Genomic DNA, 48,097 nt, shown 5'->3' with positions numbered 1-48,097 from the left:
GGCCCCTCGTTTTCGTGCGGAGCCTTTGGGTGGAGCTCTTGTGCGGAGTTCTTGTGCGGAGTTCTTTTACGGAGCGGGTCAGGCGGGCTCGGCCACGGTGCCGCGGACGACGAGTTGCGGGCTCAGGACGACCTCGCGGGGGTCGGTGCGGCCCCGGTCGAGGCGTTCGACGGCGGCGGCCACCGCGTGCCGGGCCTGCTGCTCGGCGTTCTGGCTGACCGTGGTCAGGTTGAAGCAGCTCAGCCGGGAGAGGGTGTCGTCGTCGTATCCGGCCACGGACACCTCGCCGGGGATGGCGACGCCGGCGCGGGAGAGGGCGGCCAGGACGCCGATGGCGCACTGGTCGTTGAAGGCGACCACGGCGGTGGGCAGGGTGGCGCCGTCGAGGAGGTGGCGGGCGGCACGCTCACCGGCCGCCTCGGTGTTGTCGCCGCGCAGGACCTTGATGTGCGCGTCCAGGCCGTGGCGGCGCATGGCGGTGCGGTAGCCGCGGCGCCGGTCGGTGGCGATGACGCCCTTGCCACCGTCGACGTAGGTGATCGCGCGGTGGCCGAGGCCCACCAGGTGGTCGACGATCTGGCCGACCCCGTCGTCGTCCGCGGTGCGGACCACGTCCAGCTGCTCGTCGGTGATCCGGCGGCCGACGACGATCACCGGGGCCTTGCGGTCGAGGGCGGCGAGGGTGTCGGCGGGGGCGGTCGGGCCGAGGAGGATCAGGGCCTCGCTGCGGAAGGCCAGCAGCGTATCGACGGCGGTGTGCTCGTCGCGGGTCCGGGTCAGGGTGCTGAGGACGAGGTCGTAGCCGACCTCCTCGGCGGCCGTGTGCAGATGGTCGACCACTTCGGCGTGGTAGGGGCTGTGGACGTCGACCATGACGCCGAGCAGCCGGGTGCGCCTGCTGGCGAGCAGGCTGGCGGTGCGATCCGCCTGGTAGCCCAGCTCCGCGGCGGCTTTCAGCACCCGCTGCCGGGTGCGCTCACTGGGGCCGGACACCCCGCGCAGCACCAGGGAGACGGACGCGGTGGACACGCCTACGCGGGCCGCCACGTCCTCCAGTCGGGGGCGCTTGTTCGCACCGTTCTGGTGGCGCTCGGAATCGGCATCGTCCACCTGTACCTCCCGGACAGCGATCTCCTCGCGCAACGCCCTTGACACGCTCTCGAAACGAGTCGATAGTACCAGCACTTAAAGCGCTTTAATCGCTCTCGGCCACTTCTGGTCACGCCGGCGAAGCCGGCTCGTGCGTACGGCACCCCACGGTCGCGTGCGCCCGGTTTTCCTCCGCTCTCCCTCCCGTCCCCCTTCCAGCTTCCAGTTGCACAGTGAGGTGCACGAGCCATGAACCGCGTCTCCCTCTCCCGCTCCCGAAGAGCCGTCCCCGTCGTGGCCGCGGCCGCCTCGGCCGCCCTGATCCTCGCGGGCTGTTCCAGCAGCTCCGGCGGGAAGAAGGCCGAAGAAGCCGGAAACAACGTGTCCGCGGGCAAGGCCTCCACGCCCCGCATGACGATCGCGATGGTCACCCACGCACCCGCGGGCGACACCTTCTGGGACACCATCCGCAAGGGCGCCCTGGCCGCCGCCGCCAAGGACAACGTCAAGCTCATCTACTCCAGCGACGAGAGCGCGGGCGGCCAGGCCAACCTGGTGCAGAACGCGATCGACCAGAAGGTCGACGGCATCGCCGTCACCCTGGCCAAGCCGGACGCCCTGAAGGCCGTGGTCGCCAAGGCCGAGAAGGCCGGTATCCCGGTCGTCGGCTTCAACGCGGGCCTGTCCGTGTGGAAGGAGCAGGGCCTGCTGTCGTTCTTCGGCCAGGACGAGTCCGTCTCCGGCCAGGCACTCGGCAGCAAGATCAACACCACCGGCGCCAAGCACGCGCTGTGCGTGATCCAGGCCCAGGGGGACGTCAACCTCGAAGAGCGCTGCGCCGGGGTGAAGAAGACCTTCCACGGCAAGACCGACATCCTCTACGTCCACGGCACCGACATGCCCTCGGTGAAGTCGACGATCAACGCCAAGCTCTCGCAGGATACGTCCATCGACGAGGTGGTCACGCTCGGCGCCCCGTTCGCGCTCACGGCAGCGCAGGCGGCGTCCGAGGCGGGCAGCAAGGCGAAGGTCGCCACCTTCGACCTCAACAAGGACCTCATCTCCGCCATCGAGAAGGGCAGTGTGCAGTTCGCCGTCGACCAGCAGCCCTACCTTCAGGGCTACTTGGCGGTCGACTCGCTGTGGCTCTACAAGAACAACGGCAACTACGGCGGTGGCGGCGAGGAGCCCGTGCTGACCGGCCCGGCCTTCGTCGACAAGTCCAACGTCCATACCGTCGCCGCGTTCGCCGCGAAGGGCAACCGGTGATGGGCATGGCCCAGTAGGCAGCCCCGCCGGTGACCACCACGCCACTGGCGGGGACGACCGCCCCGGCAGGGTGACCTGCGTCAGCGTAGAGACAACCTATTGACATGACATTTGCTCGAAGGCATCGTACTCGCTGAAGGTGTTTTTAAAGCGCTTTAACTCCGCCGCCCCCGGGCCGCAGAAGCGAAGGGAAACCGCGTTGGAAGTGCTGACCATGGGTCGGGTGAGGTCGTCACCAGCCGCTGGCCGGAGCGCGCCCAGCAGCTCACCGCCGGTTTCACCTTTCTGACGCATCGCAGGAAACCCACTACGCCCGCACACCAACCTGTAGGAGGTGGCCATGGACGTCAGGGACGACACGCCCCAGGCCCCCGCACACGGCACCGCAGTCACCGACCACGCCTCGCCGGAGGTCTACCGGAGACTGCGCGTCATCACCGTCATCGCCACGTTCGGCGGACTGCTCTTCGGCTACGACACCGGCGTCATCTCCGGCGCGCTGCCCTTCATGGCCCTCTCGGCCGAGCGGGGCGGACTCGGACTCACGCCCCTGACCGAGGGGATCGTCGCGTCCTCGCTCGTGGCGGGCGCCGCGTTCGGCGCCCTGTACGGCGGGCGCCTCTCCGACCGCTACGGGCGCAAACGGGCGATCCTCGGGCTCGCCGTGCTGTTCTTCATCGGCGCCCTGGGCACCGCGCTCGCACCGGACCTCGTGGTGATGGTGCTCTTCCGGGTCCTGCTCGGACTCGCCGTCGGCGGCGCGTCCGCCACCGTGCCGGTCTTCATCGCCGAGCTGGCCCCCGCCGCACACCGCGGCCGCCTGGTGACCCAGAACGAGCTGATGATCGTGACCGGCCAGCTCCTGGCCTACACCTCGAACGCGGTCATCGCGAAGACCATGGGCGAAGGCGGCGTCTGGCGCTGGATGCTCGCGCTGGCCACGATCCCGGCCGTGCTGCTGTGGATCGGCATGCTGTTCGTACCCGAGTCACCGCGCTGGCTCGCCTCCCGCGGCCGCTTCGACGACGCGGCCCGCACCCTGGGCCTCATCCGCGACCCGGAGGCGGTCGAGCCGGAGTTCGCCGAGATCAAGCGGCGCGTCATGGCCGACGCCGAGGAGCCCCGGGCCAGTTGGGGCGATCTGCGCACGCCGTGGGTACGGCGCCTGGTGGTCTTCGGCTTCGCGCTCGCCACCCTGACCCAGCTCACCGGCGTCAACTCGATCATGTACTTCGCGCCCACGATCCTGCTGGACACCGGACTCGGCACCCAGGCCGCGCTGACCGCCACCATCGCCAACGGTGTCGTCGCGGTGCTCGCCGTCTCCACCGGCATGTGGCTGCTGGGCCGGTACGGGCGGCGCCCGATGCTGCTCACCGGACAGATCGGCGTCACCGCGTCGCTGGTGCTGATCGCCTTCTGCTTCCTGGTCCTGCCCGAGTCGGCCGCCCGCAGCTACCTCGTCCTGGCGTCCATGCTGACGTTCCTGCTGTTCATGCAGGGGTGCGTCGCGACCGTCTTCTGGCTGATGCTTTCCGAGATCTTCCCGCTCCGTCTGCGTGGATTCGCGATGGGCATGGCCGTGTTCGGCACCTGGACGGCCAACTTCGTGGTGACGCTGGCCTTCCCGCCGCTGATCGCCGCGGTCGGCGGTGCCACGTTCCTGCTCTTCGCGGCGGTTAACACCGCCACCATCTTCTACTACCTCCGCACCGTCCCCGAGACGCGAGGCCGCTCGATGGAAGCCATCGAGGCCCACTTCCGCGGCCGGTCCGCTGCCTGACCGCCACTCCACGTCGACCTGACCAACCCCCACACACGCTGAAAGGCACACCCATGGCCACGTCCGGCAAGCCCCTTTCCGTCGCGGTAATCGGGGCCGGCATGGCCGGCCGCACCCACGCCGCCGGTTACCGCAACGTCAACACGGTCTTCGCGGCCGGCCTGCCGCCGGTCCGTCTGGCCGCCATAGCCGACGCCAACGTCGCACTCGGCGAGGACGCCGCCCGCCGGTACGGCTACGAGAAGGCGCTCCCCAGCTGGGAGGCGGTGGCCGAGGACCCGACCATCGACGCCGTCAGCATCGTCGTCGGCAACGACCTGCACCGCCCGATCGCCGAGGCCCTGGTCGCCGCGGGCAAGCACGTGCTGTGCGAGAAGCCCCTGGCCGGATCGCTCGAGGACGCCCGCGCGATGGCCGAGCTGGAGCGCACCGCCGACGTCGTGACGGCCGTCGGCTACACCTTCCGGCGCTCTCCCGCCATCTCCGCGGTCCGCGACCACGTCCAGCGCGGTGAGCTGGGCGACCTCACGCTGTTCAGCGGCCGCTACTGGTGTGACTACGCCACCGACCCGAACGGCCCGCTGAGCTGGCGCTTCAAGGGCGGCCCCGGCTCCGGCGCGCTCGGGGACGTCGGCGCGCACGTGATCGACACCGCCGAGTACATCGCCGGTCCCATCGCCGCGGTCTCCGGCGCCTCGCTGTCGACGCAGATCCCCAAGCGCCCGCTGCCGCTGGGCGCGGTCGTCGGCCACAACGCCGCGCCCGTCTCGGATGAGTTCGGCGAGGTCGAGAACGAGGACACCGCGTCCTTCACCGCGCGCTTCGAGTCCGGTCTCGTGGGCACCTTCTCGCTGTCGCGGACCGCCTTCGGCCTGCCCAACGGGCTCGGCTTCGACATCGTGGGGCTCGGCGGCCGGGCGGCGTTCGACCAGCACCGGCCCGCCGAGTACCTCTTCGACGACGCCCAGCCGGACGCCCGTACCCGCGGCGCGCGCCACATCATCGCGGGCCCGCAGATGCCCTACTTCAAGGGCGGCTACCCGATGGAGGCGCCGGGCGTGGGCGGCGGCAACGCCGAGATGTTCACCTACCAGGCGCGCGCCTTCCTCGACCAGGTCGCGGGCGTCGAGGACCCGCTGCCGGCCTGCGCCACCTTCGCCGACGGGCTGCGGACCATGGAGATCATCCGGGCCATCGTCGAGTCCTCCGACCGCGACGGCGCCGCCGTCACCATTCCGGCCACCTCCTGACCACCCCCCTACGAAGGAGCAGCGACCCATGGCTCTCAAGCTCGGCGCCTACACCGCCTGTCTGCACGACCGCACGCTCACCGAGGCCCTCGACATCCTCAAGGAGAACGGGCTGACCTCCGTTGAGGTCAACACCGGCGGCTTCATCCCCGCCCCCCACTGCCCGGTCGACCTGCTGCTGTCCTCGGCCACCGCGCGCGAGGAGTACCTGGCCACCTTCGCCGACCGCGGGATGGAGCTGACCGGCCTCAACTGCAACGGCAACCCGCTCAACCCGCTGCCCGGGGTCGGCCCGAAACACGCCGACGACCTGCGCCGCACCATCCGGCTCGCGGGGCTGCTCGGGGTGAAGCACGTGGTGACCATGTCCGGCACACCGGGCTCCGACCCCGACGCCAAGTACCCCTCCTGGGTCGTGAACCCGTGGGACGGCGTCTACATGGACGTCCTGGACTACCAGTGGGGCGTAGCAGTCGAGTTCTGGAAGGAGATCGACGCGCTGGCCCGGGAGAACGACGTCCGGGTCGCCGTCGAGATGCACCCGCACAACCTGGTGTTCTCCCCGGTCACCCTGAAGCGGCTGGTCGACGAGACCGGCGCCACCAACGTCGGTGCGGAGATGGACCCCTCGCACCTGATGTGGCAGGGCATGGACATCGTGGCCTCCATCAAGTGGCTCGGTCCGCTGGTGTTCCACGCCGCCGCGAAGGACGCGACGCTCTGCCCCGGCGCCGACATCCGCGGCGTCCTGGACTCGTCGTTCACCCGCGTGCCCGCCGACGCCCCCGGCAAGGTGCCCACCGGCTACGGCTTCTGGTGCAACGCCTGGCCGGAGAACCCGGCGTGGAAGTTCGTCGCCGTCGGCCTCGGTCACGACACCGCCTACTGGACCGAGTTCCTGCGCGCCCTCGCGGAGGTCAACCCGGACATGGCCGTGAACATCGAGCACGAGGACGCGGCCTACTCCCAGACCGAGGGCCTCGCCCTGGCCGCCAAGAACCTGCACAGCGCCGCGGCCGACCTCTGACCGCACCGCGCACCTGACAACCGTCGCCCCGTACCCGCTCCGAGCGGGTACGGGGCCACGGCCTGTCGGGGGACCTAGTACCGCGTGGGGAACAGGGCGAGCCTGGCCTTGTGGCCGGAGGCCGACTTCACCCAGATCTTCAGGTTGTTGAGCTTGACGGTCCCGCCCGGACTGGTGCTGCCGCCCAGGCGCGTTCCACCGCTGGTCGCCGAGAACTTCACGGTCCGGGAGCTGATGTGGGTGACCTTCAGCGTCCCGAACCCGAACTTGTGGCTGTTGACCTTGATGGTCCGGGGCTTCGACACGGTGATGGTGCACCGCCCGTCGTAGCAGGCCCCGTGCCCGGCCCCGTGCGCCACCGGCGTCATCAGGCCGACTCCCAGTGCGCCCGCCATCGTCAGCGTCACGACCGTCGTCGCGGCGCGCCGGCGCATGCCCGTACTCATCAATGGAACCTCCGGTTCTCCAGGGGGTGCTGCCCGGAGTTTCTAACCCGGCGGTCCCGGGACCCCTCCCGACGTGCCCGAACTCAGGCGTGGCTGGTCAGGTAGCCGCCCATGGAGGTGAAGTACTCGGTGGCGGCCATCTCGTGGCCGTCCTCGGTGCGTACGCGGGTGATGGCCAGGCCGTGGTTGCGGCCGGTGCGTGCGTCGGCTCCGGCGACGATCACGACGCCGTCGCCCTCGCGGTAGAAGATGCGGCCGGGAGTGCCGCCGTACCGGCCCTCGGACACGACAGCGGCCAGGATCTCGAGGCGCTTGCCCTTGTGGAAGGCGTAGGTGCTGGGGTATGGCTCGGACTGGGCGCGCACCAGGCGTTCGAGGTCTTCCGCGGGCCAGGTCCAGTCGATGCGGATGTCCTCGACGGAGCGCTTGTGGAAGAAGCTCGCCTGGGAGCGGTCCTGCTGGGTGAACTCCGTCTGTCCGGTGGCGATGAGGTCGAGCGCGCCGATCGTGACGGGGGCGATGAGGTCGACGGTCTTGTGGAAGAGGTCGGTGGCGGTGTCCTTCGGGCCGACCGGGACCGCCTCCTGCCGGACGATGTCACCGGCGTCGAGTTCGTCGTTCATCATGTGCGCGGTGACGCCCACTTCGGACTCGCCGTTGATCAGGGCCCAGATCAGCGGGGAGAATCCGGCGTACTTCGGGAGCAGCGAGTCGTGGACGTTCAGCGTGCCGCGGCGGGGCAGGTCGAAGATGCGTGGCGGGATCCAGGTGCGCCAGTTGTTCGCCACGATGATGTCCGGGTCGGCCTCCTTGAGGCGCTCGAACAACTCGTCGTCATCGGGGCGGTTGCGGATCAGCACGGGCACGCCGTGTTCCTCGGCGAGGTCGGCGACGGAGTCGCTCCAGATCTTCTCGTACGCGTGCTCGCTCTTGGGGTGCGTCACGACCAGTAAGACGTCGTGTTCGGAGTCCAGGAGGGCTTGCAGGGTGCGGTGCCCCCAGGTCTGGTAACCGAACATGACGACCCGCATGGGGTTCCTCCTCGAAGCAGGGGATGACCGGGGGAAAGTAAAGCAAGGCTTACCTTATTCCGCAACGAACCTATGTGATCCCTCAGTTGGCGGGTGCGGACATCTGATTCCCCGTCGTGACCTATCGACAGCCCCGCGGGTTTAGCTTAGGCTCGCCTAAGTTGTGAGCGTGCCGTTCCGTCGGCGTGCCCACCCTTCGCACCTTCCGCACGCCTGACAGGTGATTGCCCCGCACGATGGGAGTGACATGTCACGGGTTCTTCCTGGTGACGCATTGCCGGTCCGCGACTTACCGGTCCACGACCTCATTGGCATCGGCTTCGGGCCGTCCAACGTGGCCATGGCGATCGCACTCGGTGAGCACAACGCACGCGTCGGCGGACACGAGGCGATCAGCGCTCACTTCTTCGAGCAGCAGCCGCGCTTCGGCTGGCACCGTGGCATGCTGATCGACGACGCGACCATGCAGGTGTCCTTCCTCAAGGACCTGGTGACGCTGCGGAACCCGGCCAGCGAGTTCAGCTTCCTCTGCTACTTGCAGAGCAAGGGCCGGCTGATCGACTTCATCAACCACAAGAACCTCTTCCCGCTGCGCGTGGAGTTCCACGACTACTTCGAGTGGGCCGCGGCCAAGGTCGAGGACATGGTGTCCTACGGCCACGAAGTCGTCGGCGTCGCGCCCGTCGTCCGTGACGGGGCCGTGGAGTACCTGGACGTGACGGTCCGGTCGGGGGAGGGGCTCGAGGTCCACCGGGCCCGCAACCTCGTCATCGGCACCGGGCTGCGCCCCCTCATGCCGGAGGGCGTGGAGCGCGGTGACCGCGTCTGGCACACCTCCGAACTGCTGGCGAAGGCCGATGGTCTGGAGGGCACGTCGCCCTCCCGGTTCATCGTCGTGGGCGCCGGGCAGAGCGCCGCCGAGAACGTCGCGTACCTGCACCGCCGCTTTCCCGGGGCCGAGGTCTGCGCGGTCTTCTCCCGCTACGGCTACAGCCCCGCCGACGACAGCGGCTTCGCCAACCGGATCTTCGACCCCGAGGCGGTCGACGACTACTTCGCCGCGCCCGACGACGTCAAGCGGCAGCTGATGGACTACCACGGCAACACCAACTACTCCGTGGTGGACATCGACCTGATCGACGACCTGTACCGGCAGAGCTACCGGGAGAAGGTCCTCGGCGCCGAGCGGCTGCGCTTCCTCAACGTGTCCCGGCTGACCGACGTCAAGGAGACCCCCGCCCAGGTCCGTGCCACCGTGAGGTCCCTCGTCACCGGCGAGGAGACCTTCCTGGACGCGGACGTCGTGGTCTTCGCCACCGGCTACGGCCCCGTCGACCCCATCGGCCTCCTCGGCGAAGTGGCCGACCGCTGCCTCCGCGACGACGAGGGCCGCGTCCGCGTCGAGCGCGACTACCGCATCGCGACCGACCCCGCCCTGCGCTGCGGCATCTATCTCCAGGGCGGAACGGAGCACACGCACGGCATCACCTCGTCCCTGCTGTCCAACACCGCGATCAGGGTCGGCGAGATCCTGGACTCGCTCCTCGACCGGGGCGTCACCTCCGCTTCCCGTCAGGCCCGGCCGGTCGCCGACGGAGTCGGCAGCCCGGCGCGGTAGGGACGACGTACTGAGACATGGGCACAACTGCAATCGAACGCCCCGTATCCGGGGGCACCACGCAGGTCCGTCGGCGGCGGGGGGTGGGTCTGGGCGCGCTCGTCCTGGTCCTCGTGGCCGTGGCGGCGGTGTCGCTGGCCGTCGGTGCGCGCGCGTTGAGTCCGGCCGAGGTGTGGCACGGGCTGTTCGCCGGGCCGGACCCCGACCAGCGGCTCACCGAGATCAGGCTCATCGTGCGGACGGTGCGGGTGCCCCGGACGATGCTCGGGATCGTGGCAGGCATCGCGCTGGGGGTCGGCGGGGCGCTGATCCAGGGATACACGCGCAACCCGATCGCGGACACGGGCCTGCTGGGGGTGAACTCCGGGGCCTCGTTCGCGGTGGTGTCGGTGATCGCCGTGTTCGGGCTCGCCGACCCGTTCCAGTACGTCTGGTTCGCCTTCCTGGGGGCGGCGGTCGCCGGTGTCGTGGTGTTCGGGCTGGCGAGCATCGGCCGGGGCGCCGGCAATCCGCTGACGCTCGCCCTGGCCGGGCAGGGGATCACGGTGTTCCTGGCGGCGATGACCACGGCGGTCGCGCTGTCGGACCAGAAGTCGCTGAACGCCTTGCGGTTCTGGAACGCGGGCTCCGTGGCCGGGGTCGGATTCGACGTCATCTGGCCGGTGGCCGCGTTCATCGCGGTCGGGCTGGTGCTGGCACTGACCACGCTGCCCGCCATCAACCTGCTCAACCTGGGGGACGACGTGGCGCGGGGGCTCGGCGTGAACATCGCGCTGAGCCGGACCGTCGGCATCGTCGCCATCACCCTGCTGGCGGGCGCGGCGACGGCGGCGTGCGGACCCATCGCGTTCCTCGGGCTCATGGTGGCCCATGTGGCGCGGTATCTGACCGGGCCGGACTATCGCTGGCTGGTGCCGTACGCGGGTCTGCTCGGGGCCGTCGTCCTCCTGGTCTGCGACATCGTGGGCCGTTTGGTGGTGAGGCCGGGGGAGTTGGAGGCGGGTGTGGTCGTGGCGCTTCTGGGCGCCCCGTTCTTCGCGGTTCTGGTGTGGCGCGGAAAGTTCAGGGACGCATGAGCGGAACAGAGGTGAAGCGATCGGTGGTCGCGCCCGGTGTGCGGCTCGGCCAGGTGTCGTTCGTGTGGCGGCCCTGGCTCGTCGGCGTGACGTTGCTGCTGGTGGCGGCGACCTTTCTGGTGTTCTGCCTGTCCATCGGCGTCGGGGAGTTCCCCATCGGGCTGTCCCGGGTGATCGCCACGGTCCTCGGCGGGGGCGAGCGCGTCGACCAGTTCGTCATCATGGACCTGCGGATGCCCCGTGCCCTGGCCGGGCTGGTCGTGGGGATCGCGCTGGGGGTGTCCGGGGCCCTGACGCAGTCCATCGCGCGCAATCCGCTGGCCAGCCCGGACATTCTGGGGATCACCGGCGGCGCCCAGGCCGTCTCGGTGTTCCTGGTGACGGTGTCGGGCGGGGCCGCCGCGGCGGTGGAAAGCACCGTGGGCCTGTCCGCGGCGGCGCTCGCGGGCGGACTCGGCACGGGTCTGTTGGTGTACTTCCTGGCGTGGCGGCGCGGGATCGACGGCTTCCGGCTCATCCTCATCGGCATCTCGGTGAGCGCCGTGATGGAGGCGATCACGACATGGCTGCTGGTCACGGCCGACATCAAGGACGTGGCCCGGGCGCAGGCGTGGCTGGTCGGCTCGCTGGACGACCGGTCGTGGGACGAGGTCCGGACGGCCCTGTGGTGCACGCTCGTCCTTCTGGTCGTCGTGTCCTGCGTCGCGTTCCAGTTCAAGCCGCTGCACTTGGGCGACGAGGTCGCCGCGGGCCTGGGCGTCCGGTACACGGCGGTACGGGCCGTCCTGCTGCTGTGCGCGGTGCTGCTGGCCGGTGTGGCGGTGAGCGCGGCGGGCCCGGTCCCGTTCGTCGCGCTGGTGGCGCCGCAGGTGGCGATGCGTCTGGCCAGGTGTCCGACGCCGCCGATGGTGGCCTCCGGCCTGGTGGGCGCGCTGCTGCTGATCGGTGCGGATCTGGTGGCGCGCACGGCACTGCCGATCGCTCTCCCGGTCGGCGTGGTCACCGCCGCGATCGGCGGCCCCTTCCTCGTCTATCTGCTGGTGCGGGCGAACCTCAGATAGATGGCAAGCAATTGGGCAATCCTGAATACAGGGGGACGTGTGAGCGCCGAGTGCATCACCGAGATCGAGTCCGGGGCCCAGGGCCTCGCACGGCTGGCGGCCAAGGACGTCACGGTCGGGTACGGCGGCCGGAACGTCATCGACGGCCTGGACGTGGCGATCCCGCCGGGCGTGATCACCACGATCATCGGCCCCAACGGCTGCGGAAAATCCACCCTGCTGCGCACCCTGACGCGGTTGCTCAAGCCGTCCAGGGGGAGCGTCGTGCTGGACGGCGAGGACATCGCGGGGCTCAGGACCAGGGACGTGGCGAAGAAGCTGGGCCTGCTGCCGCAGGCCCCGGTCGCGCCGGAGGGGCTGACGGTGGCCGACCTGGTCGCCAGGGGCCGTCATCCGCACCAGAGTTGGCTGCGGCAGTGGTCGTCGGACGACGCCGGTGTCGTGGAGCGTGCGCTGGCCATGACCGGGGTGTCGGACCTGGCGGACCGCCCGGTCGACTCGCTGTCCGGCGGGCAGCGCCAGCGCGTGTGGATCTCGATGACCCTGGCCCAGGGCACCGATCTGCTGCTCCTCGACGAACCGACCACGTACCTGGATCTGGCGCACGCCATCGACGTGCTCGACCTGGTGGACGACCTGCACGAGTCGGGCTGCACCGTGGTGATGGTGCTGCACGACCTCAACCTGGCCACGCGGTACAGCGACAACCTCATCGTGATGCGGGCGGGTTCGATCCTGGCGCAGGGACATCCGCGCGACGTGATCACGGCCGAGCTGCTGGACGAGGCATTCGGGTTGCGTGCCGCGGTGGTTGACGACCCGGTGGGCGACCGGCCGCTCATCGTGCCGATCGGCCGCACCCACGTTCAGCTCGACCAGATCCCGTAAAGGAATGTGCAAGTAAGGCTAGGCTAGCCTCACTTGCCCGGGATAAAGTGTGGCTGCCCTGAGACCGGGGCGTAACGGACAGCGCGACAGCAAGGGATTCCGGATGGTCCTCCACAGAACGACGCGTATGGCGCCCTGGCGGCGGTTAGCGGCGGCACTCTCCGCCGCGGCCCTCGGCGTCGGCCTCCTCGCGGGATGTGGTTCCGACTCGGCGGACGAGTCGAACGACGACGCACCGGCCGCCGCATCCGGCGCCTTCCCGGTCACCGTGGAGCACGCGTTCGGATCCACGAAGATCAGCCAGGCGCCCGAGCGGGTGGTCTCCGTGGGCTACACGGACGACCAGGCCATGCTGGCGCTCGGCGTGAAGCCGGTCGGCATGGTCGACCAGTACCCGAACCCGGCGGGCAAGAAGCCCGACATCAACACCCAGTGGCCCTGGGTGAAGGACAAGTGGGGCGACACCCGGCCCGAGGTCGTCATGAAGAACGGCGACTCCGGCCCCGACTACGAGAAGATCGCCGCCCTGCGGCCGGACCTGATCGTGGCGGTGTACTCCGAGATCGACAAGGCCGCCTACGACAAGCTCTCCAAGATCGCCCCGACCGTGGGCCGCACCAAGGGCGAGAAGGAGCCGTTCAGCGCCCCCTGGCAGGACAACGCGGTGCAGATCGCCAAGGCGCTGGGCAAGGAGGACGAGGGCACCGAGCTGGTGCAGGGCATCCAGGACAAGCTCGGCGCGGCCAAGAAGGCCCATCCGAAGTTCGCCGACCAGAAGGCTGTCGCGCTGTCCTGGTACGAGAACTCGGTGGCGCCGTTCACCTCCACCGATGTGCGCGGACGGCTGGTGACGGGCATCGGCTTCGCCTACCAGAACGAGATCGACAAGGTCGCGGACGGGAAGTTCTTCACCGTCCTTTCCCCCGAGCGCGTCGACCTGGTCGACGTCGACCGCGTCTTCGTCATCAACGACAAGGCGGACCAGCGGGCGCTGAAGAAGTTCAAGCTGTTCACCAACCTGGACGCCGTGAAGAAGGGCAAGGTGTCGTACCTGCTGGACAGCGAGGGCCCGGCCGTCGGCGCGGCCATGTCCCAGAGCACCCTGCTGTCCCTGCCGTACGCGATCGACCAGCTCGTCACGTCGGCCGGCCGGGGGTGAGCGTCACCGACGCGCGTGCCACCCCGGCCCCGGCCACCCTGCGCACGGCCACCGGACGCGTGGCCACCCGATGGGTCACGGCGCACTGCCGCGAGGTGCCCTGGCTGACGGCCGCCACCGTGCTCACCACGGTGGCCGGGGCGGCGCTCCAGGTGCTCCCGGTGCTCCTGCTCGGCCGGGTGGTCGACGGGGTGGTCGAGGGCGAACCGCGCTCGGCCCTGGTCACGATCGGGGTGCTGATGGGGGCCGCCGCGCTGCTCGGCGCGGCGGCCACCGCGGCGTCGACGTATCTGATCGGGCGGCTGGGCGCGGATCTGCTCGCGCGGCTGCGGGAAGGCGCCGTCCGCGCGGTGCTGGGGATGCCGAGCGCACGGATCGAGCAGGTCGGCAGGGGAGACGTGCTGTCCCGGGTCGGTGACGACGTGGCCGTGCTCTCCAAGGGCATCCGCACGGCCGTCCCCACGGTGTTCTCGGCGGGCGTGCTGGTCGTCATCGCCACGGTCGGCATGTTCGGGCTGGACTGGCGGCTCGGCCTGGCGGGCGCCGGTGCGCTGCCCGCGTACGCGCTGGCCCTGCGCTGGTACCTGCCCCGCTCCGCCCCGCTCTACCAGAAGCAGCGGGCGGCCCAGGCGGACCGCGCACAGGCGCTGATCAGCGGCCTGAACGGGATCGACACGGTCCGGGCGTACCGGCTGGAGGGCGCCTTCCGCGAGAAGGTCACCAGCGAGTCGTGGCGGGTGCGGAACCTCGGCATCGACGTGTTCCGGTTCTTCGGCCGGTTCGTCGGCAGGGAGAACCGCGCCGAGTTCATCGGGCTGGTCCTGATCATCGTGGTGGGGTACGCCCTGCTGGAGGCCGATGCAGCCAGCCTGGGCGAGGTGTCGTCGGCCCCGCTGATGTTCCACCGGCTGTTCACCCCGCTTGGCTCCATCATGTTCACCTTCGACGAGGCGCAGAAGTCGGGCGCGAGCCTGACCCGCCTGGTCGGGGTGCTGGGGGAGGGCGCGGAGGACCGGCTGGTGGGCGGCGCGCCCGTCGCACCGGCGGACGCCGTGCCGCACCCGGTGACGGTCACGGGGCTGACGTACCGCTATCCCGACGCCGAGGAGACCGTCCTCCGGGACGTCAACCTGACCATTCCGGCCGGTGGTTCGCTCGCGCTGGTGGGCGCGACGGGCGCGGGCAAGACCACCCTGGCCGCGCTCATCGCGGGCATCGGAACCCCGCAGGCCGGATCGGTGCACATCGGGCCGACCGACCTCGCCGGTCTGGACGAGGCCGGGGCCCGGGCCCTGGTGAGCATCCTGACGCAGGACACCCACGTGTTCTCCGGTCCGCTCGCCGACGACCTGCGGCTGGCCGCGCCCGGGGCGACCGACGCCGAGCTGATGGACGCGTTGCGCACGGTCGGCGCCGACGGGTGGGTCGACGCGCTGCCCGACGGGCTGAACACCATGGTCGGCGAGGGCGGCGAGCGGCTGGACGTCACCAAGGTCGCCCAGATCGCCCTGGCCCGGCTGGTGCTGGGCCGGTCGCCGGTGGTGGTGCTCGACGAGTCGACCGCGGAGGCGGGCAGCGAGGGCGCCGCCGAACTGGACCGGGCCGTGCTGGCCGCGTGCTCGGGCCGGACCACGCTGTTCGTGGCGCACCGGCTGACCCAGGCGATGGCGGCGGACCGGATCGCGGTGCTGGACGCGGGACGCGTGGTGGAGCAAGGGACGCACGAGGAGCTGGTGGCCCTGGGCGGGCGGTACGCGCGGCTGTGGCGGGCCTGGCGCGAAGGCAGCTAGGCCCCCGGGGCGCTTCCGGATTCAGCCCCCGGATTCAGGTGAGGTTTTCATGACGCGGAAGGAATGCTGAGTCTCCGATGGCCGAGTCTTCGATGAGGGAACCGAGCGCTCGTCGCGTCCTGCTGTCTCCCACGCGCGTTGCCGACGTACGCCGCCGGACCGGTGACTTCTCCGACCGGACCATCGCCGCGGCGTGCGCCATCGGGCTGTCGTACTGGGCGACGGGCCGCAGCCCCGACGGCATCGACCTCACCCCCACCACCCTGTTCGCCGACGTCCTCGGATGGGTCGACAACGGCGGTGCCACGCCCGGCGAGTGGGAGGTCGGCGCGGACGGCCGGAGCATCACCGTCCCGGAGGGCGTCGTAGCGGCCGACACGCAGCTCGCGCTGGACGACCTGGCCGACTTCCCGGACCGGCCCCTCGGCACCATCGGCCCGTCCGGCGTCGCGGCGAGGCTCGACACCCTGGCCCAGTGGAACGACACCCACGCCGACCGGGGCCGCCCGACCATCGTGGAGATGTTCCACGAGCAGGCGCGGACCAGGCCGGACGCCATCGCCATCGTCGACGAGCACCGCTCGCTGACCTACCGTGAGGCGGCCGGGCTGGCGGGCGGGCTGGCGCACCATCTGCTGGACCGCGGACTCCGCCCCGAACAGGTCGTCGGCATCTCCCTCGGCCGCTCCGCCGACATGGTGATCGGGCTGCTCGGCGTCCTCCAGGCCGGGGGCGCGTTCGTACCGCTCGATCCTCAGTGGCCCGCCGCGCGCCGCGCCGTCGTCATCGACGACGCCGGGGTCGTGATGCAGCTCAACGACTCGGGCGAACCCGCCCCGGGTGAACCGGAAGCCGTGGCCGTCGACCTCGGCGACTGGCGCTACGGTTCCTGCCCCGCGGAGGGCACCGGGGTCACCGTCCCCGGCAGCGCCCTGGCCTACGTGATCTTCACGTCCGGTTCGACCGGGCGGCCCAAGGGCGCGATGATCCGGCACGAGGCGATCAGCGAGCGCCTGCTGTGGCAGGTCAACGAGATCCTGGGCTTCGGCCACGACGACGCGTCGCTGTTCAAGGCGCCGCTGTCGTTCGACATCTCCATCAACGAGATCTTCCTGCCGCTGGTGTCCGGCGGCCGGCTGGTGGTCCTGCGCCCCGGCGGCGAACGCGATCCGCACCATCTGCTGAGCGTCATCGACGAGCAGCGCGTCACCTTCACCTACCTCGTGTCGTCCATGCTGGACGTGCTGCTGGAGATGGCGGGCGACTCCGGACGGCTGGACAGCCTGCGGCACGTGTGGTGCGGCGGCGAGGTGCTGACCCCGGAGCTGTACGAGCGGTTCCGCACCCGGCTCGACATCCCGCTGTACCACGGCTACGGCCCGGCCGAGACGACGATCGGCGTCTCCCACGTCATCTACCGGGGTGCCGCGGAGCGCCTGTCGACATCGATCGGCAAGGCGAACCCCAACACCCAGCTGTACGTGCTGGACGACGAACTGCGCCCGGTTCCGGTCGGGGTCGGCGGCGAACTGTACGTGGGAGGGTTCCTGCTGGGGCGCGGGTACATCGGCGCGCCCGGCCTGACGGCGTCCCGGTTCGTGGCCAACCCCTTCGCGACGGACGGGTCCCGGCTGTACCGGACCGGTGACCTCGCGCGGTTCGCCCCCGACGGATCGCTGGACTTCCTCGGCCGGGCCGACAACCAGATCAAGATCCGCGGCATGCGGCTGGAGATCGAGGACGTCGAGGTCGGTCTCGCCGAGCACCCCGGGGTGCGGCACACCTGCGTCGTCGCGAAGAAGAACGCGGCGGGCGGCACCTACCTGGTGGGGTACGTGATCCCGGCCGCCGGGAGCGAGGAGCTGCGCGCGGACGAGATCAGGGCGTGGGCCGCCGAGCACATGGTGGAGTACATGGTGCCCGCCCACGTCGTCGTCATGAAGGAGTTCCCGCTCACCGCGAACGGCAAGCTCGACCGCCGCGCGCTGCCGGAGCCCGAGATCGGGCGGGGCGCGCTCGTCCCGCCCACCACCGAGAACGAGCGCGTGGTGTGCGCGGCGGTCGCCAAGGTGCTGCGGCTGGACGAGGTCGGCGTCGACCAGGACTTCTTCCAGCTCGGCGGCGACAGTCTGCTGGCGATCTCGCTGCTGAGCGCGGTGCGTGACGCAGGGCTCCACCTCACGGCACGGCACATCTTCACCCACAGCACCGTGGGGGCGCTGGCGGCGGTGGCGCTCGACGAGGACACCGCCACCGTGGACCACGGCGATGTCGCGACCGGTGCCGTCGTGGGGTCGCCCATCGTGCAGTGGCTCGGCGAGACCACGGACGCGATCGACGGCTTCGTGCAGTCGGTCGTGCTGAACACCCCCGCGGACCTGACCGCCGACGCCCTCGACGCGATCCTCACCGCCGTGGTCGGGCGGCACGACATGCTGCGCGCCAGGCTGGTGCGCGGCGACCGCTGGAGTTTCGACATCCCGGAGGCGGGTCGGGCCGTCGCGTCACGGCAGGCTTTGTGGCAGGAGAGCGACCGGCCACTCGACGAATGTGTCGCGCTCGCCACCGATGGGCTGGACCCGGCGGGCGGCGTGATGCTGCGTGCCGTCTGGCGACGCGAGCAACGGCAGCTGGTCGTGGTCGTCCACCACGTGGTGATCGACGGCGTGTCCTGGCGCGTCCTCATGGACGACCTGGCCACCGCCTGGCGGCAGTTCGCCTCGGGCGCGCCGATCGAGCTGCCCGGGGTGGGCACGTCGTTCCGGCGCTGGACGCAGTTGCTGGAGCAGGCCGCGTTCGACGCGGATCGCGCCTACTACCGGCGTCCCCTGCCGGGACCGGACGGGCCGGTGGGCAGGCGCGCGCTGTCCGAGGCCGACACCGTGGCGGGGGAGCGGGTGCGGACCGTCTCGGTCGGCGCCGAGGTCACGGCCGCGCTGCTGGGCGATATCCCCGCGAAGTTCCACGCCGGGGTCAACGATGTGCTGCTGACCGCGCTCGCCGTCACCCTCGCCCGGTGGCGCCGCGACCTCGGACAGGACCAGACGTTCGCGCACATCGAACTGGAGGGCCACGGCCGCGAGGGACGGTTCGTGGCGGACGCCGCCGGATTCGAACCGGAGCTCTCGCGGACCGTGGGCTGGTTCACCACCCTGTTCCCGGTGACCGTGGACCCCGGCGCGGCAGCCGATTTCACCGCGCCCGCGTATCTGGCCGCCGCGCTGAAGGCAGTCAAGGAAGACCTGGCCCGGGTGCCGGGCAACGGCGTGTCCTACGGCGCCCTGCGGTATCTGCACGGCACCGAGTTCGACGCGCCCGCCCCGCAGGTGCTCTTCAACTACCTGGGCCGCTTCGACGCTGGCGCCTCCGGGGAATGGCAACTCACCGGTGCCACCGGACAATTGGGCGAGAAGCGCGACCCGAGGATGCGCCTGCCCCGCGCCCTGGAGTTCAACGCGATCACCGAACCCGCCGCGACCGGTGCGTACGAACTGACCACCGCCATCTCCTGGCCCGGCGGGATGTTCACCGACGAGGACATCGCGACTCTCGGCACGTACTTCCAGGAGGTCCTGGCCGGGCTGGCCGCGCTCGACCGGGGCGGCCACTCTCCCAGTGACTTCGGCGCGGTGGCGCTGACCCAGGCCGACGTCGACGCCCTCGACGGCCCGGCGCTGCGCGACATCCTGCCGCTGACCCCGTTGCAGGAGGGCCTGTACTTCCACTCGGTCTTCGACGACGACTCGGCGGGCGCGTACGTCGAGCAGCAGCTGCTGACGCTGGACGGCGAGGTGGACGCCGACCGGCTCGCGGCGGCGGCCACCCGGCTGCTCACGCTCTACCCGAACCTGGCCGCGCGGTTCACGGCCCTCGCTGACGGCCGCGTGGTCTCCGTGCTGGAGAGCGGTGCGGAGGCGCCCTTCACCACGCTGGACCGCCCCGGCATCACCGACGACGAGATCCGCGCCCTGGCCGAGCGGGACCGCCGCGCCGGTTTCGACCTGGCCACCGGTCCGCTGATGCGCTACACGCTCATCCGCGGGGGCTCCGGACGGAACATCCTGGTGCAGACCGTGCACCACATCATCGCCGACGGCTGGTCGGTGCCGCCCATGCTCCGTGCGCTGCTGGCCGAGTACCACGCGCCGGGGAGCGGGTACCCGCGCGGCGGCTTCCCCGACTACGTACGCCACCTCGCCGGACGCGACGACGACGAGAGCGACCGGGTGTGGCGCGATCAGCTCGCCGAGCTGCCCGGGCCCTCGCTGATCGCTGAGGGGCACACCCCGTCCGACCGGTTCGCCGACACCGCCGTCGTGCCGGAGGACGACATCGAAGCGGCGGTCCGCGCGGCCGGTGTGCCGCTGAGCGTGGCCGTGCACAGCGCCTGGGCGGTGACCCTGGGCGGCATCCTGCACGGCAGGGACGTGGTGTTCGGTTCCACGGTGTCCGGGCGGGACGCGGAGGTGCCCGGCATCGAGGACATGGTGGGTCTGTTCATCAACACGATCCCCGTGCGCGCCCGGTGGGCCGGTACCACCACGGCCCGCGAGCTGCTCGCCGCCGTGCGGGAACACCAGAGCGCGGTGCTGCCGCACCAGCATGTCTCGCTGGCGAGGATCGGCCGTCAGGCCGGTGCGGGCACGCTGTTCGACACCCTGGTGGTGTTCGACGTGGCGACCGATGTGGACGCGCTGCGGCGGCCCGACGACACGCTGGTCATTGCCGACATCGTCAACGAGGGTGCCCCGCACTACCCGTTGACACTGGTGGTCGAGCGCGCGCTCGACGGGCGTCCGCGCTTCAACCTGATCTACGACGGCGCCCTGCTGCGGGAGGCGACCGCCCGGTCGATTCTGCGCACGTTCACCCGGACCCTCACCGGCCTGCTCACCCGGCCGGACGCCCCGGTCGATGACCTGGCGCCGGAGGGCGACGCCCGGCGTCCCGCGGCGCCGGTCACCCCGACGACCCTGGGCGCGCTGTTCGACGCCGCCGCGCGCCGCGACCCGGCCGCCACCGCCGTCACCCGGTGCGACCTCGACGGCGGCACCCGGTCACTCACCTACGGCGAACTGGCGGACGCGAAGAACGAGCTGGCCTCGGTCCTGCGCGCGGCCGGGGTCGGGCCGGGCCTGCGGGTAGCCGTCGCCGTCCCGCGCTCCGTCGAGCAGGTTGTCGCCCTGGTCGCGATCGTCAGCGCGGGCGGTGCGTACGTACCGCTGGACCTGGCGTACCCGGACGAGCGGCTGGAGTACCTCCTCGCCGACGCCGCCCCGCAGGTCGTCCTGGTGGACCGTGAGCAGCGCGACCGCTTCACCCGGCTGCTGACCCGGGCGGGTGTGCGGGCCCGGGTGCTGGTACAGGGAGACGAACTGCCGCGGGCCTCCACCGAGCCCGGTCCCGAGCCCGGGTGGCACGACCCCGCGTACGTGATCTACACATCCGGATCGACCGGCCGGCCCAAGGGAGTCGTCGTCCCGCACTCCAGCGTGGTGTCGCTGCTCGCGAACACGCGCTCCGACATGGACTTCGGCACGCACGACGTATGGGTGCAGTTCCACTCCTTCTCCTTCGACTTCGCCGTATGGGAGCTGTGGGGCGCGCTGGCGCACGGTGGTGAGCTGCTGGTGCCGGAGTACAGGCTGACCCGCTCGCCGGTCGACTTCCACCGGCTGGTCCGCGAGCGCGGAGTGACCGTGCTCAACCAGACCCCGTCGGCGTTCTACCAGTTCATCGAGGCCGACCGGCATGCCGGTGAGCCGTTGCCCGCACTGCGCCGGATCATCTTCGGCGGCGAGGCACTGGACCTCGGGCGGCTGCGCGGCTGGGTCGAGCGGCACGGCACCGGATCGCCCGAGCTGGTCAACATGTACGGCATCACCGAGACCACCGTCCATGTCACCCACCGGGTGCTGACCGACGAGGACTTCGGCGGCGGTGACGACGTCAGCCCGATCGGCGGCCCGATTCCGGGCCTGGTCACCTATCTGCTCGACGACCGGCTCCGGCCGGTGCCGCCGGGCCGGGTGGGCGCCATCTACGTCGCCGGTGATCAGGTGTCGCTCGGCTACCTGGGCAGGCCGGGGCTCACCGCGGGCCGGTTCGTGGCCGACCCGTTCGCGGGCGACGGCTCCCGCATGTACCACACGGGCGACCTCGCCGTCCGCACCCTCGACGGCGAGCTGGAGTTCACCGGCCGCGCCGACGATCAGGTCCAACTCAAGGGTTTCCGCATCGAGTTGGGCGAGGTGGAATCGGCGGTCAGGGAACTCGACGGTGTGGTGGACGTGGCCGTCACGGTGGCGGACGGCGGCGACCACCTGGTCGCGCACGTCGTGGGCCGGGTGCCGGATGACTTCGTCGAGTCGCTGTCCACGAAGCTGCCCGTGCACATGGTGCCGGGGCGGGTGCTGCCGGTCGACGCTCTGCCGCTGACGGTCAACGGCAAGCTGGACCGCAAGGCCCTGATCGAGCGCGCCGCACAGGACGACACCCCGGTGGCGGCGAGCGACGACGCGCTCGCCGCGCTGACCGGCATCTTCACCGAGACGCTGCCCGAGTCTGCCGTCGACGGCGACACCGACTTCTTCCGGGCCGGGGGCGACAGCATCGTCGCCATCACCGTGATCAACCGGGCCAGGGCGCTCGGCCTGCCGATCGTGCCACGCGACGTGTTCCTCCACAGGACGCCGCGCGCGCTCGCCGAGCACCTGGGAACACGTACCCCGAAGGCCGAGGCTCCCGCCTCTGTCCGCCGCGCGGACGGCCCGCTCCCGCCGACGCCGATCATCCTGCGCCAGCGGGAACTGGGCGGATCGCTCTCCCGGTTCGCCCAGGCCAGAAGGCTGGTGGCGCCCGAGGGCACCGGGCTCGCCGACGTCGAGCGCGCCGCGAACGCCGTCGTGGCCGCGCACCCGGCCCTCCGGCTGCGGCTGCGCGTCGAGCACGGGGTGTGGGCCCTGCGCACCGAGCCCGCCCGCGAGGTCACCGTCGTGACGACGGACACCACCGACGTGACGGAGGCGGCGAACGAGGCCGCCGGACGGCTCGACCCCGCGTCCGGGAACGTGGTCGCGTTCTCGTGGCAGGAGGCGAGCCGGACCCTGGTGGTCACCGCGCACCACCTCGCCGTCGACGCGGTGTCCTGGCTGATCCTGCTGGACGACCTGGCCACCGCCCTGCGCGGGGAGCCTCTGGCGCCGCCGACCACGTCGTACGCCGAGTACGCCGAGGCGCTGACCCTCCAGTCCGCCCAGGCCATCGACGGCCTCGGGACGTGGCTCACCACGCTCGCCGCGCCCCAACTCCTGCCAGCCGTCGGGGAGTTGCGCGAGACCACCGTCGTGCTCGCGCCCGACGTGAGCGACCGCGTGACGCGCACCGCGCCCGCGACCCTCGGTGTCGGACTCACCGAGCTGCTGTGCGGCGCCCTGCGCACCGCGCTGACCCGCGTCCAGCCGTCGCCCACCGACCTCGCGATCGAGCTGGAGCGGCACGGCCGGGTCCCGGCGCTGGAACACCACGACTACACCCGCACCGTCGGCTGGTTCACCTCCATCGCGCCCGTACGCCTCAGCGCGCACACCGACCCCGTCGCGGCGGCGTACGAGGTGGCCGAACGCCAGCCGGACGAGCGCGGACACCTCGCCTACGGGCAGCTCAGGTACCTCAACCCGCAGACGGCCCCGCTGCTGAACGCCCGCCCGCAGGTGCTGTTCAACTATCTCGGCCGGGGCGGCGAGTCCCAGGCGCCGCGCATCACCGGCCGTGACCAGGGCAGCCCGTACGCCGTCGAGGTCAACGCCTGGACCGACGCGGCCACCGGAAGTCTGCACGCGGACTTCACCCTCACCGAGGGCATCCCGGACGAGATCGCCGAGCACTGGCGCAGCGCGCTGGAACACCTCGCGGACGCCTCCGTGACGGCCGAGCGCACCGCACCGGTCACCCCGCTCCAGCGGGGCCTGTTCTTCCAGGCGCAGATGGCGGGCTCGGCCGGACACTATGTCGCGCAGAGCTGGTTCACCTTCGACCGGCGCCTGGACACCGACGCGCTGGCCGAGGCGATGGCGTACGTCATCGCGCGGTATCCGGTCGTGGGCGCCGGATTCGCCACCGACACCGACGGAAACCCAGTCCAGGTGCTGGGGGCGGGGCGGCGGGTCGACGTCCGCACGGTCACCCTCGCCACGGACGCGGAAGTCGATGCCCTGCGTGCCCGGGACCGCGACACCGGATTCGATCCGGGGGAGCCGCCGCTGATCCGGCTGACCGTGGTGCGGCTGCCCGACGACCGCGACGGGCTGCTGCTCAGCTACCACCTGCTGCTGTGGGACGGCTGGTCCCGCGAGATCGTGCTGCGGGAGCTGTTCGACGCCTATCAAGCCGTCCTCGCGGGCGAGTTGCCCGAACCGACCCCGGCCACGCCGAGCTTCGAGGACCACGCCCGGGCGCTCGACGCCAGGGACTCCGCCGTATCGGAGCGCTTCTGGGCGGAGCACCTGGCCGGGCTCCCCGGCCCGACGCTGCTCGCCGGGCCGGCGCCGTCCCTCACCGACGACCTCCCGGCCACGCTCGTGCACACGCTGCCCGCCGAGCTGTCGGAGCTGCTGCGGGACGCGGCCAGGGCGCACGGCGTCACGCTGAACTCGGTGCTGACCGGCGCGTTCGGCCTCCTGCTCGGCGCCCATACGGGCCGCAGCGACGCCGTGTTCGGCGTGACCGTCTCCGGCCGTGAGGGCGAGGGCCTGGACACCATCGTCGGCGTGCTGCTCAACACCGTGCCGATGTGGACGCGGGCCCGGCCGGACGACACGGTCGGCGCGTATCTGTCGGCCGTCCAGGCGGCCAGGGTCGAGGCGATGGAGCACGAGCACCTGGGGCTCGGCGAGATCCAGCGGGCCAGCGGGCACGACACCCTGTTCGACAACCTGTTCGTGCTCCAGAACTTCCTGGACATGGACGCGTTCGCCGAGATGAACGCCCGGCACGGCATCACCTCGGTGAAGGCCGACGACTCCACCCACTACCCGTTCACCTGGGTCGTCACCCCCGGCGACCGGCTCACGGTCAAGCTGGAGTACCGCGACGAGGACACCGCGAACGCCCGTCGTCTCCTCGGCGACTATCTGCGCGTGCTCGAAGACCTGGTCCGCGCCACCGGGCCGGTCGGCGCGCTGCGCGGCCTGGGCCCGGAGCCCGCGCGGGGGGAGCGGACGGACATCGGCACGGACACCGTGGTCGACCGGTTCGACCAGGCGGCGGACCGCGACCCGGGGCGGGTGGCGCTCGTCGCCCACGGCTCGACCATGACCTTCGCCGAGCTGCGGGACCGCAGCCGCGCCGTGGCCGGTGCGCTCGCGCGGCGCGGCATCGGCCCCGAGACGACCGTGGGTCTCGCGATCCCGCGCTCCCTCGACTCGATCGTGGGCCTGTTCGCCGTGCTGCGCGTCGGCGCCGCGTATGTGCCGCTGGAGCTGGACCACCCGGACGAGCGGATCGCCGCGATCGTCGCGGACGCCCGCCCGGAGGTGATCCTCACGGTGAGCGCCGTGTCGCCCCGGCTGACGGGCGAGCTGATCGAGCTGGACCGTCCGCTGCCCGAGGCCGAGCCGTACGTGACGTTCGCGCCGGACGACCCGGACCGGCTGCGGCACCCCGCGTACACGATCTACACCTCCGGATCGACCGGGAAGCCCAAGGGCGTGGTGACCGAGTACGCCGGGCTCACCAACATGCTGATCAACCACCAGCGCCGGATCTTCGAACCGGTGCTGGCCGAGCACGGCCACCGGGTCTTCCGGATCGCGCACACCGTGTCGTTCGCGTTCGACATGTCGTGGGAGGAACTGCTGTGGCTCGCCGACGGGCACGAGGTGCACATCTGCGACGAGGAGTTGCGCCGTGACGCGCCCCGACTGGTCGAGTACTGCCTGGAGCACGGCATCGACGTCATCAACGTGACCCCGACCTATGCCCAACAGCTCGTCGCCGAGGGCCTGTTGGACCGTCCGGATCGGCGTCCGCCGCTGGTGCTGCTGGGCGGCGAGGCCGTCACGCCGACGCTGTGGCAGCGGCTCGCCGAGACCGAGGGGACGGTCGGCTACAACCTGTACGGACCCACCGAGTACACCATCAACACCCTCGGCGTCGGCACCTTCGAGTGCGAGGACCCGGTGGTGGGCGTGGCCATCGACAACACCGATGTCTACGTACTGGACCCGTGGCTGCGGCCGCTTCCGGACGGAGTCCCCGGTGAGCTGTACGTGGCGGGCATCGGCATCGCGCGCGGCTATCTCGGGCAGCCCGCCCAGACCGCCCACCGCTTCGTGGCGTGCCCGTTCGGCGCACCCGGCGAGCGCATGTACCGCACGGGGGACCTGGTGGTCCGGCGGCCCGATGGCAACCTGATGTACCTGGGCCGCACCGACCAGCAGGTCAAGATCCGGGGGCACCGGGTCGAACCGGGCGAGGTCGAGGCCGCCTTCGCGGCACATCCGGCGGTGCGGTTCGTCGCCGCGGTCGCCCAGCCCGACCCGCAGGTCGACGGCGCGTACCGGCTGGCCGCCTATCTGGTGCTGGAGGGGGCGGAGCTGGCGGCGGTGGCGTCCGAGGTGGGCGCCGGGCTGCCGGACTTCCTGCGCCCGACGCACTACGCCCAGGTCGACAGCATCCCGCTCACGGTCAACGGGAAGGCCGACACCAAGGCACTGCCGGAGGCCAAGCCGCTGGGCGCGCTGACCACGGCGGGGGAGCGGGCACCGGCGACGGAGACCGAGATCGTGGTGTGCGAGTTCTTCGCCGAGGCACTGGACCTGGACGACGACGAGGTGAGCGCGGTGAGCGACTTCGTGTCCCTGGGAGGGCACTCCATGCTGGCGGTGCGGCTGATCGGGCTGCTCCGCCGGGAGTACGGCCCCGTGATCACGATCCGAGACCTGTTCACCCTGCGAACCCCGGAAGCGATGGCCCGCCATCTCGATGACAACTCCTGACGCGCAGCACGCGCAGCCCACGCAGCGGCCCCGTCCGGGGTCCGACATCCTCCGGACCGCCCTGCGCCGCAACATCGGCGCCATGGCCGGGGGCACCGTCCTCATGGGCCTGTACCAGGCCGGTGAGACCGCCTTCCCCATCGCGCTCGGCCTGATCGTGGAGCACACGATGCGGGACCGGAACCTCGGCGCGCTCGGCCTGTCGATCGCGGCGCTGGCAGTGATCATCACGACGGTGTCGCTGTCGTGGCGGTTCGGGATGCGCATCCTCCAGAAGGCCAACACCACCGAAGCGCACCGCTGGCGGGTGAAGGTCGCGGGCTGCGGCCTCCAGCCGGTGGCCAGGGACATGGACCTCAAGTCCGGCGAGGTGCTGACCATCGCCACCGAGGACGCCGACCAGACCGCCGACATCATCGAGGTGGTGCCGCTGCTGATCAGCTCGCTGGTCGCGGTGCTCGTCGCGGCGGTCGCGCTGGGCCTGGCCGACGTCCGGCTCGGCCTGCTGGTGATCGTGGGAACCGTCGCGATCCTGTCGGTCCTGAGCGTGCTGTCCAAGCGGATCGGCTCCAGCACCCGCGAACAGCAGGCCCGGGTGGCGCGGGCGGGCGCGAAGGTCGCCGACCTGATCACCGGCCTGCGCCCGCTGCACGGCTTCGGCGGCAACCACGCGGCGTTCCGCTCCTACCGCAAGGTCAGCACGGAGGCGAAGCACCAGGCCATCACGGTCGCCAAGGTGAACGGCGTGTACGCGGGCACCGCGCTGGCCCTCAACGCGGTCCTCGCCGCCGCCGTGACCCTCACGGCGGGTTCGCTGGCGTGGAGCGGCCGGATCAACATCGGGGAACTCGTCATGGCCGTGGGGCTGGCGCAGTTCATCATGGAGCCCCTCAAGTTGTTCTCGGAGATGCCGAAGTACGTGATGATGGCGCGCGCCTCGGCCGAGCGGATGGCGCTGGTGCTGGCCGCGCCGCCGGTGACGGCCCCCGGGCCGGGGCACCCGGCCGCGGGCGGGGACCTCGACGTCGACTGCGTCCGGTACGGGTCCCTGCGCAGGCTGAAGTTCACGGTGGCCGCGGGCGAGTTCGTGGCCATCGCCGCCTACCAGCCGCGCGCGGCGGCCGACCTGGCGTCGGTGCTGGCCGTGAACGTCCCGCCCGGCGCGTACGAGGGCGTGGTGCGGGTCGGCGGGGAGGAGCTGGCGGACCTGTCGATCGAGGAGGTCCGCGGGTACCTGCTGGTGAACCCGTACGACGGGGAGATCTTCGCGGGCACCCTCCGGACGAACATCGACCCGTCGGGCACCAGCCGCATGGTGCCCGAGGCCGTCGAGGCGTCCATGCTGACCGACGTCGTCGCCCTCCACCGCGAAGGACTCGACTACGGTGTCCGCGACCGCGGTGCGAACCTCTCGGGCGGTCAGCGCCAACGGCTGTCCCTGGCACGGGCCTTGGCGGCCGACACCGACGTCCTCGTCCTGCACGACCCGACGACAGCGGTCGACGCGGTGACCGAGCAGCTCATCGCGCGCAACGTGGCGAAGCTGCGCCGGGGCCGCACCACCGTCGTGATCACCAGCAGCCCGGCCCTCCTGGACGCCGCCGACCGTGTCCTCGTGCTGGACGACGGCGTCATCACCGCCGAGGACACCCATCGCCGCCTCCTCGCCACCGACGAGGGCTACTGCGCGGCGGTGGCGAGATGACGACCTCGGCTAGTCCAGCGCCCAGGCGACGTCCCTGAGCAGGGCCTGTCGCCAGCCCGCCCGGTCGTGGCCGGACGCCGACCGCGAGACCCGTACGGTCGCGCCGCTGCGTCCGGCCAGGGTCTCGGTCAGCTCGCAGTGGGGGAGCATCGCGGTCTCGTGCTCCCCCACGTCGAACGCGACGCGCAGACCGGACAGGTCGGGGCGCTCCCGCAGGCGTGCGGCGAGGGTGCCGCCGACCGGGCCGCCCAAGGGGTCCGGCAGATCCGCGGCGCCGGGCGTCCACCAGAACGACCCCGACTGGCAGGCGATACGGGACACCAGGTCCGGGAACTCCAGCGCCGCGTACACCGCGCTCAGCCCGCCAAGGCTCTGCCCGGCGACCGCCAGCCGGTTCGGGTCGGCGGGCACGCCGGACTCCGCCACCAGCGGCAGCAGTTCGTCCCGGATCGCCTCCCACAGCTCGGGCCGGCACGCGAACTCGGCCTCCCGGTCCGTGGCCGGGAGGAACACGAGCGTGACGGCGGGCATCTCGCCACCGGCGTGGGCCGCGTCGAACGCCGTCATGGCCGGGTGCAGATACAGCCAGTCGTCCCCGTCGAGCAGCAGGACCACGGGCCCGCCGCCGCCCACCGGGTGGACGCGCACGGTGCGCCGCCCGCCGAGCCGTTCGCTGTTCCAGCGGATCCGGGTGCGCGGGAGGGGCAGCACGTCCGTGTCGCCGATGGCGGGCCAGTGCGGCTGGGCCGGGGCGTCCGGGGTCGCGGCGATGGACCGGTCGCCCCCGGCGCCGACCGGGTTGAACGGATCGGCGTGCGCCGCGTCGTCCACGAGGAACTGGTAGGTCACCCGCAGCCGCGCGGGCATGCGCACCTCGGCGTACCAGCAGTCGGTGTCGCCCCACCGGCGCAGGGGCACCGGCTCCGACCAGCTCTCGAAGCCGAGGACCGCCGGGGACCCGCGCCACAGGAACAGGGTCACCCAGCCGCCGCCGTCTGCGGGTAAGGACGCGGGTGTCCCCGCCGCCGCCCAGAACGCGTCGGTGCCGGGGGTGCCGGGCAGTCCGAACTCGACGAAGGCGTTCTCCCTGTTGGACGTGCCCAGGCGCATGAACGTCTCCTTGTGAGAGGGAAGGGACACGGATAAGCTCCAGTCAATTAGGCGAACCTAACCTAAGTTTGGCGTTCACATCAGGAGAACCCTGACCGATGCTCTGCACCAGACTGACGAACGCGCGGTTCGTCACCATGGACCCCGACCATCCCCTCGCCCACGACCTGGGCGTGTGGCGCGGCCGGATCGTGGGCCTGGACGAGGCCGTGACCTCCCTCCCCGCCCGCAAGGTGATCGACCTTCAGGGCGCCACCGTACTGCCCGGGTTCGTCGACGCCCATGTGCACCTGGCCTGGACCGGCTTCAAGCAGAACACTCCGAGCATCGCGGGGTGCACACGGGTCGACGAGGCGCTCGCCCTCGTGGAGGAGGCCGTCGCCCGGCAGGGCTCACCGGGCGCCTGGGTGAGCATCGCCGGTTACGACCAGCGGGCCCTGGGCCGCCACCTGACCGCCGCCGAACTGGACCGGGTCAGCCACGGGCGCAAGGTGTTCATGCTGCACGACTCCGGGCACGGCTGCGTCGTCAACTCCGCCGTCCTGGAGCTGCTCCCCGCCGACCTTCCGCACGAGAACGGTTTCCTGGCCGAGGGCGCCATGGGGGCCGCCCGCGCGCTGCGCCTGCCGCACTCCCAGGCGGACCTGGCCGAGGCGATCGGGCGCGCCGCCCGGGGCTGCCTGGCCGAGGGCGTCACCACCTGCGCCGAGGCGGGCATCGGCGGCACCCTCTTCGGGCACAGCCCGGTCGAACTGGGTGCCTATCAACTCGTCCGCGAAGAGGGCCTGTTGCCGCTGCGGGTCCAGCTCATGGTGTCCGCCGACCGGCTGCGTACGGTCGCCGCACACGAAGCCGACGGCATACCCCGGGCCCTCGACCTCGGCCTGCGCACCGGGTTCGGCGACGACCGGCTCTCCGTCGGCGCGCTGAAGATCTTCACGGACGGCGGGATGATGGCCCGGACCGCCGCGCTCAGCAGCCCGTACGAGGGGCTGGACCACGCGGGTGAGGTGCAGGACGACCCGGAGGTGCTCGCGGACACCATCGTGGACGGCCACCTGGCCGGGTGGCAGCTCGCCGTCCACGCGATCGGCGACCGCGCGGCCGACATCGCCCTGGACGCCCTGGAGCGGGCCCAGCGCCTCCGCCCGCGCCCCGGCGCCCGCCACCGCATCGAGCACGCCGGTCTGATCCGCCCCGACCAGCTCCCGCGCTTCGCGCGGCTCGGCGTCAGCGCGGTCGTCCAGCCCAACTTCCTGCGCTCCTTCGGCGACGACTACGCGGCGATCATGGGCGAGGAGCGGGCGCCCTGGCTCTACCGCGGCCGGGCGTTCCTGGACCACGGCATTCCCCTCGTCGGCAGCTCCGACCGCCCCGTCACGGACGGATCTCCGCTGCGGGCCATCCAGTTCATGGTCGAGCGCGCCTCCGGGTCCGGCCGGGTGATCGGCCCGGACGAGGGCATCACCGTCGACGAGGCCCTGCACGCCTACACGGTCGCGGGCGCGTTCGCCTGCCACCTGGAGGACAGCGTGGGAAGCCTCACCCCGGGCAAGTGCGCCGACCTGGTCGTGCTGGGCGACGACCCCCGGCGGGTCGGCGCTTCGCGCATCGGGAACATCGAGGTGGTGGCGACGTACGTCGACGGCCGCGACACCGGGACGTCGGCGTCGTGAGCGGTACGTCGGCGGTTGTCGTACGCCGTGCGCCGACGGCCCCCGTGCGTACCGCCCGTCCGGAGGACGCCGCCGAACTCGCCGCCCTGTCCCGGCCCTTCGTGCGCTCGGGCGCGCTGCGGGAGCGGCCCGTCTCGCTCTACGCCACCCACGCGGCCGACTTCCTCGTGACGCAGGCCCCCGACGGCACCCTCGAGGGCTGCGTGGGCCTGCGCGTGCACTCCGCAGCGCCGGGGGAGGGCCGCGGGCCCGCGGGCGTCGTGTACAACTTCTGCGTGGCCGGGTGGAGGCAGGGCAGCGGCGTGGGAGCCGTGCTCCTGCGCGCGGTGCTGGCCAGGGCGCGCGCCCAGTCGCTCGATTCCCTGTTCACGGCGACGACCGGCGGTGGCGGCCTGTTCCTCCGGTACGGATTCGCCCCCACGGCCGTACGCCTGGCGCCTCCGTCCTGGGTGGAGTCGCTGGATCCCCGGCGCGATGCGCGGATCCTCGCGCGCAGCCTGTGACCGGGGTCGGTGTCAGCGGTGCGATGCCGCGGCGCTGTGGTCCGGCACCACGGTGGTGCCGTCGCCCGTCTCGCCGAGGGCGCCGCGCAGCACCGCGTGCGGCACGCGGCCGTCGAGCACGTGTGCCCCGCGTACGCCGCCCCGGACGGCCCGCAGACAGCCCTCCATCTTCGGCAGCATCCCGCTGGCCAGCCCCGGCAGCAGCTCGTCCAGCGCGTCGGCCGTCAGGTGCCGGATCACCTCGGTGCTGTGCGGCCAGTTCGCGTAGAGGCCCGCCACATCGGTGAGCATCACCAGTCGCTCGGCGTCGAGGGCCACGGCCAGGGCGGACGCCGCGAGGTCGGCGTTGACGTTGTAGATCTGCCCGTCCGCGCCGCGCGCCACGGGGGAGACCACCGGGATGTGCCCGCGCTCCAGGAGTGTGCGCACCATGCCCGGGTTCACGTCCACGACGTCGCCGACGAGTCCGATGTCCACCGGCCGTCCGTCCACCCAGGCGGGCCGCCGCACGGCGGTCATCGTGTGCGCGTCCTCGCCGGTCATGCCCACGGCGTAGGGCCCATGGGCGTTGATGTGGCCGACCAGCTCCCGCTGGACCCGGCCGGTGAGCACCATGCGCACCACCTCCATGGTCTCCGCCGTGGTCACCCGCAGGCCCGCCTCGAAACGGGTCTCCAGGCCGAGCCGGTCGAGCATCGCGCTGATCTGCGGCCCGCCCCCGTGGACGACGACCGGACGCAGACCCGCGTGCCACAGCTCCACGACGTCGGCGGCGAAGGTGCGGTGCAGTTTGGCGTCCACCATGGCGTGGCCGCCGAACTTGACGACGACGGTGCTGCCCCGCGACCCCTCCACCTGGAGGGGTAACCCGGTGGGCGGATCCGCCGGATCCGCGTCCCCGCACGCGCTGACGACCGGTCTCATGTGTGCTCCCGCACCGCTCGAACCGCCAAGATTTTCTTAGCTTAGCCTAACCTCAGTGACGGCAAGAGTTCTCGGACCGATTGTCGGTGGGTGCTGTCATAGTCGGCGGCATGATGACTCCGCTCGCGTGGGTGCCCGCGATCCACGGCCATGAACTGGCCCTGGACGGGACGAACCTGAGATGCCGTAAGGCCAATGGCCAGGTCCTGAAATCCATCCCCGGTGCCGTGCGGAGAAGCCCGGTCGGCGAGCAATTCGCGGCACTTCAGGAGCAGTTGACCCGGCACGAGGGGGAGTGCCGCGCCACCGTGGAGTCATGGCTGCTGGGCGGACGCGCCGGACGAGACCTTCGCCGTATGGCCCTGGATGTGGGAGTCGCTCCACTACGAGAAGGATCGCCACGGATACACGTTCATGGCGCCGAACGGCCGCCGGTTCATGGGCCACCGGGTCCTCGGCCCGCGCGAGGAGCGGGTCGGCCCGAACGGCCACATGTTCCATGACGGCCGGGACTTCTGGTGGCACACCGGCGACGGCGGGGAAGAGCGGGTGCACCGCGTTGACCTGGTGACCGGTGAGCTCGCCGACGCCGGGCTGCCGGAGTTCTTCGACCCCTCCCTGCTCGACGAGGACGAGCGATGGGACCTCGAGTCCTCGTCGCTGGCGCTGCTGCCGTACGGCGTCAAGGGCTCACCGCTCGGCAGCGACGGCACGCGTGTGGGCCTGCGGGTCGCCCGCGACAGCGCGACCGGGGAGGTCCGCTATCACCGGATCGACGGCGTTCACGGCACGCTCGACGGGGCCGGGCCCACCGCCATCTGGGGTCTGCTCGACATACCCGGCTCAAAGAAGCGGCTGGTGCTCAGCGGCGGTGTCGGCATGTACCGCCCGGTGGTGGCCCGCGACGCCGACACGGGTGAGTGCTATTGGCAGGCCGAGCTGAAGAACGACGGCTGGGCCGACAGCGAGCCCGACCCGGTGGCCGCCGGGACCCGGCTCATACCGCCGCCCGCCTTCTGGCACTTCCTCACGCCGCGCGACCCCGCCGGATCGCAGGCGCTGCGGCAGATCACCGAGGACACCGTGCGGCGCCTGCTGAAGGCCGCCGGCACCTCCGAGGAGGCGCTGCGGACCGCCGTCGGACGGCTGCTGCCCGAGGTGAGCCATCCGCTGCTCGTCCGCGGCGTCGTCGGATGCGTCGGGGAAGCCGCCCGGATGAGGGCCCACCGGGACCGGATCCTGACCCGGCTGAAGCGGGCCCGCCGGGCACGCCTGAAGGTGTCGGAGGAGGACCTGGGCGCGGCGCTGGAGGGGCTGGTCGGCAAGTGCGGCAGCGGCTACGGCGGCACGGTGGCGCAGATCGAGCTGACCTCGGCATTTTTCTCCGGTGCCATCGACGCGGACGCCGCGATGGAACGCTGGCCGGCCCACGGCAGCGCCTTCGACTGGACCGAACTTCCGGGGCGTATCGGGGGCCTCGCGGTCCGCGCGGTCAGCGCCGTCACCCCTGGCACCCACCGCCGGGCGCTGGCCCGGCTGCCGAGGTTCTGGGCCCTGACGCCGCTGGCCGCACCGGGACTGGGGCGAGGACTGCTGGACAGCGAGCAGCGGGCCGCGCTGTCCGACGAGAACGGCGCGCTGATGCCGTTGAGCATCACCATGCTCCACAGCGAGTGGGGCCGTTCCCATGCCGGTGCCACCCGGGACATCGCGGCGTTCCTGCAACGGGGGACCGTGCCCCGCCCCGCAGGTGTCCTCGACATCCAGGAGGTGCCCGAGAGCCGCGCCACGCCCGAGCGGCTGCACCGGATCGTGGACGAGCTGGAGCGCGTCGGACCGGTCCCCTTCGCCCCCGCCGCGGCCGCCCGGCTCGCCGAAGCCACCGGTCTCGACCGCGCCGCGGCGGCCCTGCTCATGGCGGGCCTGCCGCACATCACGGACGACGGGCACAACTTTCTGCCACCAGGGACCCGTAAGGCCCTGGGCCTGAAGGTGGCGGAGGCCAAGGCCGCCTGCGACATGCTCCGCCGCCTGCCGGAGGCCGCCCGCCTGGAGCTGTACGACGCCGCCCTGCCCGACGACCCGGCCGGGCTGTGGGACCAGACCGCGATGGCGGAGCGGCTGGCCCGGGCCTGGAAGGAGGCCGCCGCCCGGCCCTGACCCCTGGCAGGTGGCAGCCGGCGCGGGCGCGGGGTGGTCGGCCCCCGCGCCTGCGCCAGCTTTGCTTGGTCTCAGGCCCTTAAGTTGTCGCGCTGAGGTGTCTTTTGCCCACCGCGAGCCGTGGGCGATGGTTTCGGGCCAGTGGTGATCCCGCCACGACGGCGGCCTCCGCGCCGCCGCCGGTCGACAGGGAGAGAGCGATGTCCACGAATCACCCGAAATCCACTGTTCCCCCGTTGCTGGGCAGAGGGCCGCAGGGAGTCTTCCGGCGCACCCTGCCCTCCGAGCAGCCCGCCGGTGAGCGCATGGTGCGCACGCTCGGCCTCACCCAGCTCACCATGATCGGTATCGGCGCCATCATCGGGGCCGGAATCTTCTCCCTGGCCGCGGCCGTGGCCAAGGACGTCGCCGGTCCGGCCGTGCTGATCTCGTTCCTGGTGGCCGGGGCGGCCTCCCTGTGTGCCGCCTTCGCCTACGCGGAGTTCGCCGGGCTGGTCCCGAAGGCCGGATCGTCGTACACGTACTGCGCCGCCGTCCTCGGCGAGATCGTCGGCTGGATCATCGGCTGGGACCTGCTGTTGGAGTACACCGCCATCGTCGCCGTCGTCGCGATCGGCATGTCGGGCTACATGGGCTTCCTGCTGGAGAACGTCGGCATCCACCTGCCCACCTGGGCGCTGGGCGCGCCCGGCACCGGCGACGGACACAAGATCGATCTGCTGGCGAGCCTCATCTGCCTGGGCGTGGCCTGGCTGCTGACGCGTGGCACCCGCACCTCCGCGCGCGTGGAGACGGTCCTGACCTTCGTCAAGATCGCCATCGTGCTCGTCGTGATCGTGGTCGGCTTCACCAAGGTCGACTCCGGCAATCTGACGCCCTTCGCCCCCTTCGGGCTCGACGGGGCGTTCACCGGAGCGGCGACCGTCTTCTTCGCCGTGTTCGGCTACGACGCCCTGAGCACTGCCGCGGAGGAGTCGGTGGAGGCCCGCAACAAACTGCCCAAGGCGATGATGCTCTCCCTGGCGATCTCGATGGGGCTGTACGTCCTGGTGTGCATCGTGCTGACCGGCGTCCAGCACTACAGCGAACTCAACCCCAACAGCGGCATCTCCAGCGCCTTCGCGAGCGTCGGGCTGAACGGGCTGGCCAATGTCATCGCCGTCGGCGCGGTGATCGGCATCGTCACCGTGACGTTCTCCTTCATGATGGGCGCCTCCCGCCTGTGGTACGCCCTCAGCCGGGACGGGCTGATGCCCGCGTGGTTCGGCGCCATCCACCCGAAGCGCAAGGTTCCGCACCGCGCCACCTGGGTCATCGGCGGCGTGGCCGCCGTCCTGGCGGGCCTGCTGCCCATCAATGCCGTCGCCGATCTCACCAACATCGGCGTGCTGCTGGCCTTCGTGGTGGTCTGCGCGGCCGTCCTGGTCCTGCGCTACACCAAGCCCCACCTCAAGCGGGGCTTCCGCTGCCCGGGCATGCCCTTCGTGCCGGTCCTCGGCATGGTGTTCTCCGTCTGGCTGATGTCGTTCCTGCACTGGGAGACCTGGGTCCGGATGGGCGGCTGGCTCGTCGCGGGCCTGCTCATCTACGCCCTGTACGGATACCGCCGCACCCGGAGCGTCATGCCGGGGGACTCCGTCGACCTCGATGCCCTCGACGCCATGGCCGACTCCGACCGGCCCGAGCCGGACCAGGTCCCGCCCCGGTAGCGGGGCTACGGCGCGGGTTCCTCGACCGGGTGCAGATACGGCTCACCGGCGGGCACCGCGCGCCGCAGGGTGTCGAGCACCGTGCCGAGCAGGGGATTGGTGTTCTCGCCGCGGTGCAGGGCCGTCACCTGGCGGTGCGCGGACCGCTGGGTGACCCGGGTGGCCTGGATCGCCCCGCTCGGCGCGTGGCCGAGCGCCGGGACGACCGCCACCCCGAGCCCCGTGGACACCAACTCCCGTACGACGTCGTAGTTGTTGCTCCGGAACGCGACCTCCGCGTCGAAACCGGCGGCCGCGCAGAGCCGGACCAGCGAGCGGGCCCCGGCCGTGCCCTCCCCGCTGGTGATCCAGCGCGCCTCGGCCAGCTGGGGAAGGCTCGCCCCCAGCCTGCTGTCCGCGGCCCGCAGCAGCACCAGGTCCTCCCGCAGCAACGGGTGGCGGGTCAGCCCGTCGGGCCACTGCCGGGGGCTGAGCCCGTACTCGTAGACCAGGGCGATGTCCAGGTCACCGCTGGTGAGCAGGGCGACGAGATCCTCCGGTTCGCCCTCCTCCAGCTGGATCCGCGCCCGGGGGTGGGTCTCGGCGAGCGCCGACAGCGCCGCGGGCACCAGCCGGACGCTGGCCGTCGGGAAGCTGCCCAGCCTCAGCCGCCCGGTGACCCCGGTGGCCAGCTCCCGCACCTGCTGGTCCAGATCGTCCAGGGCGGCCAGCGCCCGGCCGCTCAGGTCGACCAGGCGGTGGGCCGCGGCGGTCGGACGGATCCCGTGCGCCTCCCGCTCGAACAGGACCAGACCGGTCTCCTTCTCCAGGGTCGAGATCTGCTGCGAGATCGCGGAGGCGGTGTAGCCGAGGTCGCGGGCCGCGACGGCGAACGAGCCGCTGCCGACGACGGCCTTCAGCGTGAGGAGATGCAGGGGCTTGAGCACGGCGGCTCCTCGGGGACAGGGGATGGGCCGGAACCGAGCACCAGGAGCATAAGGATCGCTTGCCCTCCTCCGTCAAGACTATCGCCCTGCTGGGCCTTGTGGCGTGTCCGCGCCCGCCCACATCGTGGGACCGCCGGGGCGGATACGACCGGCGAGTCCCCAGGTGACCGGTGAGCACAGGAGGAGCGAGCGCGGTGAGCACGACAGCACCAGGCATCGGCGGCGTCGACCCGGCAGCGGTGACCGGCGCCCTCGCCCGGGCGGACTGCGGGGAGGTGCACGGCGACGCGGGCCGCCGGGCGCAGTACGCGTCCGACGCCTCCAACTACCGGCAGGTCCCGCTGGCCGTGGTCTTCCCCCGGACACGGCAGCACGTCCTCGCCGCGCTCGCCACCTGCCGCCGCCTCGGCGTGCCCGTCACCGCCCGTGGCGGGGGCACCAGCACCTCCGGCCAAGCCGTCGGCCCCGGCGTGGTGCTCGACTTCTCCCGCCACTTCAACCGGCTGCTCGACCTCGACCCGCAGGCGCGCACCGCGACCGTACAGCCGGGCATCGTCCTGGACGACCTCCAGGCGGCCGCCGCCGGACACGACCTGCTGTTCGGCGCCGACCCCTCCACCCACAGCCGCTGCACCCTGGGCGGGATGATCGGCAACAACGCGTGCGGGACCCACTCCGTGGCCTGGGGCCGAACCGCCGACAACATCGTGGAACTCGACGTCGTCACCTACCGCGGCACCGTGGTGCGCCTCGGCGAGATGACCCAGGGCGAGATCGACGAGGCCATCGCCGCCGGCGGCGACCGCGGCCGGCTCATCGCCTCCCTGTACGACCTCGCCCGGAACAACCTGGCCGCGCTGCGCACCGAGTTGGGGCGGTTCCCGCGCCAGGTGTCGGGCTACGCGCTGGAGCACCTGCTGCCCGAACGCCGCTTCCACCTCGCCCGGGCGCTGGTCGGCAGCGAGGGCACCCTGGCGGTCGTCCTCTCCGCCACCGTTCGCCTCATCCCGCGCCCGCCCGCACGGGCCCTGGTGGTCCTCGGCTACGAGGACGCCTGCGCGGCCGCCGACGCGGTGCCCGCCCTGCTGGACCACCCGCTGCTCGCGCTCGAAGGGCTCGACCAGGCGCTGACCGATGTCGTCACCCGGCCCGAGACCCGCGCGGCCATCGACACCCTCCCCACCGCGAAGGCCTGGATGTTCGCCGAACTCGGCGGCCCGGCCGACGAACTCCCGCCACGCGCCCGGGCGCTCGTCGCAGCGGCCCGGCAGACCACGGGACTCACCGGCAGCGAGGTCATCACCGACCCCGCACGGGCCCGTGCGCTGTGGCGGATCCGCGAGGACGGGGCGGGCCTGGCGACCCGCCTGCCCGACGGGTCCGAAGCCTGGCCCGGGTGGGAGGACGCGGCCGTGCCGCCCGGCCAACTCGGCTCGTACCTGCGCCAGTTCACCGCCCTGCTGGACCGGCACCGGCTGAGCGGCGCCGTGTACGGACACTTCGGCGAGGGCTGTCTGCATGTGCGCATCGACTTCGACTTCACCACCGAACACGGCACGGCCGTCTTCCGCGCCTTCGTCACCGACGCGGCCAAGCTGGTCGTCGCACACGGCGGCTCGCTGTCCGGCGAACACGGTGACGGCCAGGCCCGCTCCGAACTGCTGCCGCTCATGTACGGGCCCGGTGTCATCGCCCTGTTCGAGGAGTTCAAGCACATCTGGGACCCCGACAACGGCCTCAACCCGGGCATGATCGTGCGGCCGCTGCCCGTCGACGGCAATCTGCGGATCACCCCGCACCGCACTCCGCTCCCGCTGACGACGGTCCTCCCCTTCCGCGCCGACGACGGCGACTTCGCCAAGGCCACCCGCCGCTGCGTCGGCGTCGGCAAGTGCCGTACCGCCGCTCCCGGCAGCGGCGTCATGTGCCCCAGCTACCGGGTCACCCGGGACGAGAAGGACTCCACCCGGGGTCGCGCCCGGCTGCTGTACGAGATGACCCGGGGCGAGGTCATCACCGACGGCTGGCGCTCCCGCGAGGTCCGCGACGCCCTGGACCTGTGTCTGTCGTGCAAGGGATGCAGCACCGACTGCCCGGTCGGCGTCGACATGGCCACCTACAAGTCGGAGTTCCTGCACCATCACTACAAGCGGCGCGTCCGGCCCGCCTCGCACTACACCATGGGCTGGCTGCCCCTGCTGTCCCGCCCGGCCGCCCGCATGCCGCGGCTGGTCAACGCGCTGACGTCGTCCCGGCTCGCGCCCCTGGTCAAACGGCTGGGCGGCATCGCCGCGGAACGGGAGATACCGCGCTTCGCTGACCAGACCTTCCTGTCCTGGTTCCGCGCCCGCACACCGGAAGGCGACGGGCACCGGGGTCCGGTGGTGCTGTGGGTCGACTCGTTCAACAACCACTTCACCCCCGATGTCCTCCGGGCCGGGGTGGCGGTGCTGGAGAACGCCGGGTTCCGGGTCCGGGTTCCGGAGGGAACCCAGTGCTGCGGCCTGACCTGGATCACCACCGGACAGCTCGGCGTCGCCCGCCGTATCGCCCGGCGTACCACCGCCGCCCTCGCGCCCGCGGTCCGCGCGGGCATCCCGGTCGTCGGCCTGGAACCCAGCTGCACGGCGGCCCTCAAGAGCGACCTGCCCGAACTCCTCGACGGCGATGGCGACGGCGACGGCGATGGCGATGGCGACGACGCCCGCGCCCTGGCCCGGGCCACCGTCACCCTCGCCGAACTCCTCGTCCACCACGCACCCGACTGGCAGCCCCCGGCCGTCCCGGCCCGCTCCATCAGCCAGACCCACTGCCACCAGCACGCGACCTCGGGCTTCGGCGCCGACGGCACCCTGCTGCACCGCATGGGCGTCGACAACACCGGCCTCGCGTCGGGCTGTTGCGGTCTGGCCGGAAACTTCGGCTTCGAACGCGGCCACTACGACGTATCGGTGGCCGCGGGCGAGCAGGTCCTGCTGCCCGCCGTACGCGCGGCCGCGCCCGGCACGCACATCCTCGCCGACGGATTCAGCTGCCGCACGCAGATCGCCCAGCGGACCGACCGCACCGGCACCCACCTCGCCCAGCTCATCGCCCGCGCCCTCCTGCCGGTCAGCGGACCGGATCAGTGAGTGAAGGCGACGGAGGCCGCACGATCCTTCTGGGCTTCGAGCGCGGTGAGACGTTCGGTGAGCGCGGTGTGGATGGCTTCGTAGGTGTCGGAGCCGAGAGCCAGGCGCAGGGGCGGGTCCGGGTGGCGGGTGGTGTCGTAGATGGCGGCGGCGACCTTGGCCGGGTCGCCGGTGAAGACGCTGTCGTCGGCGGTCTCCAGATAACGCCGCGTCCGGCCCACGGCGTTGTCGCGGTAGGGGGCCGATTCGGTGGTGTAGCGCAGGGCCGAGCCGAAGCCGGTGCGCGTGGCGCCGGGCTCGACCAGGGTGAGGCGGATGCCGAAGTCGGAGACTTCGCGGCTGACGCTCTCGGTGAAGCCCTCAAGACCCCACTTGCCCGCGTGATAGGAGCTGTGCGTGGGGGTGCCGATCTGGCCGCCCACGCTGGAGATCTGGATGATGCGGCCTCCGCCCTGCTCGCGCATCGGCGCCAGGAAGGCCCGGGTGATCAGCATCGGAGCGAGCAGGAGGACCTCGATCTGGTCGCGGATCTGCTCGACGGTCATCTCCTCGGCGGCGCCCACGACCGCGTATCCGGCGTTGTTGACGACGATGTCCACCGGCCCGGACCGGAGCGCCCCGGCGACCACGTGGTCGACATCGGCCGGGCGGGTGAGGTCGAGGATCTGGACGGTCAGTTGGTCGCCGTACGCCGCGCGCAGGTCGTCGAGGGCCGCGGGGCGGCGGACCGTGGCCGTGACGCGGTCGCCGCACCGGAGGGCGTGCTCGGTGAGGTGGCGGCCCAGGCCCCCGGAGGCTCCGGTGATGAACCAGCGGCGTACGCCCTTGTCGGAGGGAGTGGGCATGGGGGTCTCCTGGCGTAGGGTGTTACCGGAATGCGTTCCGGTAAGCAGTTAAGCGGAACGCATTCCGGAAAGCAATCGGAGACAGGCACCGAAGGAATCCGCATGCCCGCCACCCCCCGCCGGACCAGGAGCGATGCGCTACAGAACCGGGAGCGCCTGCTGGAGGTCGCCGCGGAGGTCTTCGCCCAGCAGGGACTGGACACCGCACCGGCCGCCATCGCCAAGCAGGCGGGTGTCGGTGTCGGCACGCTCTACCGGCACTTTCCGACGCGGGAAGCCCTCATCGACGCCGCCTACCGGCGCAAGCTCACCCGGGTGTGCGAGGAGGCGGCCGACCTCCTCGCCCGCCATCCGGCCGCCGAGGCCACCAGGAGGTGGATGGAACACTTCGTCGACTACGCCACCGCCAAGAGCGGCATGTCCGAAGCGCTCAACGCGGTGATCGCCTCCGGAATCGATCCCTACGCCGACAGCCGGGCCCTCCTCACCGACGCCGTCGCCGCCCTCCTCGATGCCGGAGCCCGGGACGGCAGCCTGCGAAGCGACGTCACCTCAGATGACGTCCTGCTCCTCATGGGTGGCATCGCCTATTCCGTGCAGCACAGCACCGCAGAGCAGGCCCGTCGGCTCGTCGACCTCCTCATGGACGCGCTGACCGCGCGCTGACAGCGCGGTAGGCTGCCGCTCACCGGGCCATGGCAGTGCCCACCGGGAGGAGGACCGAAGGCCAGTGCTGACCACACCGCGCCTCCGACTGCGCCCACTGACCGAGGCCGACGCCGACTGGTGGGTGCGTCTGCACGCCGATGACGAGGTGAACCAGTTCGTCGGCGCGTACACCCATGAGCAGGCCGTGGCACGTCTCCGCGACATCCACCAGCAGTGGGTCGAGCGCGGTCACGGGCTGTGCGCCGTCGAACTGACCAGTACCGGTGAGGCGATCGGACGCTCCGGGCTCAACTGGTGGGAGCAGTTCGGTGAGACCGAAGCCGGGTGGACCTTCGCTCGAGAGCACTGGGGCAACGGCTACGCCAAGGAAGCGGCACGTGCCGTCCTCGCCTGGGGCTTCGGCACGCTCGGCCTCAAGCAGATCACGGCCATGATCCACCACGGCAATACGGCTTCCGCCGCCCTGGCCCGCCGCCTGGGGTTCACACCCCTGCGTGAGGACACCGTCCTGGCCCGTCCCTGCACTGTCTACGCGCTGAGCCAGGACGACTTCGCCGTGCGGTGAGCCCCGAACGACCCCCGCTCACCGCCCGGCGAGGCTGGTGGGGCGGGTGCGCAGCACGGCCTCGACGGAGGAGAGCGCGAGGCGGACCGCGCCCGTGATCACGGCCTCGTCGCCGAGGGCGGACAGCCGCCAGCGCGGCGGGTCCACGAGGAGGCCGTCGGCGTGCCGCTGGGCGGCGTCCAGGAGGAGTTCGGCGGCGGGCAGCAGGTCGGGGGCGCCGAACGGGCCGGTGCCGAGTACGACCAGCGCCGGGTCGAGCGCGAGCAGGACGGGCGCGATGCCGTCGGCCAGCCGCTGTCCGTACGACGCGACGGCCCGGGCCGCGTCCGGGTCGCCCGCGGCCGCGTCCCGGACGGTGTCCGAGGCCTGCGGCGCCAGGCCCGGGCGCGGGGGAGCGGGCTCGCTGGGGAGCCCGGGGAAGTGGATGAAGCCGATCTCACCGGCCGCCCCGTGGTGGCCCCGCAGCAGCCGCCCGTCGGTGATCACACCCGCGCCGAGCCGCTCGCCCAGCAGCACGAAGATCATCTCGTCGGTGTCGCCGCCGACGCCGCGCCACCGTTCGCCGAGCGCGGCGAGGTTGGCGTCGTTCTCCACGGTCACCTGGCAGTCGAGCCGGTCGCGCAGGATGCCGACGATGTCCGCCTGAGCCCAGTCCTTGAGATTGTCGGCCTGCCGGATGGTGAGGTTGTCCCGGTCGACCAGGCCCGGGGTGCCGACCGTCGCGGCCCACACCCGCCGGGTGTCGACGCCCGCCCGGCCGATGGCGGCGTCGACCACCGTCGTCACGGCGCGGGCGCGGGCGCGCCCGGTGAGGTCGGCGCGCACCGCCTTGCGCTCGACGGCCACCGCCCGGCCGTCCAGATCGGCGAGGCAGGCGGTCACCGACCGGGCCCGTACGTCCACGCCGACGACGAAGCCCGCGCGGGCCCGGAAGCGCAACCGGCGGGCCGGGCGGCCGGGGGAGCGTAGGCCGCGCGCGGACTCCGCCGGGGCGGTCTCGATGAGGCCGCAATCGGCCAGCTCGTCCACGATGGCCTCCACCGTGGGGCGGGACAGCTTGGTGGCCTTGACCAGCTCGGACAGGCGGGGGTGGCGCTCCGCCGAGCGGACGGCGGCCAGGATGGCGGCGGCGTTCGTGGCGCGCAGATCCGCCACGCCCACCACCGCGGGCAGGGGCGGGTCCGGTTCCGTGCCCTGGTCCACGGGCCGGCGCGTCTGCGGGACGGCGGCCGCGGCCGGGGGCCCGTCGTCGCGGCCCCCGAGACCCCTGGACATGACCAAAGGATTCAGCCTCCTGCGTCGAACCCGGTGCACAACCCGGTCGGTATCGACCCCGGTATCGACCTCGGTATCGGCTCTTGACGCGTCCGTGCGCCATGCCGATTATGAAACGAAACTGCTTTATTAAATCACGCCCTGCCTCCCCCGCACAGGGCCCCGCCGCGGCCCCCGCGAAGCCCGGCATCTCCTCCTCGCCGTCTCAGGAGACCCCCGTGAGACCCACCCAGTCGCCCCTGTCCTCCGTGTCCTCCGCCGCCCCGTCCCGACGTGCCTTCCTCGCCGCCACCGGCGTGGCCGGGGCCGCCGCCCTCGCCGCATGCGGCAGCCTGACGCCCGGCTCCTCCGCCAAGAAGAGCAGCGCCGGACCCGCCTCCACCGCCGTGCCGACCGGCAAGAAGCTCACCCTCGTCCTCGCCGACGCGGACGACACCACCATGACCCCGGGCCTGGTCAAGGCCTTCATGGCGAAGTACCCCAACGTCACCATCAAGCGCCAGTACACCGGCTGGGACGACTACCTCAAGAGCGCCAACACCACGATGTCAGCGGACACCGCCCCCGACATCGCCCAGTTCACCTCCGGCATGCAGAACCTCGTCCGCGGCCGTCTGCTGCTCGACATGGGCGCGCACAGCCGCGCGTACGGCTGGCCGGAGAAGTTCCCGGGCCTGGACCAGATCACCTTCTCCGACGACGGCCGGACCGTCGGCACCGGGCAGCTGTACGGGGTGCCCGCCGGGCTGTCGTTCGAGGGCGTGTATTACAACAAGGCCAAGGCCCGCAAGCTCGGACTGCGCCTCCCGCCCGCCACCCTGGACGACCTGGAGGCGATGTTCGCCAAGGCCAAGGCGGCGGGGGAGACCGCGCTCGTCGAAGGCAACCTCGACGGCGGCCTCAACCACCCCTTCAACGTCCTGCTCTCGATCTTCATGAAGCCCGCCGACCGGGAGGCCTGGGCCTTCGGCCACAAGGGCGCCACCATCACCGGACCGGAGGCGCTGAAGGCCGCCCGGACGCTTCTGCGCTGGGTCGACGAAGGCTACGTCACGCCCAAGACCAACGGGCTCAGCGACAACGACGCCACCGCCGCGTTCGCCAAGGGCCAGGGCGTCTTCCGCATCAGCGGCAACTGGGCCGCGGCCGCCGTCGCCAAGGGCCTCGGCGACGACGCGGGCTACGTCAACGCGCCACCCGCCACCCGGGGCGCACCGCTGCGCACCACCGGCGCCGGGGTCTACTACTGCGTCTCCAGCAAGTGCGACAACCCCGACGTCGCCGCCGCCTTCCTGGACTTCGCCGCGAGCAAGGGCGCCGCTCCCGTCATCGCCAAGGGCGGCTTCATGGCACCCGACGCGGCCGCCATGCCCCGGCAGAGCGGGCTGCTCGCCGAGGTGCAGCGGGGCTGGCAGGGCATCGTCAAGGACTCCGGCCTGGAGCCGTTCATCCAGAACGCCTCCACCACCACCATGGCCGACACCCTCACCACCCAGCTCCAGCTGCTCGCCGGGGGCAAGGTCGGCGCGGAGAAGTTCCTGGCCAACCTCCAGCAGGACTACGAGAACTACCACGCATGACCGCCACCGACCGCCTCGCCACCGGAACCCACCGCCGCCCCCGCACACGCCAGCGTCCACGTCCACGGCCGCGCCCGTACACGGCCACCGTGACGGCCGACGTGGGCGGACGGCGGCGGCGCCGCAAGGCCGTGGCGCTGCTGTACGTCCTGCCCGCCCTCCTCCCGTACACGCTCTTCGCCGTCCTCCCCGCCCTGCACACCGCCTATCTGTCGCTCTTCGACTGGGACGGGGTGACCCTGCCGTCCTTCGTCGGCCTCGACAACTACCGCCGTGTCTTCGCCGATCCGCAGCTGCGTGCCGCGTCCTGGCACGCGGGCGCGCTCATCGTGTTCTTCTCCGCCCTGCCCATCTGCCTCGGCCTGGTCTCGGCGGCCATCGTGTCCCGCCGCACCGGCCGGGGCACCGCCCTCATCCGCGCGCTGCTGTTCCTGCCGCAGGTCATCCCGCTGGTCGCGGTCGCCATCATCTGGCGGTGGGTGTACGCCGAGGACGGCACCCTCAACCAGGGCTTGCGCGCCATCGGCCTCGGCGGGCTCGCCGACTCGTGGCTGGGCAGCTTCACCTGGGCGCTGCCCGCCGTCGGACTCATCGGCACCTGGGTCGTCTCCGGCCTGTGCATGGTCCTGTTCCTGTCCGGGACCCAGCGCATCGACCAGGAGATCTACGAGGCGGCCCGCATGGACGGCGCGGGCCCGATCCGCGAGTTCCGGTCCATCACCGTCCCGCTGCTGCGGCCCGAGATCGCGGTCGCCCTGTCGATCACCGTGATCGCGGCGCTCTCCAGCTTCGACCTCATCTACATCACCACCGGCGGCGGCCCCGGCAACACCACCGTCGTTCCCGGCATCCTCATCTACCGCCTCGCCTTCGGCGGCGGCGCCGTCGGTCTGGCCAGCGCACTGGCCGTCGTCCTCACTGCCGTCATCTCGGTGGCCGTCCTCGTGATCAACCGGCTCGCCAAGGAGGCCCCGTGACCACCGGAGCCCTCGCCACCGCCACCGCGAAGGCCACCGCCCGCCCGGCCGCCAGGGGGCTCGCGGCGCCCGCCGTCCTCGCCGTGTTCCTGGCCGTCGTCCTGATCCCCTTCCTCTCCCTGCTGCTGGCCGCGCTCCAGCCCGCCGGTACGCCGCTCACCGGATTCGCCTGGCCCCGCGGCATCCACCTGGAGAACTTCGGCCACGCCTGGTCCGCCGCCGGATTCGGCACCCTGCTGCGGTCCAGCGCGGTGATCGCCCTCAGCGTCGTGCCCGCCGCCGTCGTCTGCGCGACCCTGGCCGGATACGCGCTCGCCACCATGGACGTCCCCGGCCGCGGCAAGCTCTACGCGTATCTGCTGCTCGGCCTGTCCATCCCGGTCGAGGTCACCGTCATCCCGCTCTACTACGACCTGCGGGCCGTCGGGCTCACCAACACCGTGCCGGGCCTGGCCCTCGCCGAGATCGGCGCGTTCATGCCGTTCGGCGTGTTCTGGATGCGGGCACACTTCGCGACCATGCCGCGCAGCCTCATCGAGGCCGCCCGGCTGGACGGCGCCTCCTCGTGGACCACGCTGTGGCGGGTCCTGATGCCCAGCTCCCGCCCCGCCGTGACGACCCTCGGCGTCCTCTACTTCGTCTGGAGCTGGAACCAGTTCCTGCTGCCGCTGGTCCTGATCCAGGACCCGGGCCGACGCACCGCACCCGCCGGACTCGGCCTGTTCACCGGCCAGTACGAGGTCGACGTACCGCTCCTCGCGGCGGCCACCCTGATCGTGATCGCCCCCGTCGTCCTCGTCTACCTGTTCTTCCAGCGGCACTTCATCAACGGGGTGCTCAGCGGAGCCCTCAAAGGCTAGACACCCCCTAGACGCCCCCAACGGCCAGAGCCCCCCCAACGGCTAGGAAAGTCCATGGCAGAACTCGACATCGCGCTGATCGGTGCGGGCGGCATCGCCCGCACCCACCTGCCCGCCTGGGCGGCGCTCGGCGCCCGCGTACGCGTCTACGCGCCCGACCCCCACACCGCCACCCTCGCCCACGAATTCGGCGCCACCACGGCCGACTCGCTGCACGACGCGATCAGTGGCGCCGACGCGGTGGACATCTGCACCCCGACCGACACCCACCACGACATCGCGCTGACCGCCATCGCCGCCGGGGCCCACGTGCTGTGCGAGAAACCCCTCGCGCTGGGCGCGGCCCACGCCGAGGAGATGGCGGACGCCGCCGACGCCGCCGGGGTGCGGCTCTACCCCGGGCACGTGGTGCGCTACTTCCCCGCCTACGCCCGGCTCCGCGCCGCCGTCGCGGGCGGCGAACTCGGCCGGGTCGCGGTCGCCCGCTTCACCCGCACCGGCCGCTACCCCACCTGGAGCCGCTGGTTCGCCGACCCCGTCCGCTCCGGGGGCATCCTGGTCGACCAGATGATCCACGACCTGGACATCGCCCGCTGGCTGTTCGGCGAGGTCGTACGCGTCCACGCCTACCAGCGCGGCCACTTCACCGCCCCGGCCCCGGCCGCCGCGGTCGCCACCGGAGGCGCGGTCCTCACCCACGAGGGCGGTGTCATCAGCCAGGTCGTGGGCGTCTGGGCGCCCCCGGCCACCCGGTTCCGCACCACCTTCCACGTGGCCGGGACCGGCGGGACCGTGCGCTACGACTCCCTCGCCGCGCCCGGTCTGCGCGTCACCGGCACCGTGGCCGAGGAGGACGGAATCCCGGCCGGTGACTTCGGCGAGTCCCCCTACCTCACCCAGATTCGCGAGTTCGCCGAGGCGTTCGCGGGCGGCCCGGCGCCGCGGGTGAGCGCCCGCGACGGCGTGGCCGCCGTCCGCATCGCCGAGGCCGCCGCCCA

At 71.9% G+C, this 48,097-nt stretch carries 31 protein-coding genes; 23 read left to right on the top strand and 8 right to left on the bottom strand.

Features of this window, described 5'->3' with window-relative positions; translation table 11 throughout:
- Window positions 1-78 precede the first annotated feature (78 nt).
- Window positions 79-1,110: a LacI family DNA-binding transcriptional regulator gene (locus EEJ42_RS49640; RefSeq protein WP_123108722.1), complete on the bottom strand. Its 1,032-nt coding sequence runs from the start codon at window positions 1,108-1,110 to the stop codon at window positions 79-81.
- 228 nt (window positions 1,111-1,338) lie between these two features.
- Here EEJ42_RS49640 and EEJ42_RS49635 point away from each other — a divergent pair, with 228 nt between their 5' ends.
- The 4 genes from EEJ42_RS49635 (at window position 1,339) to EEJ42_RS49620 (ending at window position 6,418) form a co-directional block, all read left to right on the top strand.
- Window positions 1,339-2,358: a substrate-binding domain-containing protein gene (locus EEJ42_RS49635; protein ID WP_123108718.1), complete on the top strand. Its 1,020-nt coding sequence runs from the start codon at window positions 1,339-1,341 to the stop codon at window positions 2,356-2,358.
- Window positions 2,359-2,698: 340 nt separating this feature from the next.
- On the top strand, window positions 2,699-4,141 hold the full coding sequence (locus EEJ42_RS49630; RefSeq protein ID WP_123108717.1) for a sugar porter family MFS transporter: 1,443 nt from the start codon (window positions 2,699-2,701) through the stop codon (window positions 4,139-4,141).
- Window positions 4,142-4,194: 53 nt separating this feature from the next.
- On the top strand, window positions 4,195-5,391 hold the full coding sequence (locus EEJ42_RS49625; RefSeq protein ID WP_123108716.1) for a Gfo/Idh/MocA family protein: 1,197 nt from the start codon (window positions 4,195-4,197) through the stop codon (window positions 5,389-5,391).
- A 28-nt stretch (window positions 5,392-5,419) separates the two neighbouring features.
- Window positions 5,420-6,418 carry a sugar phosphate isomerase/epimerase family protein gene (locus tag EEJ42_RS49620; protein WP_123108715.1) on the top strand — a complete coding sequence of 333 codons (999 nt, stop codon included), beginning with the start codon at window positions 5,420-5,422 and terminating at the stop codon, window positions 6,416-6,418.
- A 74-nt stretch (window positions 6,419-6,492) separates the two neighbouring features.
- On the opposite strand, the gene EEJ42_RS49615 is transcribed toward EEJ42_RS49620, so the two are convergent.
- Together EEJ42_RS49615 and EEJ42_RS49610 are read right to left on the bottom strand one after the other, a co-directional pair.
- Complete coding sequence (locus EEJ42_RS49615) at window positions 6,493-6,864, bottom strand: hypothetical protein (RefSeq protein WP_123108714.1); 372 nt, start codon at window positions 6,862-6,864, stop codon at window positions 6,493-6,495.
- Window positions 6,865-6,947: 83 nt separating this feature from the next.
- Window positions 6,948-7,895, bottom strand: a complete 948-nt coding sequence (locus EEJ42_RS49610; RefSeq protein WP_123108713.1) for a methionyl-tRNA formyltransferase — start codon at window positions 7,893-7,895, stop codon at window positions 6,948-6,950.
- 247 nt (window positions 7,896-8,142) lie between these two features.
- On the opposite strand from EEJ42_RS49610, the gene EEJ42_RS49605 reads away from it, so the two are divergent.
- The 8 genes from EEJ42_RS49605 (at window position 8,143) to EEJ42_RS49570 (ending at window position 28,189) form a co-directional block, all read left to right on the top strand.
- Complete coding sequence (locus EEJ42_RS49605; RefSeq protein ID WP_123108712.1) at window positions 8,143-9,513, top strand: lysine N(6)-hydroxylase/L-ornithine N(5)-oxygenase family protein; 1,371 nt, start codon at window positions 8,143-8,145, stop codon at window positions 9,511-9,513.
- A gap of 17 nt (window positions 9,514-9,530) precedes the next feature.
- The gene (locus EEJ42_RS49600) at window positions 9,531-10,589 is read left to right on the top strand and encodes a FecCD family ABC transporter permease (RefSeq protein WP_123108711.1); all 1,059 of its coding nucleotides are present in this window, start codon (window positions 9,531-9,533) and stop codon (window positions 10,587-10,589) included.
- Window positions 10,586-11,650, top strand: coding sequence for a FecCD family ABC transporter permease (locus EEJ42_RS49595; RefSeq protein ID WP_123108710.1), 1,065 nt, complete (start codon window positions 10,586-10,588; stop codon window positions 11,648-11,650). Before EEJ42_RS49600 ends, EEJ42_RS49595 begins: the two co-directional genes overlap by 4 nt.
- Before the next feature lie 39 nt (window positions 11,651-11,689).
- Window positions 11,690-12,538, top strand: a complete 849-nt coding sequence (locus EEJ42_RS49590; protein ID WP_123108709.1) for an ABC transporter ATP-binding protein — start codon at window positions 11,690-11,692, stop codon at window positions 12,536-12,538.
- 103 nt (window positions 12,539-12,641) lie between these two features.
- A complete protein-coding gene (locus EEJ42_RS49585) occupies window positions 12,642-13,697 on the top strand; it encodes an iron-siderophore ABC transporter substrate-binding protein (RefSeq protein ID WP_123108708.1) in 1,056 nt (351 codons plus the stop codon).
- Window positions 13,694-15,487, top strand: coding sequence for an ABC transporter ATP-binding protein (locus EEJ42_RS49580; RefSeq protein WP_123108707.1), 1,794 nt, complete (start codon window positions 13,694-13,696; stop codon window positions 15,485-15,487). The genes EEJ42_RS49585 and EEJ42_RS49580 overlap by 4 nt, the downstream gene beginning before the upstream one ends.
- A gap of 92 nt (window positions 15,488-15,579) precedes the next feature.
- Window positions 15,580-26,484, top strand: a complete 10,905-nt coding sequence (locus tag EEJ42_RS49575; protein ID WP_123108721.1) for a non-ribosomal peptide synthetase — start codon at window positions 15,580-15,582, stop codon at window positions 26,482-26,484.
- Window positions 26,471-28,189, top strand: a complete 1,719-nt coding sequence (locus tag EEJ42_RS49570; protein ID WP_123108706.1) for an ABC transporter ATP-binding protein — start codon at window positions 26,471-26,473, stop codon at window positions 28,187-28,189. Before EEJ42_RS49575 ends, EEJ42_RS49570 begins: the two co-directional genes overlap by 14 nt.
- A gap of 9 nt (window positions 28,190-28,198) precedes the next feature.
- On the opposite strand, the gene EEJ42_RS49565 is transcribed toward EEJ42_RS49570, so the two are convergent.
- Window positions 28,199-29,299 carry an alpha/beta hydrolase-fold protein gene (locus EEJ42_RS49565; RefSeq protein ID WP_123108705.1) on the bottom strand — a complete coding sequence of 367 codons (1,101 nt, stop codon included), beginning with the start codon at window positions 29,297-29,299 and terminating at the stop codon, window positions 28,199-28,201.
- A gap of 98 nt (window positions 29,300-29,397) precedes the next feature.
- Between EEJ42_RS49565 and EEJ42_RS49560 the strand changes: the two genes are divergently transcribed.
- Together EEJ42_RS49560 and EEJ42_RS49555 are read left to right on the top strand one after the other, a co-directional pair.
- Complete coding sequence (locus EEJ42_RS49560; RefSeq protein WP_123108704.1) at window positions 29,398-30,975, top strand: amidohydrolase; 1,578 nt, start codon at window positions 29,398-29,400, stop codon at window positions 30,973-30,975.
- Between the two features lie 44 nt (window positions 30,976-31,019).
- Window positions 31,020-31,478, top strand: a complete 459-nt coding sequence (locus EEJ42_RS49555) for a GNAT family N-acetyltransferase (protein ID WP_246098064.1) — start codon at window positions 31,020-31,022, stop codon at window positions 31,476-31,478.
- A gap of 12 nt (window positions 31,479-31,490) precedes the next feature.
- Here the strand turns inward: EEJ42_RS49555 and argB are convergent, their stop codons facing one another.
- Window positions 31,491-32,402 carry an acetylglutamate kinase gene (argB, locus tag EEJ42_RS49550; protein WP_281291705.1) on the bottom strand — a complete coding sequence of 304 codons (912 nt, stop codon included), beginning with the start codon at window positions 32,400-32,402 and terminating at the stop codon, window positions 31,491-31,493.
- Between the two features lie 414 nt (window positions 32,403-32,816).
- Here argB and EEJ42_RS49545 point away from each other — a divergent pair, with 414 nt between their 5' ends.
- Entirely contained in the window at window positions 32,817-34,562 is a 1,746-nt protein-coding gene (locus EEJ42_RS49545; protein WP_148082251.1) for a hypothetical protein, read from the top strand.
- 305 nt (window positions 34,563-34,867) lie between these two features.
- Window positions 34,868-36,271, top strand: a complete 1,404-nt coding sequence (locus EEJ42_RS49540) for an amino acid permease (protein ID WP_221179514.1) — start codon at window positions 34,868-34,870, stop codon at window positions 36,269-36,271.
- Between the two features lie 5 nt (window positions 36,272-36,276).
- Here EEJ42_RS49540 and EEJ42_RS49535 read toward each other — a convergent pair whose 3' ends face one another.
- On the bottom strand, window positions 36,277-37,197 hold the full coding sequence (locus EEJ42_RS49535; protein WP_123108700.1) for a LysR family transcriptional regulator: 921 nt from the start codon (window positions 37,195-37,197) through the stop codon (window positions 36,277-36,279).
- Between the two features lie 194 nt (window positions 37,198-37,391).
- Here EEJ42_RS49535 and EEJ42_RS49530 point away from each other — a divergent pair, with 194 nt between their 5' ends.
- The gene (locus EEJ42_RS49530; protein ID WP_123108699.1) at window positions 37,392-40,328 is read left to right on the top strand and encodes an FAD-binding and (Fe-S)-binding domain-containing protein; all 2,937 of its coding nucleotides are present in this window, start codon (window positions 37,392-37,394) and stop codon (window positions 40,326-40,328) included.
- On the opposite strand, the gene EEJ42_RS49525 is transcribed toward EEJ42_RS49530, so the two are convergent.
- A complete protein-coding gene (locus EEJ42_RS49525) occupies window positions 40,322-41,173 on the bottom strand; it encodes an SDR family oxidoreductase (protein WP_123108698.1) in 852 nt (283 codons plus the stop codon). The genes EEJ42_RS49530 and EEJ42_RS49525 overlap by 7 nt on opposite strands.
- A gap of 102 nt (window positions 41,174-41,275) precedes the next feature.
- Between EEJ42_RS49525 and EEJ42_RS49520 the strand changes: the two genes are divergently transcribed.
- The gene (locus tag EEJ42_RS49520) at window positions 41,276-41,839 is read left to right on the top strand and encodes a TetR/AcrR family transcriptional regulator (RefSeq protein WP_123108697.1); all 564 of its coding nucleotides are present in this window, start codon (window positions 41,276-41,278) and stop codon (window positions 41,837-41,839) included.
- Between the two features lie 64 nt (window positions 41,840-41,903).
- A complete protein-coding gene (locus EEJ42_RS49515; RefSeq protein ID WP_123108696.1) occupies window positions 41,904-42,407 on the top strand; it encodes a GNAT family N-acetyltransferase in 504 nt (167 codons plus the stop codon).
- An 18-nt stretch (window positions 42,408-42,425) separates the two neighbouring features.
- Here the strand turns inward: EEJ42_RS49515 and EEJ42_RS49510 are convergent, their stop codons facing one another.
- Window positions 42,426-43,682, bottom strand: coding sequence for an ROK family protein (locus EEJ42_RS49510; RefSeq protein ID WP_123108695.1), 1,257 nt, complete (start codon window positions 43,680-43,682; stop codon window positions 42,426-42,428).
- A 218-nt stretch (window positions 43,683-43,900) separates the two neighbouring features.
- Between EEJ42_RS49510 and EEJ42_RS49505 the strand changes: the two genes are divergently transcribed.
- From EEJ42_RS49505 to EEJ42_RS49490, 4 genes are all read left to right on the top strand, one after another.
- A complete protein-coding gene (locus EEJ42_RS49505; RefSeq protein ID WP_123108694.1) occupies window positions 43,901-45,262 on the top strand; it encodes an ABC transporter substrate-binding protein in 1,362 nt (453 codons plus the stop codon).
- Window positions 45,259-46,239 carry a carbohydrate ABC transporter permease gene (locus EEJ42_RS49500; RefSeq protein WP_123108693.1) on the top strand — a complete coding sequence of 327 codons (981 nt, stop codon included), beginning with the start codon at window positions 45,259-45,261 and terminating at the stop codon, window positions 46,237-46,239. The genes EEJ42_RS49505 and EEJ42_RS49500 overlap by 4 nt, the downstream gene beginning before the upstream one ends.
- Window positions 46,236-47,099: a carbohydrate ABC transporter permease gene (locus tag EEJ42_RS49495; protein WP_246098062.1), complete on the top strand. Its 864-nt coding sequence runs from the start codon at window positions 46,236-46,238 to the stop codon at window positions 47,097-47,099. The genes EEJ42_RS49500 and EEJ42_RS49495 overlap by 4 nt, the downstream gene beginning before the upstream one ends.
- Before the next feature lie 54 nt (window positions 47,100-47,153).
- On the top strand, window positions 47,154-48,097 hold a 944-nt coding region (locus EEJ42_RS49490), incomplete at its 3' end, for a Gfo/Idh/MocA family protein (protein WP_148082250.1).

The sequence above is a fragment of the Streptomyces botrytidirepellens genome, assembly GCF_003721215.1.
GTDB classification, from domain to species: Bacteria; Actinomycetota; Actinomycetes; order Streptomycetales; family Streptomycetaceae; genus Streptomyces; species Streptomyces himastatinicus.
Note: the sequence above shows the minus strand (reverse complement) of the source record. Positions and strands in the feature narration are given on the sequence as shown.

Bases quoted from the DNA above. Each gene is read 5' to 3' on its own strand.
- EEJ42_RS49635 (WP_123108718.1), top strand. From the start codon at position 1,339: ATGAACCGCGTCTCCCTCTCCCGCTCCCGAAGAGCCGTCCCCGTCGTG.
- EEJ42_RS49630 (WP_123108717.1), top strand. From the start codon at position 2,699: ATGGACGTCAGGGACGACACGCCCCAGGCCCCCGCACACGGCACCGCA.
- EEJ42_RS49625 (WP_123108716.1), top strand. From the start codon at position 4,195: ATGGCCACGTCCGGCAAGCCCCTTTCCGTCGCGGTAATCGGGGCCGGC.
- EEJ42_RS49620 (WP_123108715.1), top strand. From the start codon at position 5,420: ATGGCTCTCAAGCTCGGCGCCTACACCGCCTGTCTGCACGACCGCACG.
- EEJ42_RS49615 (WP_123108714.1), bottom strand. From the start codon at position 6,864: ATGAGTACGGGCATGCGCCGGCGCGCCGCGACGACGGTCGTGACGCTG.
- EEJ42_RS49610 (WP_123108713.1), bottom strand. From the start codon at position 7,895: ATGCGGGTCGTCATGTTCGGTTACCAGACCTGGGGGCACCGCACCCTG.
- EEJ42_RS49605 (WP_123108712.1), top strand. From the start codon at position 8,143: ATGTCACGGGTTCTTCCTGGTGACGCATTGCCGGTCCGCGACTTACCG.
- EEJ42_RS49600 (WP_123108711.1), top strand. From the start codon at position 9,531: ATGGGCACAACTGCAATCGAACGCCCCGTATCCGGGGGCACCACGCAG.
- EEJ42_RS49595 (WP_123108710.1), top strand. From the start codon at position 10,586: ATGAGCGGAACAGAGGTGAAGCGATCGGTGGTCGCGCCCGGTGTGCGG.
- EEJ42_RS49585 (WP_123108708.1), top strand. From the start codon at position 12,642: ATGGTCCTCCACAGAACGACGCGTATGGCGCCCTGGCGGCGGTTAGCG.
- EEJ42_RS49575 (WP_123108721.1), top strand. From the start codon at position 15,580: ATGAGGGAACCGAGCGCTCGTCGCGTCCTGCTGTCTCCCACGCGCGTT.
- EEJ42_RS49570 (WP_123108706.1), top strand. From the start codon at position 26,471: ATGACAACTCCTGACGCGCAGCACGCGCAGCCCACGCAGCGGCCCCGT.
- EEJ42_RS49565 (WP_123108705.1), bottom strand. From the start codon at position 29,299: ATGCGCCTGGGCACGTCCAACAGGGAGAACGCCTTCGTCGAGTTCGGA.
- EEJ42_RS49560 (WP_123108704.1), top strand. From the start codon at position 29,398: ATGCTCTGCACCAGACTGACGAACGCGCGGTTCGTCACCATGGACCCC.
- argB (WP_281291705.1), bottom strand. From the start codon at position 32,402: ATGAGACCGGTCGTCAGCGCGTGCGGGGACGCGGATCCGGCGGATCCG.
- EEJ42_RS49545 (WP_148082251.1), top strand. From the start codon at position 32,817: ATGGCGCCGAACGGCCGCCGGTTCATGGGCCACCGGGTCCTCGGCCCG.
- EEJ42_RS49540 (WP_221179514.1), top strand. From the start codon at position 34,868: ATGGTGCGCACGCTCGGCCTCACCCAGCTCACCATGATCGGTATCGGC.
- EEJ42_RS49525 (WP_123108698.1), bottom strand. From the start codon at position 41,173: ATGCCCACTCCCTCCGACAAGGGCGTACGCCGCTGGTTCATCACCGGA.
- EEJ42_RS49520 (WP_123108697.1), top strand. From the start codon at position 41,276: ATGCCCGCCACCCCCCGCCGGACCAGGAGCGATGCGCTACAGAACCGG.
- EEJ42_RS49510 (WP_123108695.1), bottom strand. From the start codon at position 43,682: ATGTCCAGGGGTCTCGGGGGCCGCGACGACGGGCCCCCGGCCGCGGCC.
- EEJ42_RS49500 (WP_123108693.1), top strand. From the start codon at position 45,259: ATGACCGCCACCGACCGCCTCGCCACCGGAACCCACCGCCGCCCCCGC.